Consider the following 56,399-nt stretch of genomic DNA (forward strand, 5'->3'; position numbering starts at 1 on the left):
ACGCCGCGAAACGTCTGAAACCAAGTAGAATCAATGCCATGCACCCTGTCTACAAAATTAGACCGGACAGTAGTGGGTCAAGCCCGGCAATGACGCGGAGTGGGATGCGATCGGAGTGCGGACGTCGCTGATGCCACCATTGTGCAAGCGCGGCGAATTGGTATCCCGGGCGAAATCACAAAGAAAAACCGGCGCCCTGCGACGCCGGCTCTCTTTTCAATAGCCGATCGGCAATCGGTCAGCCGGTGACCTCGACCAGCTTGCCGGTCTTGCAGTCGTAGATGTAGCCGTGGACGGGGATGTCCTTCGGCACCAGCGGGTGGCCCTTGATGCGGGCGACGTCGCCGCGCACGCTCTTGGCCTGGTCGGAAATCGTCAGCCAGTTGATGTAGCGGCCTTCCTCGGAGCCCGGGCCGGCGCCGGTGTCGTGCCAGCCGCTGTCGTCGACCGTGGCCGTGTCGAGGCTCTTCGACAGAAGCTCGCCCATGACCTCGTTGGTGAAGGTCTCCATGCCGCAATCGGTGTGGTGGATGACGAACCACTCATTGGTGCCGAGCAGCTTGTGCGAGATCACCAGCGAGCGGATGGCGTCGTCGCTGGCGCGCCCGCCGGCATTGCGGATGACATGGGCGTCGCCCTCGGCGAGGCCGGCATATTTCGCCGGATCGAGGCGGGCGTCCATGCAGGTGAGGATGGCAAAGCCGCGGCCCGGCGGCATCGGCAAATTGGCCTTGTCGCCGAAGTCGGCGGCGTAGGCCTCGTTGGCGGCAAGCACTTCGTCCTTGATCTTGCTCATGACATATCTCCCCTTATGTAATTGTTTGGAATCGTTGGCCAATTTTCCATTGGCAGGGACGTCCTGTCAACCGGCGTCGCGGATACGGGCAAGGTCGTCGGGGCTCAGCCCGATCGGTTTGCCGTGGGGCGTCGCCTTTGCCGCGCGGTCCCAGGCGTCGCGCGCATCCACCAGAATGGCGGGATCGGCGAGGCCCTTTTCGGCGATCAGGCGTTCCAGGGCGGCGAGCCAGTGGTGGTAGTAGCGGCTGCCGTCGTCGGGCGTGCCGGCCTCGGCCGCGCGCTTCAGTTCGCCGGAAAAGGTGTCGACCCATTCGGCCCAGGAAAAGACGCCTCTCTCGCTGAGGGCCAGGGTCATGGCGAAGGCGGACGCCTGCCAGGGCTCGGCGAAGACCGGGCCGTCGTCGTCGCGGGGCAGGGCGGGGAGCGCGTCGAGCGCTGACGCCTCACGCGGCCTCAAGGTGCGGCTCCCAGAGGTCGCAATGGACGGCGCCGGGGCTCTGCGCGTCCGGACCCCAGAGTTCGCCCGTCTCGAAGCGGACGTTGTAGAGCCAGGCCGGGTTTTCGCCGGCGTGGATCGCGTTCTTGTCGGCAAAGACGTGGACGCCGTGGACCCGGTGGATGGTGCCGATGCGGCCCCTGGCATAGCGCGGCAGGCGGGTATGGGTCGGCGGGTTGGCGCGGCTGGTGACGACCCGGTCGCCGACCTTGAAGCGGGCCGGCGCTGTTGCCTCGCGCTCGGTCGGCCCGCCCCGGCCGAGGGTCGCGGCGACGTCCGCCGCCTTCAACGCCTTCACGCTCGGCTTCGGCGGCTCCAGGGCGTGGCCGGCGGCAAGCTCTTCGTCGGTGACGAGGCCGCGGGACTTCAGGAGGTTCACCACGCCGGCGAACCAGATCTCGTAGTAGCTCGACGTCAGGTATTCGGCAGGCGGCAGGCTTTCGCGGGTGAACCGGCTTTCGTCGATCGACCAGCCGCCGGGGGTGGCGGAGGCGAGTGTGACGGCAAAGGCACGCCGTTCCCATTCGGCGTGGAACATCGGCTCGTCCGCCTCGGGTTCTACGGCGCCGAAGCCGTGGACGCCGCCCATGTCGTGCACGGTGGTCATGCCGGCACCTCTTCCGGCGAGAGGGGCAGGCCGGTGCCGATCATGGCGTCGCGGGTGACGAGCGCGGCAAGGTCCTCCTCGCTCCAGCCCTCCGTGCCTTCCGGGCGCATCGGCAGCACCAGGTAGCGCATCTCGGAGGTGGAGTCCCAGACGTTGATCTCGGTCCCTTCGGGCAGTTCCACGCCGAACTCGGCAAGGACGCCGCGCGGATCGTTGACGGCGCGCGAGCGATAGGGCGCGGACTTGTACCAGACGGGCGGCAGGCCGAGCACCGGCCACGGGTAGCAGGAGCACAGCGTGCAGACGACCATGTTGTGGACGCCGGGCGTGTTCTCAACGACGACGAGGTGCTCGCCCTGGCGGCCGGCATAGCCGAGTTCGCGGATCGCCTCGGTGCCGTTTTCCATCAGCCGGGCGCGATAGGCCGGATCGGACCAGGCGCGGGCGACGACGCGGGCGCCGTTCTTCGGGCCGACGCGGTTCTCGTAGATGTCGATCAGCTCATCGAGGGCGGCCGGGTCGACATAGCCCTTTTCCGTCAGCACCGTTTCCAGCGCCCTGACCCTCAGCGTCATGGCGTCGAGATGCGAGTGATCGTCGTCCGGGTGATGGGCGGACATCTGGTTCCCCCTGCCAAGTCGTTTTGCGACAGAGTAGCAGAGGTGTTGCCGGAGGCCAGAGGCTTTGCGAGAGGCGCCGCGATCCGCCGCCTATTCCGCGGCCTGGCTGCCTGCAATGCCGCCCTGGGTCAGGCGCTGGCGCTCGCGCACCGCATCGCCGAAGGCCTTGAAGAGGCGCTTGGAGGGCTCGTCGCTCGTCACCCAGTATTCCGGGTGCCACTGGACGCCGATGGCAAAGCCCTTGGCATCGCGCACGCGAACCGCCTCGATGGTCCCGTCGGGCGCCGTGCCCTCCAGAACCAGCATGTCGGCGAGCCGGTCGACGGCCTGGCGGTGCAGGGAATTCACCCGGATGGTCGGTGATCCGACGATGCCGGCGATGACGCCGTCCTCCTTCAGGGCGACGTCATGGGCGAGCGCGAAGCGGACGTCGTGGTCGTCGGACTGCGGGGCGCGGTGGTCGAGCCGGCCGGGCTGGCGCTGGATCTCGGTCGCCAGCGTGCCGCCGAAGGCGACGTTCAGTTCCTGGAAGCCGCGGCAGATGACGAACAGCGGCACCGCGCGCTCCACCGCCTGGGCGATCAGCGGCAGGGTCGTCATGTCGCGCTCGCGGTCGAAGGGGGCGAAGTCGTCGTTCTCCTCGACCGCGTAATTGGAGGGATGGACGTTGCTGCGCGAGCCGGTGACGAGCACGCCGTCGACCCGGTCGAGTACGGCATCGACGTCAATGTCCTCGCCGAGGGAGGGCAGGATCAGGGGGATCGCGCCGGCGCCGACGGCAACCGCGTTGATGTAGGTGGAGACCGTCGCGTGCCAGCGATAGGTGTCCAGTTCCTTGACGTCTGCCGTGACCAGCACGAGCGGAGGCCTGTCTTGCATCGCTCTTCAATCCAGAATCTTTTTGGCCAGAATCTTTTTGGCCAGAATCCCTGAGGTGGCCGGCGGGGGTGCCGGCCCGGTCGGATCATCCTTCGCACATTTCCCGGCGACTGGCGAGAGGCCTGCCGGATCGCTGCGGGGCCAAGTATTTGCGTCGAAATGCCTCCGGTCCAAGTGGTTAGATATCTTGGCCAATCAAGCGCTATTGCCCTTGTACCATCCGTGAAGTTACGGTTTAACTCTCGGCCATGCTGCCGCAGGTGGTTTACGGGCCGGCGGGGGCTTTAAGGAAGCGGGACAACCTGCTCGCCGTCTCCGAAATTCGTTTCCCAGGGAGGATACCAATGGATCGTCGTTCATTTCTGAAGAAGGCGGGACTCGCCACGGCCGGTGGTGCCGCGGCTTCCACGCTCGCCGCCCCTGCCATCGCGCAGGGCAATATGGAACTGAAAATGGTCACGACGTGGCCGAAGAACTTCCCCGGCCTCGGCACCGGCGCCCAGCGCGTCGCCGATCGCATCACCGCGATGACCGACGGCCGCATCACCGTCAAGCTCTATGCAGCCAACGAGCTGGTCCCGGCGTTCGAATCCTTCGATGCCGTCTCCACCGGCACGGCCGACCTCTACCATGGCGCCGAATATTACTGGCAGGGCAAGCACAAGGCGTTCAACTTCTTCGCCGCGGTGCCGCTCGGCCTGACCGCCGCCGAACTCGATGCCTGGATCAACCACATGGGCGGCCAGGAGTTGTGGGACGAGCTGTCCGCCGGCTTCAACGTCAAGTCGTTCATCGCCGGCAATACCGGCGTCCAGATGGGCGGCTGGTTCAACAAGGAAATCAATTCGCTGGAAGACCTGAAGGGTCTGAAGATGCGGATTCCGGGCCTTGGCGGCGAAGTGCTGCGCCGGCTCGGCGCGACGGCCGTGTCGCTGCCCGGCGGCGAGATCTTCCCGTCGCTGCAGTCCGGCGCCATCGACGCGACCGAGTGGGTCGGTCCCTGGAACGACCTGGCCTTCGGCTTCTACAAGATCACCAAATACTACTACTGGCCGGGCTTCCACGAGCCGGGCTCGGGCCTCAGCATGGGCATCAACAAGGGCGTCTGGGACAAGCTCAGCGACAGCGACAAGGCGATCTTCGCGGGTGCCGCGCATGCCGAGACCAACATGATGTACTCCGAGTTCAACGCCAATAACGGCAACGCGCTCGACACGCTGGTCAACAAGCACGGCGTGACGCTGCGCGAATTCCCCGAGGACGTCTGGGCAGCCGTCGCCAAGGTCTGCGACGAGGTCGTCGACGAGTCCGCCGACGACGACATGGGCAAGCGCGTGCTGGAGAGCTTCCACAAGGCCCGCAACAATGTCGGCCGCTGGAACGACATCGGCGAGAAGGCCTATCTCAACGCCCGTTCCAAGGCGCTGTTCGGCTAGGGCTCGTTTTCATCGCACACATGCCGGCGCGGATGCCTGTCGCCTCCGCGCCGGCCTTTTTCGATCCGCCGCCGCCGGCCGGGCGCGGGTCGCATCCCGGTCTTTCAGAACCGGCCGGTGAGGGAGGCGGGGCATGCGCGGCCTTGCGCAGGCAATCGACGCGGTCAACAGCGCCATCGGCAAATTCGTTGCCTGGTTCGCGCTGTTCATCGTGCTTCTGCAGTTCGCCATCGTCGTCGGGCGCTACGTCTTCGGGGTCGGCTCGATCTGGGCCCAGGAACTGATCGTCTATATGCACGCCTTCAACTTCATGCTGGCCGCCGCCTACACGCTGCGCAACGACGGCCATGTCCGGGTCGATATCTTCTACCGGGAGGCGGCGCCGGCGAAAAAGGCACTCGTCAACCTTCTCGGTGCGGCCTTCCTCTTGATCCCGGTCTGCATCCTCATCGTCTGGGTGTCGCGGGACTATGTCGCCGGCTCCTGGGCGGTGTTCGAGGGCTCCAAGGAGACCTCCGGCATCCAGGGCGTCTTTCTCCTGAAGACCGCGATCATGGTCTTTGCCGTGCAGATGGGCCTGCAGGGCGTTTCCATGATCCTGCATTCGCTGCTGGCGCTTTCCGGCGACACCGATGAACTGGTGGCGCTCAGCCACCACCACGACTGAGGGGCCGATTTTGGAAGCTTTTTCCCAGGCCCTCGACATCCTGATGTTCGCCGTCGTCTGCGTGCTGCTGATGGCCGGTTTCCCGGTCGCCTTCACGCTCGCCGGCACCGCCCTCATCTTCGCGCTCCTCGGCTATGCCTTCAACGCGTTCGACCCGTCGTTCCTGTCGGCGTTCCCGCAGCGCATCTTCGGCACCATGATCAACGAGGTGCTGATCGCGGTGCCGCTGTTCGTCTTCATGGGCGTGATGCTGGAGCGCTCCAAGGTCGCCGAGGAGCTGCTTGAGACCATGGGCCGGCTGTTCGGGCGGCTGCGCGGCGGCCTCGGCCTTTCCGTCTCGATCGTCGGGGCGCTGCTTGCCGCCTCGACCGGCATCGTCGGCGCCACCGTCGTCACCATGGGGCTGCTGTCGCTGCCGACCATGCTGAAGCGCGGCTACAGCCCGCGGCTTGCCTGCGGCTCCATCGCCGCGGCCGGCACGCTCGGCCAGATCATCCCGCCCTCGATCGTGCTCGTCATTCTCGGCGACCAGCTTTCCAACGCCTACCAGAAGGCCCAGCTCGACATGGGCATCTTCTCGCCGGACACGGTGTCGGTGGGCGATCTCTTTGCCGGCGCGCTGATCCCGGGTCTGGTGCTGGTCGGCATGTACATGCTCTACCAGATCTTCATGGCGATCACCCAGCCGAAGTCGTCTCCGGCCATGCCGATGGAAGAGGCCGGCGACGTCACGGTGATGCAGATCCTGCACGCGCTGGTGCCGCCGATCGTCCTCATCATCGCCGTCCTCGGCTCGATCCTTGCCGGCATCGCGACGCCGACCGAGGCGGCCGCCGTCGGCGCCGTCGGCGCCATCCTGCTCGCCGGCTACCGGCTCGACGAGGAGCGGCCGCTGGCGATCTACGTCGCCGTCTTGTCGCTGATCTGCATCCTCGTGCTGACGAGCTACATGGACCTTCGGGTCGCGCGCAACGATATCCCTGAGGCCGACCAGATCGGCATCTGGGCCGCCGTCCTGTTCTGCGCCGGCATCACCTGGGGGCTGATCGTCTCGCTGTGGCGGGTCTGGGACCAGGACGTGCTGGTGCCGGTGGTGCGCTCCACGACCCAGGTCAGCGCCATGGTGTTCATCATCCTGATCGGCGCGGCCCTCTTCAGCCTCGTCTTCCGGGGCCTTGGCGGCGACGACATGGTGCACGAATTCCTGACCGGCATTCCGGGCGGTGCGGTCGGCGCGATGATCGCCGTCATGGCGCTGATGTTCGTGCTCGGCTTCTTCCTCGATTTCCTGGAGATCGTCTTCGTCGTCGTGCCGCTGGTGGCGCCGATCCTGTTGCAGATGGAAATGCCGAACGGCGAGCCGATGAACCCGGTGTGGCTCGGCATCATGATGGCCGTCAACCTGCAGACGTCGTTCCTGACGCCGCCCTTCGGCTTTGCGCTGTTCTATCTGAGGGGGGTGGCGCCGAAGGAAGTGCGGACGTCCGACATCTATATCGGCATCATCCCGTTCGTGATGATCCAGGTGCTGGCACTTGCGGTCCTGTGGTACTGGCCGTCGCTGGCGACCTGGCTGCCGACGATCGTCTACGGGCCGTAGACGCTGTGCCATGGTCCGGCAGGCTTGTCAGCCGCTGCCGGCCGGCGTCGTCGATGCGAGGCTCGTGACGTCGTAGGTCCAGACCCTGAACGCCTTCAGGGTATGGGCCCCGAAGGAGTTGATGAGCGGGACGTCGGCGGCGTCGCGGCCGCGGGCGACGACGATGCGGCCGATGCGCGGCATGTTGTTGCGCGGATCGAACGTCATCCAGCGTCCGCCGATATAGACTTCGATCCAGGCGCTGAAATCCATCGGGTCGAGGATCGGCACGCCGATGTCGCCGAGATAGCCGTTCACGTAGCGGGCCGGGATGTTCATGCAGCGGCAGAGCGCGATCGCCAGGTGGGCATAGTCGCGGCAGACGCCGACGCGCTCATGAAAGGCTTCATGGGCGGTGCGTGTCGCGCGCGCGCTCAGGTAGTCGAAGGCGATGTGGCCGTTGACGAAATTGCAGATCGCCTGAACCCGGCCCCAGCCCGGCGCGACGGTTCCGAACATGTCCCAGGCCGTCTGGCTGAGCCGGTCGGTTTCGCAATAGCGGCTGCCGAGCAGGTAGACCAGGCTGTCGTCGGGCAGCTCGGCGACCGGCGCCTCGGCAGCGTTCCAGTCGACCGGGTCGGGCTGGCCATCGTCCGCCACCGTGCCGTCGCCCCACAGGGAAAGATCGCCGGCCGGCGCCACGAAGCGGCGGCAGGTGTTGCCGTAGAGGTCGCGATAGGTCCTGATCCCGACCGGCGGCGTGGTGACGATCTGTTCCGGGGCGTGCACGTCCTGGCGCCGTTCGTCATGTACGGCGAGCAGGCTGATCATCGGCGTCGGCTGGGTGCAGGTCAGGGTGATGTCGTAGCCGTATCGGATCAGCATGCACGGACCCCTTTCAACGGGTTCGGTGTCTTGCCAGGTGGGCGGCGAAGCGCTCCTGTCCGATAGTCCGTCAGGCTTTCACCGTCTTTGCGCGAGACGCGCGCTTGGCGGGGGCCTTGCGCTTTTTCTTCGGCTCAAGCGCCGCGGCCTGTGCCGCGTCGGCTTCCTCGGCGGCCTGTCTTTCAAGACGAAGCTGCCTCAGGCGTTCCGTTTTCGCGTTCCGCGCGGTCGTTTCGGCCGTGATGATTTCCCGCACGGCGACGGTTATCGCATCGGCCTTGTTGGCGCGGGAGGGTGTCTTGTTCGGCTTGGCAAAGTGTTTGTCTTCCTGGTGCAGCATTTTCGGGTTCCGTGGTTGTTGAATTCCGGGGCGGTTGGCAGTGGACGGGCCGGGCTCCGGGCACGTCCGCTGCTGGAGGGAATGGCGCTCGAAAATCCGGCCGCTTTCGAAGGGAAAGCGCGGTAATCGCGACATGTCCTGGCGGACACGCCGATCCCAGCGGTCTGCTGGTGTCTTTGCTGATCAACGCATGCCGTCGCGAGGGCGAAGCCGGTGTCGTTGCCGAAGCGCTCGGCATGGGGACCCGACGACATCATCGGCGGCGCTGCGAGACCGGGCATCGCGCCGCCCTTGACAACGGATGCATCCTACATCCGTCACGGTTTGCGTTCCAGATTTCTTTCGCGAAATGGTAGCGGTGCCGCATTTCCAACCCGGCCCCGGCATGTTTTTGCCAAGAAAAGTCAGGCCAACACGGCGTTAAACACCTTCGTATTATATAGGGATATCGGGCGAAAAAGCGACCGGCACCTTGTCGGACACCGCGCAAAAAGGCTCGCGGCGCAGGGGATTCCTTGCCTGGCGACCTATTTTTTTATCGGCCAGCGGCGACAATGCGGGCGACATCCCAGCCACGGATCGGCCGGGATCGCGCGTCAGCCGGGGCCGATGCCGCCCGGCTTTTCCAGGTCGAGAATCGCCTCGGAAATCGAATCGAGGCGCTTTGAAAGGATCGCCTGGGCGTCGTAGAGCGCGCGGTTGTAGAACATCGGCCCGATTTCCTTCAGGAAGAAATCGAGCAGGAAGCCGGCATCGAAGCGGCCGATCTCCTGACCGAGTTCCGCCTCGAACCAGGCGACGATCGCATCGGTTGCGGCATCCCGTTCCGCAGGCGAGAGCGCGGTGTCGGCCATCACATTCAAACTCCCTTGATCCTTTGAATTGACGGGGGGCCTTGCCGTTGCCAAGGTCCGGTTCTGCCCAACATAACCAAGAAATGCGGTCGTCGGGTGCAACCACTCGAAAGCGACCAGTACGGGAGTAGCCCCATGGCCCAGCGGCAAGTGGCCCTCAGCGACAAATACGATCTCGACCAGTCGCGGATCTTCACGACCGGCACGCAGGCGCTGGTCCGGCTCTGCCTGATGCAGCAGGAGAGGGACCGCCGCGACGGCTATGCCACGGCCGGCTATATCAGCGGCTATCGCGGCTCCCCGCTCGGCGCCGTCGACCAGCAGTTCTGGCGCGCGCGCTCGCTGCTTGCCGGGCGCGACATCCACTTCGAGGCCGGGCTCAACGAGGATCTCGCCGCCACCGCCGTGTGGGGCGCCCAGCAGGCGGAGATGCGCGGCGAGGGGCGCTTCGACGGCGTCTTCGGCATCTGGTACGGCAAGGGGCCGGGCGTCGACCGCTCCGGCGACGTCTTCCGCCACGCCAACCTCGCCGGCACCTCGCCCCATGGCGGCGTCCTCGTGCTGATGGGCGACGACCATGTGGCGGAATCCTCCACCACCGTCCACCAGTCCGAATTCGCCCTGGTCGACGCGATGATGCCGATCCTCAGCCCGGCCGGCGTCCAGGAGGTGCTCGACTACGGCCTCTATGGCTGGGCCCTGTCGCGCTTTTCCGGCCTCTGGGTCGGCCTCAAATGCATGAAGGATACGATCGAGTCGACCGGCACGGTGGACGGCTCCATCGACCGGGTGCGGATCGTGGCGCCGAACGATTTCGAGCTGCCGGCCGGCGGGCTCAACATCCGGCCCGGCGACGACCGCATCGTCCAGGAGCCGCGACTGCACGAGTTCAAGCTGCCGGCAGCGCTCGCCTTCATCCGCTCCAACCGGCTGGACAGGACCATCTATTCCGGCGGACGCACGGCGCGGCTCGGCATCGCCACCTCCGGCAAGAGCTATCTCGACGTGCTGGAAGCTCTCGATTCCCTCGGCATCGACGAGGTCATCGCCGCCGATCTCGGCATAAGGCTCTACAAGGTCGCCTGCACCTGGCCCCTGGAGCCGGAGGGCGCGCGCCAGTTCGCCGACGACCTGGAAACCATCCTCGTCGTTGAGGAAAAGCGCGGCCTGATCGAGCCGCAACTCAAGGACATCCTCTACAACACGGCCAACAAGCCGGCGATTTACGGCAAGAAGGACGAAGACGACTGCTGGCTGTTTCCGGCCAAGGGCGCGCTCGATCCGAACCGGATCGCGATCGCCATCGGCAGGCGCGTTCTCGCCTATGCCGCCCGCGAGGACCTTGCGGCCCGCGTGGCAGCGCTGGAGGCGGCCGAGGAGCGGCTTGCGGCCACCGTCGATATCGCGGAGCGCATCCCCTATTTCTGCCCGGGGTGCCCGCACAACCGCTCCACCGTCGTCCCGGACGGCTCGCGCGCCTATGCCGGCATCGGCTGCCACTACATGGCGCAGTGGATGGACCGCTCGACGGAGGGCTACACCCAGATGGGCGGCGAGGGCGCCAACTGGGTCGGCGAGGCGCCGTTCTCCACGCGCGGGCACGTCTTCCAGAACATGGGCGACGGCACCTACAACCATTCCGGCATGATGGCGATCCGGGCGGCAAAGGCGGCCGGCGTCACCATCACCTACAAGCTGCTCTACAACGATGCCGTCGCCATGACCGGCGGCCAGGCCCATGACGGCGACCTTACCGTCGACGAGATCGCCCGGCAGGTGGCGGCGATCGGCGTCACCAAGCTCGCCGTCGTCTCCGACGAGCCGGACAAGTACCCGGCCGGTATGGCCTGGCCGGCCGGCACCACGGTGCATCACCGCGACGACCTGATCGCAGTGGAAAAGCAATTCGCGGCCACAAAAGGCCTTTCGGTCGTCATCTACGACCAGACCTGTGCGGCCGAAAAGCGCCGCCGGCGCAAGCGCGGCACGTTTCCCGATCCGGATCGGCGCGTCTTCATCAACGAGCGGGTTTGCGAGGGCTGCGGCGATTGTGGGGTCAAGTCCAACTGCGTCGCGATCCAGGCGGTAGAGACCGAATTCGGGCGCAAGCGGCAGATCGACCAGTCGGCCTGCAACAAGGATTTTTCCTGCCTCAACGGTTTCTGCCCGAGCTTCGTCACCGTCCATGGCGGCAAGCTGAGGAAGGACGCGGGCACGGCGGGCGATGACCGCGAGGTCTTTGCCGACCTGCCGATGCCCGTCCTCCGGCCGCTGGAGCGCAACTACGCGATCATGGTCACCGGCATCGGCGGCACCGGCGTCGTCACCATAGGCGCCATCCTCGGCATGGCCGCGCACCTTGCCGGCAAGGGCTGCGGGATCATCGACATGGCCGGCCTTGCGCAAAAGGGCGGGGCGGTGACCAGCCACATCCGCCTTGCGCCGCGGCCGGAGGACATCGCCGCGATCCGCGTGCCGGCGGGCGATGCCGACCTGGTGCTTGCCTGTGATATCGTCGTTGCCGGTTCGTCCAAGGTGCTTTCCGGCATGGCTCGGCAAAAGACCGTTGCCGTCGTCAACACCCAGGAGACGCTGCCCGGCGACTTCACCCGCGATACCGACTTCACCCTGCCGATGCGGCGGCTGGAAGCGGAGATCGCGGAACGTTGCGCCGAGGGCAACAGCCATTTCGTCGACGCCCAGAGGCTGGCCACAAGGCTGTTCGGCGATGCCATCGCCACCAACATGTTCATGCTCGGCTACGCCTTCCAGACCGGCGCCGTGCCGCTTGCCGAGACGGTGCTGATGGACGCGATCGCGCTCAACGGCGTTGCCGTCGACATGAACCAGTCGGCGTTCCGCTGGGGCCGGCTTGCCGCCCACGATCCGGAAAAGGTTGCGGCGCGGGCCCGCCCGGCCGGCGGCGCGGACTACCGGCGGATGTCGGAAAGCGTCGAGGAGGCTATTGCCCGGCGCGTCGCGACCCTGGCCGACTACCAGGATGCCGCCTATGCGGCGCGTTTCGAGGCGGCGCTGGCGCCGATCCGCAAGGCCGCAGCGGCGGCGGTTCCCGGCTCCGACGCGCTTCTCGATACCGTCGCCCGCAACCTCTTCAAGCTGATGGCGATCAAGGACGAATTCGAGGTGGCGCGGCTCTTCACCGACGGCGTCTTCGAGCGGGAGCTCGCCCGGCATTTTTCAAGCTGGGACAAGCTGGAATTCCACATGGCGCCGCCGGTGATCGCGACCAGCGACCCGGACACGGGCCATCTGAAGAAGGCTCGGTTCGGGGCCTGGCTGATGGGGGCGATGCGGTTTCTCGCGCCGCTCCGCCGGCTTCGCGGTGGCCTCCTCGATCCCTTTTCGCGCAGCGCGGAACGGCGCATGGAACGGCGGCTCCTTGCCGACTACGAGGCGGTTCTCGGCGAGATCGCCGAAGGACTGACGGCCGACACTCATGCCGCGGCCGTCGCCCTTGCCGGCTATCCGGACCTCGTGCGCGGCTACGGCCACGTCAAGGAGGCATCGGTGAAACGCGCTGAAGCGGCGCGGCAAACGCTGCTTTCCGATTTCCGCAGCGGCGGCACTGCGGTCCGCCAGGCCGCGGAGTAATCGCGGCGCTCCCTGAACCGCCCGCTTGCTGCGACGCAGCATTTACTTCTGCGCTGCAAATAAAGCGATATTCGGTATGTCGACAATACGGAGTATTGGTGTAAAAAAACGCTGACAGCGCCAGGCGATGGCGCTTTTCCGGCCGATAGCGGTGGCGGATTCTCTCCTTTATTTAGCCCTTGATTTGCGACCGGCGGTCGGATTTAGTTGAGGGCAAATAAAAAGCCTGCGGCTCAAAAATGCAGGCGTCAGAGGGATAGGAGACGCCATGGCCGATGCGGTTGCCGCCGCTTCGCCAGCAGAGGATACGTTTCCGAAGCTGTTGCTGCGTAACGCTCGGATCCGGGGAGACCGGCCCGCCATTCGCGAAAAGGACCTCGGCATCTGGCAGACCTGGACCTGGTCCGAGGTCGCCGATGAGGTGCGGGCGTTCGGGCTGGGCTTTCAGGAGCTGGGCTTCAAGCGCGGCAGCCGGGTCGCGATCGTCGGCTCCAACCGGCCATGCCTCTACTGGGCGATCATGGCGACGCAGGCGCTCGGCGGCGTGCCGGTGCCGGTCTATGCCGATGCGGTGGCCGAGGAACTGGCCCAGGTGCTGGCTGATGCGGACGTCACCTTCGCGGTTGTCGAAGACCAGGAGCAGGTCGACAAGATCCTTTCCGTCCGCGACCGGGCGGCGACCATCGAGCGGGTGATCTACGACGACCCGCGGGGCCTGCGCGACTACGACCATGCGCGGCTGCACCCCTTCACCCACGTCCAGGAGATCGGCCGGCGGCGGCTGGAAAGCGACCCCGGTGCGGCCGAGGCCTGGCTTGCCGAGATCGACGCCGGCAAGGGCTCCGACATCTCCATCATGCTCTACACCTCCGGCACGACCGGCCGCTCCAAGGGCGTGATGCTCTCCGGCGAACGCTGCATCGCCGCGGCCAGCGACACGGTTGCCTTCGACAAGCTCACCGACCGGGACGAGGCGCTCGCCTATCTGCCGCTCGCCTGGGTCGGCGATCACTATCTCAACTATGCGCAGGGCATGGTCGCGGGCTTCTGCATCGCCTGTCCGGAATCGATGGAGACGGTGCTGCAGGATCTGCGCGAGATCGGCCCGACCTTCTATTTCGCGCCACCGCGGGTGTTTGAGAACAATCTGACGACGGTGATGATCCGCATGGAGGATGCCGGCCGCCTGAAGCAGCGGATGTTCCACTACTTTCTCGGCGTCGCAAAAAAATATGGCGAGCGGATCCTCAACGGCGAGCGCGTGCCGCTTACCGGGCGGCTGCTCTACGGGCTCGGCGAGTTGCTGGTTTACGGACCGCTGAAGAACGTCCTCGGCTTTTCGCGCATCCGTGTTGCCTACACCGCCGGCGAGGCGATCGGCCCGGACCTCTTTTCCTTCTACCGCTCACTCGGCATGAACCTGAAGCAGCTCTACGGCCAGACCGAGGCGTTCCTCTACGTCACCGCCCATGCCGACGGCCATGTGCGCGCCGACACGGTCGGCCCGCCGGCGCCGAATGTGGAGATCCAGATCGCCTCGAGCGGCGAGGTGATCTTCCGCAGTCCCGGCCAGTTCGTCGCCTATTACAAGAACGAGGAGGCGACCCGCGAGGCGCAGACGGAAGACGGCTGGGTGCACACGGGCGACGCCGGCTTCTTCGCCAAGGACGGCCAGCTCAAGATCATCGACCGGGCCAAGGACGTCGGCAAGCTCACCGACGGCAGCCTGTTCGCGCCGAAATACATCGAGAACAAGCTGAAGTTCTTCCCCAACATCAAGGAAGCGGTGGCCTTCGGCGACGGCCGCGACTACGCCACCGTCTTCATCAACATCGACCTCAACTCCGTCGGCAACTGGGCGGAACGCAACAACGTCTCCTATGGCAGCTACCAGGAGCTCGCCGCGCACCCGGACGTCTACGGCATGGTCGAGGAGCACGTCGCGTCGGTGAACCGGGACCTTGTAGCCGAGGAGGCGATGGCCGGCTCGCAGATCCGCCGGTTCCTGATCCTGCACAAGGAGCTCGATGCCGACGACGGCGAACTGACCCGGACCCAGAAGGTGCGGCGGAGCTTCATCGCCGAGCGCTACGCGCCGCTGATCGAGGCGCTCTATGACGGCTCGGACGAGAAATATGTCGAGACGGAAGTGACTTTCGAGGACGGCCGCACCGGCAAGATCCGCGCGACGGTGGAAATTCGCGACATGGCCGAGGTGCCCTCTGCTCCCGGCGCGCGGGAGGCGGCGGAGTGATGGCCTTCGTCGACCCGGGTCAGATCCGCGACGCCGATGCCGGCCAGAAGGGCGACGTGCTGCTTCGCGTCGAAGACGTCTCACTGTCCTTCGGCGGCGTCAAGGCGATCACGGCGATTTCGTTCGACATCAAACAGGGCGAGATCCGCGCCATCATCGGGCCGAACGGCGCCGGCAAGACGTCGATGCTCAACGTCATCAACGGCTTCTACCACCCCCAGGAGGGCGAGATCTGGTTCCGCGGCAAGAAGCGCAAGGCCCTGAAGCCGCACCAGATCGCCAATGAGGGCATCGCCCGCACCTTCCAGAACATCGCCCTCTTCAAGGGCATGTCGACGCTCGACAACATCATGACCGGGCGCCTGACGAAGATGAAAAAGAACATGTTCTGGCAGGCGATCTGGCGTGGCCCGGCGGAGCGCGAGGAGATCGAACACCGGGAGGTGGTGGAGCGGATCATCGACTTTCTCGAAATCCAGCACATCCGCAAGACCTCGGTCGGCCGGCTGCCCTATGGCCTGCAGAAGCGGGTGGAGCTCGGCCGGGCGCTCGCCGCCGAGCCGGCGCTGCTCCTGCTCGACGAGCCGATGGCCGGCATGAACGTTGAAGAAAAGGAGGACATGAGCCGCTTCATCATCGACGTGAACCAGCAGTTCGGCACGACCATCGCCCTCATCGAGCACGACATGGGCGTGGTCATGGACCTTTCCGACCGTGTCGTCGTCCTCGATTACGGCAAGAAGATCGGCGACGGGCCGCCGGACGAGGTGCGGCGCAACCAGGATGTGATCGACGCCTATCTCGGCGTGGCGCACGATTAGGGCGGTTCAGGCATGGCTTTCTTCGACGTCTTTTTCTGGGAAGTGGTGGTGTCGGGCCTCCTCGCCGGGGTGATGTACTCGCTGGTCGCCCTCGGTTTCGTGCTGATCTTCAAGGCTTCCGGCATCTTCAATTTCGCGCAAGGGGTGCTCGCGCTCTTTGCCGCGCTGACGCTGGTCGGCTTCCAGACCGGGCAGGTGCCGTTCTCCCATCTCATCAACGCCGTCCTCGGCACCAACATCCAGCACTGGGGCGAGGGCACGCACACCTTCCTCGCCATCGTGCTGACGCTGCTGGTCATGATCGGCCTGGCCTGGCTGATCGTGCGGCTGGCGCTTTCCAAGCTCGTAAACCAGGAGGGCATCATCCTCTTCATGGCGACCATCGGGCTCGCCTACGTGCTGGAAGGTCTCGGCGACATCATGTGGGGCGCCGACGTCAAGACGCTCGACGTCGGGCTGCCGACCGGGCCGTCCGACACCATCATCGATGCGACCGGCATGTTCGTTGAAAAGCTGGAGATCGCGGCGGCCATCGTCGCCGTCCTGCTCGTCGTCTCGCTGACGATCTTTTCCCAGTACACCAAGATGGGACGGGCGCTCAGGGCCGTTGCCGACGACCACCAGGCGGCGCTCTCCGTCGGCATCTCGCTGGAGACCATCTGGTGGGTGGTCTGGTCGGTCGCCGGCATTGTCGCGCTGGTCGCCGGCGTCATGTGGGGAGCGAAGTCCGGCGTCCAGTTCTCGCTGTCGCTGATCGCCCTCAAGGCCCTTCCCGTGCTCATGCTCGGCGGCTTCACCTCGATCCCCGGCGCCATCATCGGCGGCCTCATCATCGGCGTCGGCGAGAAGCTGTTCGAGATCTATCTGGGGCCCATGCTCGGCGGGGCGACAGAGAATTGGTTCGCCTATATGCTCGCGCTTGTTTTCCTTTTGTTCCGCCCCCAGGGGCTGTTCGGCGAAAGGATCATCGAAAGAGTGTGAGGATGACATGAGCCACAAAAGCCGCCTTGGATGCATCGTGATCGACTGCAAGACCGACGACCTTACCGACGCCCTGGTGTTCTGGTCGGGCCTTCTCGGCCTGCCGGGAAGCATCGATGCGGACGGGAAATACGCCGTGATCCAGGGGCCGGGCGACGAGATCCGGGTGCTGATCCAGGCCGTCGACCACGAGCCACGGGTCCATCTCGACATCGAGACCGACGACAAGGACGCCGAACGGGATCGCCTTGCCGCCCTCGGCGCCCGTGAGGTGCGGCAACTGAAGAGCTGGATCGTCATGGAGGCCCCGACCGGCCACCGCTTCTGCATCGTCGACCCGCAGCGCCGGGAGTTCGACGACAACGCCGCCACCTGGGAAGAGGTTTGATGTTTTACCGCGAAGCCGGCGAGTTCAAGACCAGCTACAAGGCCGACCAGGCGACGTTCCCGATCCGCTTCGACCGGATCTTTTTCTGGTCGGTGACGGCGTTCGCCTTCCTGGTCGTGCCGTTTCTCATCAACGACTATTGGGAAAAGGCGGTCTTCATCCCGTTCATGGTGTTCGCGCTCGCCGCCCTCGGCCTCAACATCCTGACCGGCTATTGCGGCCAGGTCTCGCTCGGCACCGGCGGCTTCATGGCCGTCGGGGCCTATGCCTGCTACAAGCTGATGACCGCCTTTCCGGACCTCAACATGGTGCCGATCATCTTTCTGTCGGGCGCGGTCACGGCCGCGGTCGGCATCCTGTTCGGGCTGCCGTCCCTGCGCATCAAGGGCTTTTATCTGGCGGTCGCGACGCTCGCCGCGCAGTTCTTTCTCGTCTGGCTCTTCAACAAGGTGCCGTGGTTCTACAACTACTCGGCCACCGGCCAGATCACGGCGCCGGAGCGCACCGTCTTCGGCTTTGCCGTCACCGGGGCTGCCGCGCAGCCGGCAACGACCTATCTGTTCTGCCTCGCCTTCCTCTTCGTCTTTGCCTGGGTCGCGCGGAACCTCGTTCGCGGGCGGATCGGCCGGTCCTGGATGGCGATCCGCGACATGGACATCGCCGCGGAGATCATCGGCGTCAATCCGCTGCGGACCAAGCTCTCCGCCTTCGCCGTCTCGTCTTTCTATATCGGCATGGCGGGGGCGCTGTTCTTCGCGCTGTGGCAGGGGGCGGCGGAGGTGACGGAAGCCTTCGGCATCAACCAGAGCTTCATGGTGTTGTTCATGATCATCATCGGCGGGCTCGGCTCGATCTTCGGCTCGCTGGTCGGCGCCGCCTTCATGGTGCTGTTGCCGGTGCTTTTCAAAAACATCTTCGTCGGCGCTTTCGGCTGGCCGACGGACCTGTCGCAATATCTGCAACTGATGCTGGTCGGCGGCCTGATCATCTTTTTCCTGATCGTCGAGCCGCACGGCATCGCCGCCCTGTGGCGGACCACCAAGGAGAAGCTGAGGCTTTGGCCGTTCCCGCACTAGGGCAGAGATTTTTCAGATCGGCGCGGGGTGCGCCGCCAGTCACAAAAATCACCTCACGCCGCCGAGGGCGGCAGCAACGAAACGCCCGGACAAAACCGGGCCGAAAACACCAACGGGAGGATGAACGACAATGAAATTGACAAGGATCGCGCTTGCGACAGCGCTCGCAGTGGGGCTCGCCACGCCGGCCATGGCCGAACTGGTGTTCCCCTCGCTCAGCTACCGCACGGGCCCCTACGCGCCGAACGGCATTCCGTTCGCCGACGGCTATTCCGACTATTTCACGCTCATCAACGAGCGCGACGGCGGCATCGAGGGCGTCAAGATCGACAACCCGGAATGCGAGACCGGCTACAACACGACCAAGGGCGTGGAGTGCTACGAGTCCACCAAGGGCCTCGGCAGCCTCGTCTACCAGCCGCTGTCGACCGGCATCACCTACCAGCTCATCCCCAAGGCGACGGCCGACAAGGTGCCGATCCACTCCATGGGCTACGGCCGCACCTCGGCAGCCAACGGCAAGGTGTTCGAATACATCTTCAACTATCCCGGCACCTACTGGGACGCCGCCTCGATCATCGTCAAATACATCATGAGCGAGGAGGGGGGCGACATCTCGGGCAAGAAGCTCGCGCTCGTCTACCACAACTCCGCTTACGGCAAGGAGCCGATCCGCACGCTTGAAAAGCTCTCCGAAAAGCACGGCTTTTCGCTCACGCTCCTGCCGGTCGACCATCCGGGCCAGGAGCAGAAGGCGACCTGGCTGCAGGTCCGCCGCGACCGGCCCGACTACGTGATCATGTGGGGCTGGGGCGTGATGAACCAGGTGGCGATCAAGGAGGCCGCCTCGATCCGCTTCCCGATGGACCATTTCATCGGCGTGTGGTGGTCGGCCTCGGAAAACGACGTGCTGCCGGCCGGCGACGGCGCCGACGGCTACAAGGCCATCACCTTCCACGGCGTCGGCGACGACTTCCCGATCTATGCCGACCTGAAGAAGCACGTCTACGACACCGGCAAGGCCGCCGGCGACGGCACCAATGCCGGCACCGTGCTCTACAATCGCGGCATGGTGGCTGCGATGTGGGCGGTGGAAGCGGCGCGCACGGCGATGACAATCCACGACACCAAGGACATCACGCCGGCGATGATGCGCGACGGCATGGAAGCGCTCAACGTCGACGAGGCGCGGCTCGAGGAGCTCGGCCTGCCGGGCTTCACGGTGCCGGTCAAGGTGAGCTGCGCCAACCATGGCGGGCCGGGCCTCGGCGCCATCCAGCAATGGGACGCCAAGGCCAAGAAATGGTCGCTGATCACCGACTACATCCCGGCCGACCGGGAGGTCGTCGATCCGCTGATCGAAGAAGATTCCGCGGCCTACGCCAAGGAAGCCAACATCACCCCGCGGACCTGCGAATAGCGGCGGGCCTGGCTGCGGCACGCCCGGGCCTTTCGGGCGTGCCGTCACCGATGACGAGAAAGGAAATGGCCGCGTGAGCATGGCATCTTCGGCACGGACCGCGCCGGTCGCCGATCCGGTCCTTGTCGTCAACAACATCGAGGTGATCTACAACCACGTCATCCTCGTGCTGAAGGGCGTGTCGCTGAAGGTCGCGGAGGGCGGCATCGTCGCGCTCCTGGGCGCCAACGGTGCCGGCAAGACGACGACGCTGAAGGCGATCTCCAATCTGCTTCGGGCCGAGCGCGGCGAGGTCACCAAGGGCAGCATCGTCTTTCGCGGCAATGAGGTGCAGAACCTGTCGCCGAACGACCTCGTCAAGCGCGGCTGCATCCAGGTGATGGAGGGGCGGCACTGTTTCGGCCACCTGTCGGTGGAGGAGAACTTGCTCACCGGTGCCTATACCCGCCGCGACGGCAGCGCCGCGGTCCGGCGCGACCTCGAACTGGTCTACGACTATTTTCCAAGGCTTCGCGAACGGCGGCGCAGCCAGGCCGGCTACACCTCCGGCGGCGAGCAGCAGATGACGGCGATCGGCCGGGCGCTGATGTCGCGGCCGACCATGATCCTGCTCGACGAGCCGTCCATGGGGCTGGCGCCGCAGCTTGTGGAGGAGATCTTCGAGATCGTCCAGCAGCTTAACAGCCGCGAGGGCGTTTCCTTCCTGCTGGCCGAGCAGAACACCAATATAGCGCTGAAATACGCCACCTACGGGTATATTCTGGAATCGGGGCGCATCGTCCTCGACGGCGAGGCCCATGCGCTGCGCGAGAACGAGGACGTCAAGGAATTCTATCTGGGCGTCGGCGGTGAGGGGCGGAAATCGTTCCGCAACGTCAAGCACTACAAGCGCCGCAAGCGCTGGCTGGCTTAGCGTCGGCGCCACCGGGGGAGGGCGCTTGAACCGGACCGCGTCGGCGGTCGATCACATTTTTCAGCATCGGATTTTGCCGAAACCCTTTTGCCCATTTCGGTCCGGTGCCCTGGCCCGCAACACCAAAAGAGGGCGGCATGACCGAGTATTTCGACGACACCGAGACCCTTGATCCCCACGAACGGGAGCGGCGGCTGTTCGCCCATCTGGTCGGACACCTGCAGATGGCGGTGGCCAAGGCGCCGGGGTGGGAGCGGCGGCTGAACGGGTTCGACCTTGCCGCCATCGACAGCCGGGCAAAGCTTGCAAGGCTGCCGGTGCTGCGCAAGTCCGACCTGATGGAGGCACAGAAGGCGCGGCCGCCCTTCGGCGAGTTCGTTGCCGGCGCGCCCGGCAGCTTTTCGCGTGTGTTCATGTCGCCGGGACCGATCTGGGAGCCGCAGGGGGGCGGGTCGGATCCCTGGCACGGGGCGCGGGCGCTGTTTGCCGCCGGGTTTCGCCAGGGCGACGTCATCCACAATGCCTTCGCCTACCACCTGACGCCGGGCGGCTTCATCCTCGATCGCGGGGCGCAGGCGCTGGGCTGCACGGTGTTTCCGGCCGGCGTCGGCAATACGGAGGCGCAGGTGCAGGCGATCGCCACCCTGAAGCCCGTCGGCTATACCGGCACGCCGGATTATCTGAAGGTGCTCCTCGACAAAGCGGCCGAACTCGGGCGGCCGGTTCGCTCGATCAAGCGTGCGCTCGTCTCCGGCGGGGCGCTGTTCCCGGACCTGCGCCAGGAATACGCGGACCGCGGCGTCGACGTCGCCCAGTGTTACGCGACCGCCGATCTCGGCGTCATCGCCTATGAAAGCGCCGCCCGCGAGGGGCTGATCGTCAACGAGGACATGATCGTGGAGATCGTGCGGCCGGGAACGGGTGAGCCGGTCACCGACGGCGAAGTCGGCGAGGTGGTGGTGACGAATTTCAGCCCGGTCTATCCGCTGATCCGCTTCGGTACCGGCGATCTCTCCGCGGTGCTGCCGGGGACGAGCCCGTGCGGGCGCACCAATATGCGGATTGCGGGCTGGATGGGCCGGGCCGACCAGCGCACCAAGGTCAAGGGCATGTTCGTCGATCCGGCGCAGATCGACCGGGTGGTGAAGCGGCATCCAGAAATCGACCGGGCGCGGCTGGAGATCGGCCGCGCCAACGACCAGGATGTCATGACGCTGAAGGTCGAAAGCGATACGCCAGATGCCGGATTAAAGGCGGCGATCGGGGAAACCCTGCGCGATGTGACCAAGCTCGGCGGGGCCGTCGAGATGGTCGCGCCGGGCACGCTGCCGAACGACGGCAAGATCATCGCCGATGAAAGAGTTTATGAATAAAATCGCGCTAAAGTGATTCAAAATGTAAGCATTTCGAATGTCCTCGGCAGAGCGCCGTGTCAAAAGTACGTAGATAGAATTACACCCCTGAAAAAATGGGGCTTTCTATCTTCAGCTTATATCTCCATTTCTTTAGTCGGTAACAAATCTGGAAAGAGGTGACGGAACGCCCCCGAAAAGGCCGATGAAGGAATGATGCGATGACCGACGAAGAAGTCTTCGATGCCCTTGTCCTGATGGTCGAGAACGACGAACGGGATGCTGTGGCGATGCGCAAGATGCTGGAAAAGGCGCCGATCCGCATCAAGGTGGACGTCTGCGAGGACGGCCGCACGGGCCTCGATTATCTGCGCCGCTGCGGCAACAGCTACGGGCGCATGACGCCGGACATGATCCTTTTCGACATCAGCGGCCGACGGGCCGACGACTACGGCTTCCTGGAGACGGTGTCGCGGGATGCGTCGCTGCGCTCCGGCATGATCTGCGCCCTTTATGACGGCGAGGATCCGGAGGCGGAACGGCGGGCGATCGCCGCCGGCGCCAGTGCCGTGATCTCGCCGCACAATCTGCGCCGGGCGCAGCAGAGCATTCGCGACCGGCTGGTCGATTCCTGGTTCCAGAGGACGGAGCAGTTCTTCGTCTGAGGCGCGTGTCGTCCGGAAAACGCTTTAAGGGAGGCGCCGGCGGATCCGGGTCCGGATACCGGCTGCCGGGTCTTCGGCCCGGGTCCGCACGGACCTCACATCATGCCGTCGATGTCGAAGACCGCGGTGGGATCGTCAATCGCCACGGCCGGCAGCCGCTCGTGCCGTTCGCCGGAAAGGCTCTGGCCGGCGCGACAGGTGGCGCCGGTGGCCAGGATGCGGTCGCGCAGGAGCGCGATGGAGAACGGCTTGACGACGACGCCGTTGGCGCCGAGTTCGACGGCCTTCAGCACCAGGGCCTGATTGGCGAAGCTGGTCACCACGATGACGGGAATGGAGCGGAAATAGACGTCGTCCTTGTCGCGGATGAGGCGCAGGAAATCGGCGCCCGGAAAGGACGGCATGTTCCAGTCGAGAAGCACCAGGTCGCATTCGCGCTGGTCGAGCCGGGTCAGGGCGTCGAGCCCGTCGGAGGCCTCGTAGACGGTGTCGACGCCGAGCTGGCGCAACATGCTCCGTTCCAGCTTCCGGAAGAAGGAATTGTCGTCGACGACCAGAACGTGGAGCGCTTCGAAATCGCTGCTTGTGGAAAAGGCGGACACGGGGATCACCCTCGTCAAAAATACTCAGGCATGTTTGGCACTTGTCTTTATACGAAGGGTTAACGGGACACATAAAATTCTATGGATGGAATTCATTTTCTGGATCACATCCGCGATCCCTGCGCTTACGGTGTATAAATCCTTTTCTCAATCTTAGGTGATATTTCCCCTTTATCCCGGATATAGGCCATGACGGCGTTCGCCAGCAGCCCGGAATGGCGCGGACCGAGCACCGGTTTGGCCCGTTTCAGCATGCGGTAGCCGTCGCCGCCGCGGGCCAGGAAGTCGTTGGTCGCCAGCCGATAGGTCCGCTCCGGATCGAGCGGCTCCTCGCCGACGACGACGTCGGAGATCCGCGATCCCTGCGGTTTTGCAGGGTCGAAGGCGACGCGGAGACCGGAGACCTGGGGAAACCGGCCGGAGCCTTCTTCGATGCGCGCAACGCCATGTTCGAGCGCTGCCTTGACCGTCTTGCCGGTGACTTCCAGGAGCACGGTGTGGTTGCCGAAGGGCAGTTCGGAAAGGATGTCGCGGCGGGTGAGGGGCGTTCCCGCCTGATAGACCCGGTCGCCGCGGATGCCGCCGCCATTGGTGATGGCGATGTCCGCCGCGACGGCCTCACGCATGGCATCGGCGATGAGGTTGCCGATCGCGGCCTCGCCGCCGCGCACGGCCGCGCGCCGGCTGTCGAGGTCGCTGGCCGTGGTGCCGATGGCGACGTCCAGTTCCTCCGACAGCCGCTTTTCGTATTCGGCGATGCGGGCCGCGACAGCCGCATCGGGAGCAACACCTGCGGTATCGACGATGCGGAAGTTGGGGCGCCAGTCGATGCGCCGGCGGCCGCCACGCTGGGACACGGTCACATCCAGATCGACGGCGGTGACGAAGCGGGCATTGTGGCGGGACTCGGCGATTGCCGTCCTGCCGTCATATTGCAGATAGAGGTCGTGGTCGTCGCCGGACAGGATCAGGTCGAAGGCGCCGGAACGGTAAAGGGCGAGGTCCTCGCCGCGGGAAAGGTGGCCGACGACGACGAAGATGTCCGCGCCTTTCTCCTTCAGCCTGCGGCGCTCGGCAAAGGCCGTCTTCACTGCGTCCTCGATCACGAGGTCGCCCGGGCTCGACTTTTCCCGCGCATCGGCGGACGTGACGCCGAGGATGCCGATCTTCACGCCGTCGACCTCCATCAGCCGGCTGTCGCCGACGCCCGGGACCTGAGTGCCGTCCGCAAGGCGCAGATTGGCGGCGTATTTCGGGAACTTCATCTCCGCAAGGCGCGTTAGGAACACGTCTTTTCCGAAATCGAACTCGTGGTTCCCCGGCACGAAAACATCCGGTGGCGTCATGTTGAGGAGGTCGACGATATGGGCGCCCTTGTCGAGGCCCGACAGCAGCGACGGCGACAGGCTGTCGCCGGCATGGACGAAGACGACGTTCTTGCGGGCCGCGCGCTCGGCCTTCACAACCGTGGCGAGACGGGCAAAGCCGCCCCGCTCCCCGGCATGCTCGATGGTGTCGATGTCGTTGACCAGCACGAAGGTGATCTCCGCGGCATCGGCGGCGACGCTGGCGACAAGAAAAAGGGCCACGGCAACGGACGCCGCGAGCGCATCGATCGACTTTCCCATGACAACCCCCTGCAACCGGAACGTTTGGCGACGATAGCACAGTTCTCGGTTTGTTCCAGAAGAATCTTAACGCCGTCCGATTGCAATGTGACGACGGCAGGCACGTCTGCCAAGGTAGTTGCAAATCATTCTTAGAAACGTTATAGAATTCTTATTGCCGCCGAGCTAGAGATCCGCACCGATGACCGAATTCACGCTTTCCACCGGACGCCTGATCGCCCACAGGGTGGACTGGCGCGTCAATCCGCACTGGTGGCGGATCATACTGCTCGCCGCCGTGGCGCTGCTCCTGATCTCCGATGCCACGAAGGACCTGACCGCCTCGGCGCTCGCCGATGCCTATCTGCAGGTGACGGTATTCGTCGCCGGCACGCTGTTTCTGGTCAACTTCGTGGAAGCCTGGCTGCGGATGGATGTCGGCGTCATGCTGGCGCGCAGCGCCCGCTGGCAGCCGCTGATCGCCTCGCTGCTCGGGGCCATGCCCGGCTGCGGCGGCGCCATCATCGTGGTGACGCAATACACGCGCGGCTACACCACCTTCGGCAGCGTCGTCGCGGTGCTGGTGGCGACCATGGGCGACGCCGCGTTCCTGTTGATCGCGCGCGATCCGGCAACGGCGCTCATGGTCATCGCCGTCAGCCTCGTCGTCGGCACGATCTCCGGCGCCATCGTCGATGCGGTCCACGGCGCGGATTTCCTGCACGAGGAGGCGGCGCGCGGCGATCCCGATTTCGGCCGGGCGATGCCCGCCGAGCCGACCCAGGAGGTCTATGCGCGCATCTCCAGCGCGGCCTGGCTCGCCCTGCTGCTGCCGGGCCTCGTGCTCGGCGTCTTCGGCGCCCTGCAGATCGATGCGGACGCGCTGATGAGGCCGCTTTCCGGCGCCGGCCTGACGGAAAAGATCGGCGTCGTCGGCGCGCTCCTCTGCCTTGCCATGTGGGCCTTCTCGATCCATGGCAACAGCCACACCATCGTGCGCAAGGGCGAGGGGCTGCGCGGCTCGACCGTGCAGCGCACGATCGCCGACACCAATTTCGTCACCGGCTGGGTGGTGATGGCGTTCCTCGCCTTCGAACTCACCGTCTTCCTCTTCGGCATCGACCTGAAGGGCTGGTTCGGCGAATGGGCGATCGTCGCCCCGCTCGCCGGGCTCGCCGTCGGCATGATCCCGGGCTGCGGCCCGCAGATCATCGTCACCACGCTGTATCTGGCCGGCGCCATCCCGCTGTCGGCGCAGCTCACCAACGCCATCGCCAATGACGGCGATGCACTGTTCCCGGCGATCGCGCTGGCGCCGCGGGCGGCGTTCCTCGCCTCGGTCTACAGCGCCGTCCCGGCGGTGCTGGTCGGCTACGGCTACTTCTTCCTGTTCGAGTTCTGATTGCTCCCGGCTGCGGAAAAGCGCCGGGGACAGCCTCGAAAAACGGCCCGTTCCGGCCTCCGGTGCGGGCTTTTTGTGGGTTTTGTCACGTCGTTCCCTTGACGTGGTGGACTCCTGCGCCTGACGTCATATGTTCCGGTCGTTGGAATTCGGAAACGGAGCGAAGATTGTGGCGCAGGATCAAGGCAATGGCAGCAACGGCTCCGGTCCGTCGCGCCGCGCCATCCGCTTCCCGGACGGGCACGAGGAGATCGCGGCGGGACGGATCGGGGTGCTGCTGGTGAACCTCGGGACGCCGGACGGAACCGATTACTGGTCGATGCGCCGCTATCTGAAGGAATTCCTGTCCGACCGCCGGGTTGTGGAGGCGCCGCGGCTGATCTGGTGGCCGGTGCTGAACGGCATCATCCTGTCGACCCGGCCGCAGAAGTCCGGCGCGCTCTACGACAAGGTCTGGAACACCGAGCGCAACGAATCTCCCCTGCGCACCATCACCCGCTCGCAAGGCGAAAAGCTGGGCGCCGATCTGGCCAGGACCGATCCGCGCATCATCGTCGACTGGGCGATGCGCTACGGCAATCCGTCGATCGCCGAAAAGCTCGATGCGCTGACGGCGGCCGGTGCCGAAAGGCTGCTGATCGTGCCGCTCTATCCGCAATATTCCGCGGCGACGACGGCGACCGTCAACGACAAGGCGTTCGAGGCGCTTTCCCAGATGCGCTGGCAGCCGGCGGTGCGCACCGCGCCGCCCTATCACGACGATCCGGCCTATATCGAGGCGCTGGCCGCCTCGACAAAGAAGCACCTTGCCGCGCTCGATTTCGAGCCCGACATCGTGCTCGCCTCCTTCCACGGCATCCCGAAGTCCTATTTCGAAAAGGGCGATCCCTATCACTGCCAGTGCCAGAAGACGGTGCGGCTCTTGCGCGAGGTGCTCGGCTGGGGGCCGGAGAAACTGATGGTCACCTTCCAGTCGCGGTTCGGGCGCGAGGAATGGCTGAAGCCCTATACCGACGAGACGGTGGCGCGCCTTGCCCGCGAGGGCGTCAGGAAGATGGCCGTCATCATGCCGGGCTTCGCCGCCGACTGCCTGGAGACGCTGGAGGAGATCGCCGGCGAGAACGCTGAGATCTTCGAGGAGAATGGCGGCGAGCATTTCGCCGCGCTGCCCTGCCTCAACGACAGCGAGGAGGGAATGGCGGTGATCAAGGCCGTGGTGCTGCGCGAACTCTCCGGCTGGATCTGATCCGGCGTCACCGGTCACAGGGCCGCGTCGTTAGAGGGCCGCTAAGCCTCGAATCCCGTTTTTGTCGCCGCAGCCGCCGAATCCCGCTAAAACCCGAGAACGAGGACATTGCGAGCCGCGCGCGGTGCGGGGCCGGCTGTCCGGTGCATCAGCAAAGGAAGCCAAAATGCCGTTTGCGCTGACGGGTTTCGATATCGTCGTCATCGTCCTCCTCGTGCTCATCGTCCTCGTCGTCTTCATGGGCGTGAAGCAGGTGCCGCAGGGCTTCAACTACACGATCGAGCGTTTCGGGCGGTACACCAAGACCCTGAGGCCCGGCCTCAACCTGATCATCCCGTTCATCGATGTCGTCGGTGCGCGCATGAACATGATGGAACAGGTGCTCGACGTTCCGAGCCAGGAGGTGATCACCCGCGACAACGCCACGGTGACGGTCAACGGCGTCACCTTCTACCAGGTGCTGGACGCAGCGAGGGCGGCCTATGAGGTGGCGGGGCTGGAATACGCCGTCCTCAACCTGACCATGACCAATATCCGGACGGTCATGGGTTCCATGGACCTCGACCAGCTATTGTCCAACCGCGACGAGATCAACGAGCGACTCCTGAAGGTGGTCGATGCGGCGGTGGAGCCATGGGGCATCAAGATCACGCGCATCGAGATCAAGGACATCGATCCGCCGCGCGACCTGGTCGACGCCATGGCGCGGCAGATGAAGGCGGAACGCGACAAGCGTGCCTCGATCCTGGAGGCCGAAGGCAAGCGGCAGTCGGCGATTCTGAAGGCCGAAGGCGAGAAGGAAGCGCGCATCCTGGAAGCCGAGGGTCAGCGCGAGGCGGCGTTCAAGGACGCCGAGGCCCGCGAACGTCTGGCCGCGGCGGAAGCCAAGGCGACACAGGATGTGAGCAAGGCGATCGCCGAGGGCGACGTGCAGGCGATCAACTATTTCGTCGCCACAAAATATGTCGACGCGCTGAAGGAAGTCGCGCGCTCGCCGAACCAGAAGGTCCTGATGCTGCCGATCGAGGCCTCCTCGATCCTCGGTGCCCTCAACGGCATTGCCGAGATCGCCAAGGAATCCTTCGGCGAAGAGGCGGCGGCAAGGCGCCGCCAGGGCTCCGTGCCGCGCACCGGGCCCGGTGAGAGGACCGAGTAATGGGACTCGTCGAGACCGTTATCGATTTCCTCGGGCCCTGGAACTGGTGGGTGCTCGGCCTGGTGCTGCTGGCCGTGGAGATCCTCATTCCGGGAACGTTCTTCTTGTGGTTCGGGGTCTCGGCAATCGTCGTCGGCACCATCTCGCTGTTCATCACCTGGGGCTGGCAGGCGCAGGTCATCGTCTTCATGGTGCTGGCGGTCGTCGCGCTGGTCGCCAGCCGGATGCTGCTGCGCAGGACGCGCGAGCCGGAGCCGGCCGAGACGACGTTCCTCAACCGCCGCGGCGCGCGGCTGATCGGGCGGACCTTCACCCTGACCGAGCCGATCGTGGAAGGCTCCGGCCGGCTGAAGATCGACGACAGCGTCTGGCGGGTTTCCGGTCCCGACCTTGCCGCCGGCACGCGGGTGACCATCGTCGATGCGGACGGCGCGCTCCTGCGCGTCGGGCCGGCCGAGGTTGCCGAGACGGCTTAGGGGACTGGGGAGTGGCGCGCCGCTACGGCTTGTAGTCCGGCGGCAGCGGCGGTTCCTCTTTCATCAACAGGATCGAGATGCGCCGGTTGGCGGCGAGGAACGGGTCGTTCGGGAACAGCGGCTCGGTGTCGGCCTTGCCGACGACGGAGAAGATCTGGTCGCTGCGCACGCCGAACTGGTTGAGGATGCGCCTTGTGGCGTTGGCCCGGTCGGCGGACAGGTCCCAGCCGGAATAGTTCGGATTGTTGAAGGTCCGCCCGGAGGTGGTGTGGCCGGTGACGCGGATGCGGTTCGGCATGGCGCGCACCACTTCGGCCATCCGCTCCAGCAGTTGCCGGGTCGATTCATAGGGGAACTTGGAGCCTTCCGGGAACATCGAGCGGCCGTCCTGGTCGACCAGCATGATGTTGAGGCCTTCGTCGTTCTCCTCGATGATGATGTTCTTCGACAACTCGGCGATGTCCGGCATGTCCTGCCAGGCCTGGCGCAGGGAGGCGGCGGCGGTGGCGAACTGGCGGGTGCGTTCGACGTCGGTGATCTCCACGTCGTAGGTGTTGTTTTCCGGGCCCTGCTTGGTGCGGCCGTCATGGCGGGTCGATTCGATCTCGGAATCCGTCTCCGTCGGCATCGGCGCGACGCGGCGCACATATTCGCGCACCGGCACGCCCTCGATCTCGATCATGCCCTGGTGGCGGGATTCCACCTTGATGCCGAAGGCGTCACGCATGGAACCGGCGACGATCTGCAGCTTCTCCTTGTCCTGGATCGAAAAGGAGATGATGAGGACGAAGAAGCAGACCAGCAGCGACATCAGGTCGGCGAAGGTCACCAGCCATTCCGGTGCGCCGGCGGGAGGGCACTTCTTCTTCTTGGCCATGGCCCTGCCCCTACGCCGCCGCGGCTTCGATCAGGTCGCCGCGGTTCTTCTCCGGCAGATAGGCGATCAGCATCTCGCGGATCAGCGCCGGGCTCTTCGATTCCCGGATCTGCATGACGCCGTCGATGATGAGGGTCTGGTTGACGTCCTCCACATTGGCCTTGGCACCGAGCTTTTCGTAGATCGGAATGCAGATCAGGTTGGCGAGCAGGGCGCCGTATAGCGTGGTCAGCAGGGCGATCGCCATGGACGGACCGATGGTCGAGGGGTCGTCCATGGTCGCCAGCATCTGGACCAGGCCGACAAGGGTTCCGATCATGCCAAAGGCGGGTGCGCTGTCGCCGAGCGCCTTGAAGATGCGCTGGCCCTCTTCGAGCCGGTCGAGATAGAGGTCGCGCTCGCGCTCCATGGATTCGCGGATGAAATTCGGCTCATAGCCGTCGGCAATGAATTGCACGCCCTTGGCAAGGGTGGCGTCGGAGACTTCCACGTTCTCAAGCCCGAGCGGGCCCTGCTTGCGGGCGACGTCGGCGAGCTCCGTGATCTCCTCGATCATGGTGCGCGGCTCGATCTTCTTGTGGGTGAAGGCGACCTTGGCGCCGGTTATGAAGGCCGAAGCGACGCCGGCGAGCGGGAACCGGATCAGGGTCGCGGCAAGGCCGCCACCGAGAACGATAAGAACCGATGCCACGTCGATGAACTGGCTGATGTTGCCGCCAAGGAAAATCGCGGTAACGACGACGGCCGTACCCGCGATAATACCGATGATTGTTGCCAGATCCATAACTGTCCCAACTCCTCTCGGAAGACCGCATGCGGCCGTCCTCGGGGCGCAGTCTATGGATCACAGGGCTAAATAATCCCTAATCGAGGTGCGAAATTTCGTCTCCGTTTCGGAAATAAGCCATAGGCTTCAGGAAGCGCACACCAAAAAACGGCGCCGTTTACGCTTCGTTAACCTTAACGAAACCTTGCGATCAGAGCAGGTAGCGGACACCCGCACGGCGCGCCGGCGATGGCGAAAGACGCGCCGGGGCGGCGCGGCCGGCAGTGTTCTGCGGGCAGGCAAAGGGAGACTGCCGGTTTCGACCGACAAGGACCGCGGGTGCGGTCGGGCGTTCGCTCAGGCGACGCCGGCGCGCAACAGGTCGTGCAGGTGGATGATGCCGACGGCGCGCTCGTCCTCGACGACGAACAGGGCCGAAATGCTGGAGGATTCCAGCATCTCCAGGGCCGAGGCGACGAGCAGTTCCGGCTTCACCGTCTTCGGCGAGCGGGTCATGACCTCGTCGACGCGCTTGGACAGGAGGTCCGAGGCGAGGTGGCGGCGCAAGTCACCGTCGGTGATGATGCCCGCCAGCCGTCCGGCCTCGTCGACGATGCCCAGCGAGCCGAAGCCCTTCTGTGTGATCAGCACGATGGCCTCGGTCATCGGCGTGTCGAGCGGCGTCAGCGGCACCCGGTCGCCGGTGTGCATGACGTCGCGGACGAACTGCAGCGATGCGCCCAGCCGACCGCCGGGATGGAAGATGCCGAAATCCTGCGGCGTGAAGCCGCGCGCCTCCAGAAGGGCGATGGCCATGGCATCGCCGACCGAAAGCTGAAGGATGGTGGAAGTGGTCGGGGCGAGCCCGTGCGGGCAGGCCTCGGCGGCCTTCGGCAGGGCAAGGACGATGTCGGCGGCGCGGCCGAGCGTGCTCTTGGCGCTCGAGGTCAGCGCGATCAGCGGCACGCGGAAGCGGCGCGAATAGGCGATGATGCTGGCCATCTCGCGGGTCTCGCCGGACCAGGAAATGGCGATGATGGCGTCGCCCGCCGTGACCATGCCGAGGTCGCCGTGGCTGGCCTCGCTCGGGTGGACGAAGAAGGCCGGGGTGCCGGTGGAGGCGAAGGTGGCGGCGATCTTGGAGCCGATATGGCCGCTCTTGCCGATGCCGGTGACGATGACGCGGCCGGGAATGCCGCTGATCAGGCGCACAGCGTCGACGAAAGGCTCCGAAAGACCATTGCCGAGCGCCTTCTGCAGCGCCACCAAACCCTGGATTTCGTTGTGGACCGTGCGACCTGCAGACTCGATAAGCTCTACGTCACTATGGTCGATCACGCTCAAGGGGCCACCGCCGACGATTGCAAGCTTCGCCATTTTACACCATTTTGTTTTCGTTGTACCCGGCGTTGGGCAAGGGGAAGCTCGTGGCTAGTCCGCGATTGCGACCACTATGTGGCAACAATCCGGCAAAATCGGGCGGCGCGTCACGACGTCCCGCCACTGTCCCCATTAGGCGACACCTATAGCGCGTTCTCGGCCGCGTTTCACGGATTTTCCGCCGGAAAAACCGCCTTTGACAGGAATTGGCGGCGCGATGCCAACGAAACATTAACCCTGCCCCTTTACTTTTCGGAAAGAACCGGCCCTTGCGGCCAGATTTCGAAACGGGGTGCGGGTGTCCCTCTTTTCATCGTCGCCGATCATGGATATGCGCGGTTGCCTTGTGGCCCTTGCGGTCGTCCTTGTCGCTGCCGTCGGTCCGGCCCATGGCCAGACCGCGAACGGTGACGTGCAGCTTCGCGGCAGCGCGCCGACGGATGGCGGCTTCAGCGACGACGAAGACGCACTGTTCGGCGCCACGGATGACCAAACCGCGGACAGCGATGCCGCGACGCCGGCCGCCGACGGCACCCGAACGCCGCCGCGGCCGCGCTCGGCCGAGGACGCACGGCGCGAGCGGCTTGGCGGTCGCCCGGAGGCGGTGCGGGCCGTGCAGCCGGTGCAGCCCGGACCGCGCAATGCCGACGGCACCGTGATGGAGCGGGCCGAGACCACGGTGACGGCCGAGGCGCCGGAGGATAATTTCGGCGACGACAAGGACGCCTACGAGCCGCTCGGCATCCGCGCCGGCTCCTTCATCCTCAAGCCGTCGATCGAGACGACCGGCGGCGGCTCGACCAATGTCGACCAGGACCACAACGGCAAGTCCGGCGCCTTCTATCGCATCCGCCCGTCGCTGGACGTGCAGTCCGACTGGTCGCGGCATTCGCTGAACGTCAATCTCAATGGCGAGTACACGGGCTATATCGACAGCGCCACGGAGGACACGCCGACCTTTGAGGGAGAGGCGACCGGCCGCATCGACGTGCGCGACGGCACGAAGCTGGAACTGGAATCGGGCTACCAGCTCGAACAGGAAGAGGCCGAGAGCGCTGAGCGCAAGAAGGGCACGGACCGGGCCGACATCCACACGCTGACCGGGGCGGCGGCGATCGTCCAGGACGTGCGCCGGTTCCAGGTGCGGCTGCGCGGTTCCGTAGAGCGCCAGTCCTATGATTCCAACGACGGCGGCACCGGCCGCGACTACACCCTGACCGAGATTTCGCTGAGGACCGGCTACAAGGTCTCGCCGGCCCTGATGCCCTATGTCGAGGGCTCCATGTTCCAGCGCCAGCTCGACGACGAGCGCGATGCCGACGGATACCGGCGCTCCAGCGACGGCTATTCCCTGCGCGGCGGCGTCGCCATCGACATGGCCTCGAAGCTGACCGGCGATCTCGCCGCCGGCTGGCGCCGCGAGGAGCCGCGCGACGGCCGGCTGAAGGCGCTGGAAGGCCCGACCGTCGACGGCACGCTGACCTGGTCGCCGAGCCGGCTGACGACGATCGCGCTGACCGGCTCGACCACGCTCGACACCACGACGCTGACCGGTTCGGCCGGCTCGATCGAATACAAGGGCGGCCTGACCGCGACCCGGTCGCTGCGCCGCAACGTCAAGCTCGTCGGTGCGCTCGGGCTCTCCTATCGCGACTACGAATCGAGCCCCGTCACCGAATGGCGGCGCACCGCGGACGCGAGCGTCGAATGGTCGTTCAACCGCAATGTCGCGGCCGTCGCGCGCTACGGCTACGAGGATCTCGATTCCAGCGAACGCGGCAACGACTACCGCGCGCACAGCATCGAGGCCGGCGTGATCCTGCGGCACTGACCGCGCCCGTCGACAAGCGTTTTCACCTGTTTCGAATGGATATCCGAAAGGAGGCACAATTGACCGGTATTTCTCCCCGCATCACGGCAGGCTCGCTGCGCGGTGCCGCATTCCTTGTCGGTTTTTGGGCCGCTGTGGTCATCTTCGTCCTGGCCGCGTCCGTCGGCGCCAAGGCCGATGCCCGCTTCGACCGCTGGATCAGGGACTTCTGGCCGACCGCCAAGGCGGCGGGCGTTTCCTGGGACACCTATCGCTCGGCCTTTGCCGGCGTCAGCCCCGATCCCGACATCCTGAAGAAGGCGTCGCGGCAGCCCGAATTCGTCACCCCGATCTGGGAGTATCTGGGGTCCGCCGCCTCCGAGCGCCGGGTCGAGAACGGCCGGGAAAAGCTCGTTGAGTGGAAGACCTGGCTCGACCGGATCGAAGCCAAATACGGCGTCGACCGCCACGTCGTCGTCGCTATCTGGGGCATGGAGTCCTCCTATGGCGAGGTGCTCAACAATCCCAAGATCGTCAAGAACGTGATCCGCTCGCTGTCGACGCTGGCCTATGCCGGGGGCAAGCGGCAGCGGTTCGGCGAAAGCCAACTCGTGGCGGCCCTGAAGATCCTGGAGCGCGGCGACGTCTCCCCGCGCCACATGACCGGCTCCTGGGCCGGCGCCATGGGCCATACCCAGTTCATCCCGACGACCTTCGAGGCCTATGCGGTCGACATGGACGGCGACGGCCGGCGCAACATCTGGACCTCTATCCCCGATGCGCTCGGCTCCACGGCGGCCTATCTGAACCGCTCCGGCTGGGTCAGCGGCAAGACCTGGGGCTACGAGGTCGACCTGCCGCGCGGCTTCAACTTCGCGCTCGCCGACGGTCACGGCAAGCGGTCGATCGCCGAATGGCAGGCGCTCGGCGTGACCCGCGTTCTCGGCAGGGTGTTTCCGCGCCCGGACGACGAGGCCTATCTCCTGATGCCCGCCGGCGCGCGCGGCCCGGCCTTCCTGATGCTGAAGAACTTCCGCGTCATCAAGCGCTACAACAATGCCGACGCCTATGCGCTGGCGGTCGGGCACCTGGCCGACAAGCTGATGGGGGCGGGATCGCTGGCGGCGTCCTGGCCGCGCGAGGAAAAGCCGCTGACGCACTCGCAGACGCGCGAATTACAGGCGCTCCTCAACCGGCTCGGCTATGGCGCGGGTTCCGTCGACGGCAAGCTCGGGCCGAAGACCCGGGCGGCAATCCGCGACTACCAGAAGCGCATCGGCATGCCGCCGGACGGCTACGCCAACACCCGTCTCCTCAGCAATCTGAAGGACGGTTGATCGCGCGTCCCTCGCCATATTGATGCCGGGAACCTATAATGGGATCGAACGGGCGCCGTGAGCTAGCTTTTCGGCGCCCGTTGGACAAGGGGAACCCAAAATGGCGGGACTTATGCGCCGAAGCATGCTGGAGCGCCGAAGCATTCTGGCGCGCCGCACCGTCCTGGCGGCCAGCGCCCTCATCGTTGCTGTGATCGTCGCGCTTTGCGGCGTTGCCGGCTCGACCGCCAAGGCCGAGGACAAGCGCATCGTCGTTGCCCGCAACGAGGGCTTCCATCCGCTGCGCCCGCTGTTCCGCCTGTTCGGCGCGAAGCGGCGCGACCGGTCGGGCGCCTCGCGCAAGACCAAGCGCTCGCGCGGTACCGCCCGGCGGCATCAGCAGCGGCCCGCCCGGCAGCACAAGCCGGCGCCGGTGGCCGTGCCGAAGGATCCCGACGCCAATGTCGTGCTGGTGGTCGGCGACTCGCTCGCCCGCGGCCTTGGCAAGGGGCTTGAAGTGGCGTTCGCCGACTCGCCCAAGGTGCAGATCCGCAGCTGGGTCAACGGCTCGTCCGGCCTCGTGCGCGACGACTATTTCAACTGGCCGACGGAACTGAGGCAGTTTTTCGCCGGCGACGAGAGGGTCGACGCCATCGTCGTCATGGTCGGCGTCAACGACCGCCAGCGCATCCGCGATGCCGACGGCTCGCACCAGCTTCGTACCGAGGAATGGGAAAAGCGCTACCGGGCGCGGGTCGTCGACATGCTGAAGGCCTTTGCGGCCAGCGGCAAGCCGGTGATCTGGGTCGGCCTGCCGCCGACGCGCTCCAGCAAGTTCTCCGCCGACATGGCCCATTTCAACGACGTCTACAAGGCCGAGGCGGAACTCTCCGGCGTCGTCTTCGTCGACATCTGGCAACGCTTCGTCGACGAGGAGGGGCGCTATACGAGGACCGGGCCGGACGTCGAGGGCCAGACGACGATCCTGAGGGCCGGGGACGGCATCCATTTCACCGGATCCGGTTACCGCAAGCTCGCCTTCTATGTGGAAAAGGAACTGCGGCGGGTGCTGGAGACCGGTGCCGGCGGTGTGTTCCTGCCAGGCCTCAATGCGGACGGCACGGTGGGCCCGAAGATCGGCGCCGTGCTGCCGCTGACCGGACCGACGGCGCGGGTCGGCGAGCCGCTTGCCGGCGAAGAGACGCCGCTGGCGCCGAAGGAGGACAGCCTGCAGAACAAGGTGATCGTGCGCGGCGAGCCGCTGCCACCGGAAACCGGGCGCGTCGACGATTTCGGCTGGCCGCGCAGGTAGTTTTTTTGACCGGGCCTCGGCCGCGGGGCCTATCAATGAGAAAAAGGCCCGCCGGAAACGCTCTGGCGGGCCTTTTCGTTTGTCCGTTCGTGACCTCGCAAATCAGCGCGGCAGGTCGCTCGATCCCATCAGGTACTCGTCGACGGCGCGGGCGGCCTGGCGGCCCTCGCGGATCGCCCAGACGACCAGCGACTGGCCGCGGCGCATGTCGCCGCAGGCGAACACCTTGTCGACACTGGAGACGTAGTCCTCGGTGTTGGCGGCGACGTTGCCGCGATGGTCGAGGTCAACGCCTAGATCGGCCAGCATGCCCTCATGGACCGGGCTGACGAAGCCCATGGCCAGCAGCACCAGGTCGGCCTTCAGCACGAATTCGGTGCCCGGCAGCGGCTGCATCTTGTCGTCGATGCGCACGCAGTGAAGCTCCCGGACGTTGCCGTTGGGGCCGCCCTCGAAGCGCTGGGTCAGAACGGAGAACTCGCGCTCCGCGCCTTCCTCATGGGACGAGGAGGTGCGCAGCTTTAAGGGCCAGTTCGGCCAGGTCAGGAGCTTGTCCTCCTTCTCCGGCGGGCGCGGCATGATCTCAAACTGGGTGACGGAGAGCGCGTTCTGGCGCACCGAGGTGCCGATGCAGTCCGAGCCGGTGTCGCCGCCGCCGATGACGACGACGTGCTTGCCGGTGGCCAGGATCGGCTCGACGTCGCCGAGGGACTCGTTGCCGTTGCGGCGGTTCTGTTGCGGCAGGAACTCCATGGCGAAGTGGATGCCGGAGAGGTCGCGGCCCTCGATCGGCAGGTCGCGCGGCTTTTCCGCGCCGCCGGCCAGAACCAGGGCGTCATAGCCCTCCATCAGTTCGGCGGTGGTGACGTCGACACCCACATTGACGTTGTAATGGAAGGTGACGCCCTCGGCCTCCATCTGGTCGACGCGGCGCTCGATCAGGCGCTTTTCCATCTTGAAGTCAGGAATGCCGTAGCGCAGCAGGCCGCCGGCGGAGGCGTTCTTCTCATAGAGATGGACGTCGTGGCCGGCGCGGGCGAGCTGCTGGGCGGCGGCCATGCCGGCCGGTCCGGAGCCGACCACGGCGACGGTCTTGCCGGTCTTTGCCGCCGGCGGTTCCGGCACGATCCAGCCCTCGTCCCAGCCGCGGTCGACGATGGCGCATTCGATCGTCTTGATCGTCACCGGGTTGTCGATGAGGTTGAGCGTGCAGGCGGCCTCGCAAGGGGCCGGGCAGACGCGGCCGGTGAATTCCGGGAAGTTGTTGGTGGAGTGCAGGTTGCGCACCGCCTCGCGCCAGTCGTCCTGGTAGACGAGGTCGTTCCAGTCCGGGATCTGGTTGTTGACCGGGCAGCCGGTGTGACAATAGGGGATGCCGCAATTCATGCAGCGCGCCGCCTGGTCGCGCACCACCGGTTCCTTCAGCGGGATCACGAACTCTTGGTAGTTCTGGATGCGGTCCGACGCCGGCAGGTACTTGCGATCCTGCCGGTCGATTTCGAGGAAGCCTGTTACTTTACCCATTCAGATCACTCCCCAGGTACCGGGCATTCTTTGGCGGCGGCCTGCTGGATGGCCAGCTCGGCAAGGGCGCGGCGATACTCCACCGGCATCACCTTGCGGAACTTCGGCAGGTAGTCCTTCCAGTTGGCGAGGATCTCCCTGCCGCGCGCGGAGTTGGTGTAGCGGACGTGGTTCTCGATAAGCTGCTGCAGCCGTTCGGCGTCGTAGCGGGTCATGTCTGACATGATGTCGACGCGGCCGTGCGACTGCAGGTCGTGGCGCTGGTGCAGGTGCGAGGAGAGCATTTCTTCCTCGGCCAGCACCGGTTCCAGGGCGACCATGGCCATGTTGCAGCGGCTCTGGAAGCTGCCGTCCTCGTCCAGCACATAGGCGATGCCGCCGGACATGCCGGCCGCGAAGTTGCGTCCCGTCTGGCCGATGACGACGACGACGCCGCCGGTCATGTACTCGCAGCAGTGATCGCCGGCGCCTTCAACGACGGCGATGGCGCCGGAGTTGCGGACGGCGAAGCGCTCGCCGGCGATGCCGCGGAAGTAGCACTCGCCCTCGACGGCACCGTAGAGCACGGTGTTGCCGACGATGATCGAGGTCTCCGGCGTGATCTGGCGCGCCTCGGCCGGCGGATAGACGATCAGCCGGCCGCCCGACAGGCCCTTGCCGACATAGTCGTTGGCCTCGCCTTCCAGCTCCAGGGTGACGCCGTGGGCGCCCCAGGCGCCGAAGCTCTGGCCGGCGGTGCCCTTCAGCTTGACGTGGATGGTGTCGTCCGGCAGGCCGTTGTGGCCGTAGCGCTTGGCGACCGCGCCCGACAGCATGGCGCCGGTGGTGCGGTCGACGCTGGCGATCGGCATCTCGATCTGCACCGGCTTGCCCTCGCCAAGGGCGGGTTCGGCCGCAGCGATCAGCTTGCGGTCGAGCACGTCGTCGATCTGGTGATCCTGCGCCTCGGACTTGAAGATGTGGATGGTCTTCGGCACGTCCGGCTTGTGGAACAGGCGCGAGAAGTCGAGACCCTTGGCCTTCCAATGGTCGATCGCGGCGGCGCGGTCGAGCATCTGCATCTGGCCGATCATCTCGTCGAAGCGGCGGAAGCCCATCTCGGCCATCAATTGGCGCACTTCCTCGGCGACGAAGAAGAAGTAGTTGACCACGTGCTCCGGCTTGCCGACGAAGCGCTTCCTCAGGATCGGGTCCTGGGTGGCGATGCCGACCGGGCAGGTGTTGAGGTGGCACTTGCGCATCATCACGCAGCCGGCGGCAATCAGCGGCGCGGTGGCGAAGCCGAACTCGTCGGCGCCGAGAAGCGCGCCGACGACGACGTCGCGGCCGGTCCGGAAGCCGCCGTCGACCTGCACCGAGATGCGGCCGCGAAGGCCGTTCAGCACCAGGGTCTGGTGGGTCTCGGCCAGGCCGATCTCCCACGGGCTGCCGGCGTGCTTGATGGAGGTCAGCGGCGATGCGCCGGTGCCGCCCTCATAGCCGGCGATGGTGACGTGGTCAGCCCGGGCCTTGGAGACGCCGGCGGCGACGGTGCCGACGCCGACCTCAGAGCCGAGCTTGACCGAGATGTCGGCGTCCGGGTTGGTGTTCTTCAGGTCAAAGATGAGCTGCGCCAGGTCCTCGATCGAATAGATGTCGTGGTGCGGCGGCGGCGAGATCAGGCCGACACCCGGGGTCGAGTGGCGCACCTTGGCGATCACCGCGTCGACCTTGTGGCCCGGAAGCTGGCCGCCCTCGCCGGGCTTGGCGCCCTGGACGATCTTGATCTGGATCATGTCGGCGTTGACGAGATATTCCGTCGTCACGCCGAAGCGGCCGGAGGCGACCTGCTTGATGGCCGAGCGCATGGAATCGCCGTTCGGCAGCGGCACGAAGCGGTCCGGCTCCTCGCCGCCCTCGCCGGTGTTCGACTTTCCGCCGATCCGGTTCATGGCGATGGCCAGCGTCGTATGCGCCTCGCGGCTGATCGAGCCGTAGGACATGGCGCCGGTGGCGAAGCGCTTGACGATGTCGACGGCCGGCTCGACCTCATCGATCGGCACCGGCTGGCGGCCGGCCTCGCCGGCGTCGCGGATGCGGAACATGCCGCGGATGGTCAGGAGCCGCTTCGACTGGTCGTTGATCGACTTGGCGAATTCCGCGTATTTCTCGGCCGCATTGCCGCGCACCGCGTGCTGCAGGGCACCGACGACCGGGGCTTCCCAGGCGTGGGCCTCGCCGCGCATGCGCTGGGCGTATTCGCCGCCGATGTCGAGCGCGTTGCGGTAGACCGGCGCGTTGCCGAAGGCATCGGCATGGCGGCGCACCGATTCCTCGGCGACCTCCTTCAGGCCGACGCCCTCGATGCGGCTGGCGGTGCCGAAGAAGAACTCGTTGACGAATTCCGACGACAGGCCGACGGCATCGAAGATCTGGGCGCCGCAATAGGACTGGTAGGTCGAGATGCCCATCTTGGACATGACCTTGAGGATGCCCTTGTCGACCGCCTTGATGTAGCGGGCGACGATCTCCTCCGGGCCGACCTCTTCCGGCAGGCTGGCGCGCTGGTCGATCAGGGTCTCGAAGGCGAGATAGGGGTTGATCGCCTCCGCGCCGTAGCCGGCGAGCACGGCGAAATGGTGCACCTCGCGCGCCTCGCCGGTCTCGACCACGAGGCCGACGGAAGTCCTCAGACCCTTGCGGATCAGGTGATGGTGGACGCCGGCCGTGGCCAGAAGGGCCGGGATGGCGATGCGGTCCGGACCGACCAGGCGGTCGGACAGGATGATGATGTTGAAGCCTTCGCGCACGGCGTGCTCGGCCTTTCGGCAGAGTTCGTCGAGCGCCGGGCGCATGCCGTCGGCGCCGCCGTCCGCCGCGTAGGTGATGTCGAGCGTCTGGGTGCGGAACTGGTTGTCGGCGATCTCGCCGATGACGCGGATCTTCTCCAGATCGTCGCAGGTCAGGATCGGCTGGCGCACCTCAAGGCGCTTGCGTTTCGACAGGCCCTTGCGGTCGAAGAGGTTCGGCCGCGGTCCGATGAAGGAGACCAGGCTCATCACCAGCTCCTCGCGGATCGGGTCGATCGGCGGGTTGGTGACCTGTGCGAAGTTCTGCTTGAAATAGGTGTAGAGCAGCTTGGAGCGGCTCGACAGCGCGGAAATCGGCGTGTCGGTGCCCATCGAGCCGATCGGCTCCTGGCCGGTGGTCGCCATCGGTCCCATCAGGAGGGTGATGTCCTCCTGGGTGTAGCCGAAGGCCTGCTGGCGGTCGAGCAGCGGCACGGAGGTCTGGTGCGGCTCGGCGCCGACCGGGGCCATGTCCTCAAGCACGATCTGGGTGCGCCCGAGCCACTCCTTGTAGGGGTGGCGGGTGGCCAGCGTCGTCTTGATCTCCTCGTCGGAGATGATGCGGCCTTCCTCCAGGTCGATGAGCAGCATCTTGCCCGGCTGCAGGCGCCACTTCTCGACGATCTTTTCCTCCGGCACGGGCAAGACGCCCATCTCGGAAGCCATGACCACGAGGCCGTCCTCGGTGACGTAGTAACGGGCGGGCCTCAGGCCGTTGCGGTCGAGGGTGGCGCCGATCTGGCGGCCGTCGGTGAAGGCGACGGCGGCGGGGCCGTCCCACGGCTCCATCAGTGCGGCGTGGTACTCGTAGAAGGCGCGCCGTTCGGCGTTCATCAGCGGGTTGCCGGCCCAGGCTTCCGGGATCAGCATCATCGCCGCATGGGCCATCGAGTAGCCGCCCTGGATGAGGAATTCCAGCGCGTTGTCGAAACAGGCGGTGTCGGACTGACCCTCATAGGAGATCGGCCAGAGCTTCTCGATGTCCTTGCCGAAGAGTTCCGATTCCACGCTCGCCTGGCGCGCCGCCATCCAGTTGACGTTGCCGCGCAGGGTGTTGATCTCGCCGTTGTGGGCGACCATGCGATAGGGATGCGCCAGCCGCCAGGACGGGAAGGTGTTGGTGGAAAAGCGCTGGTGGACGAGGGCGAGGGCCGAGATGTAGCGCTCGTCGGTAAGGTCCAGGTAGTACTCGCCGAGCTGATAGGCGAGGAACATGCCCTTGTAGACGATGGTGCGGCAGGAGAACGAGACCGGATAGGCGCGGTCGTAGTCCTGGCCGAGGACCTCGATCATGCGGTTCGAGGACGACTTGCGCAGCACATAGAGCTTGCGCTCGAAGGCGTCGTCGTCGGCGATGTCCGGGCTGCGGCCGACGAAGAGCTGGCGATGGATCGGCTCGGTCGCCTGGATCTCCGGGGCCTTGGACAGGCACGAATTGTCGACCGGCACGTCGCGCCAGCCGAGCAGGATCTGACCTTCCTCCTCGATCACCTCTTCGATGATCTTGCGGCAGGCGTCCCAGGCTTCCGGGTCCTGCGAGGTATAGAAGAAGCCGATGCCGTAGTGGCCGGGCTCGGGGATCTCGAAGCCGGCCTTGGCGCACTCTTCCTTCATGAAGTCGTGCGGAATCTGGGTCAGGATGCCGGCGCCGTCGCCGACCAGCGGGTCGGCGCCGACCGCACCGCGGTGGGTCAGATTGACGACGATCTGGAGGCCGTTGGCGACGATGTCGTGGCTCTTGCGGCCGTGCAGATCGGCAACGAAGCCGACGCCGCAGGCATCGTGCTCCTTGGCCGGATCGTAAAGACCGGCTTCCATCGCCGCGCGGCGCGTGTCCGCAGCGGTGGCGGCGGTTTTGGCATTCGAATCCGCCGGCCTCGGCGTGTTCGTTCCTAGCACCGTCGTCGCGCCTGACATGGCTGCCCCTCCACTTCCTGACCATCCAAGGACCGGCAGCGCTCTTCTAAAGACGTCCTGCCGGCCGAAACCGAATTTACCCCTTGTCGCCGGGAGACGAAGAAACCTGCCCCGACGCTTGCTGCAGGGCCGCGCTGCATGATCGGTCCAGCCCCTGCGGGTCGCGCCCTTGACTGGCGCGGCTCGAGCGACGAGACCGGCAAATGACCGCGGCTCTGTCGAAGAAGAACAATACTGGATGCCAGTACTGCTCCGATGGCATAAATGCCGTCCGGTGCATCTTTTTCCGACCGCGCCCCGGCTTCATTGCCTCATCCACGGGGCTCCGGCGGTCCGATGCTTCAGGATGTGTTCCCAATTCCTCGACGGCGAAAACCGGGCCTGCCGCGGTAACTGGGACAGTATTCCTGTCCTATTCCGGAAGTCTGACATTGCCAGATTTCCGGCGGTTGAGCAAGATGCGGCAGCACGTTAACTGTGTGAGATATTCCAGAAGGCGCAGCCGACCAGTGGCCGGGTCCGATATCGTGCCGGTGTCGTCACGCTCCCGTGAACTGGCCGAAAGCCGCTCTGACATCGCTTTGATTTCCACTTGATGGACAGCCTCTCCACATTGTCGGGCAACGGTCCGAGGCGCATTGCCGCCGGTCCGTTTGCCGCATTTCGACATTTGAACGGAGACTTCTTCCCATGACCGCATCCCCCAAGACCTTCTCGGCCGCCATCCTTGCCGGCGCCGTCGCCACGGCCCTCTCGGCCGCCGCCATCGTCCAGCCGGCGTCCGCGGCCGAGCAGGTGAAGTGCTACGGCGTCTCGCTCGCCGGCGAGAACGACTGCGCCGCCGGGGCCGGCACCTCCTGCGCCGGCACCTCCAAGGTCGATTACCAGGGCAACGCCTGGAAGCTGGTGCCGAAGGGCACCTGCGAGACCACGGAACTCCCCGAGGGTCGCAAGGGCAGCCTTGAGCCGCTTGAGCGCGACGTGCCGGCATAAGCCGCAGTCCGGGAACGGCCACTCATTCGGGGTAGCAAGACCATGGCGGGGGGCAGCATGACCATGCCATTTTCTGCCGGCCCGGCGCGGGGCCGGACGAAAAACCCGATCCCGGCCTCGGCCGGGGTCGGGCTTAAGCCGCAGCACGGCCGCGAGATTCTTGAGACGCCGCACGGCATCGGCTTTTTCGAGTTCCATGCCGAGAACTACATGTGCGCCGGCGGGCCGCCGCACCGGCTGCTTTCTGTGGTGCGCGAGCGCTTTTTCCTGTCCATGCATGGGGTCGGGCTGTCGATCGGCGGCGAGGGGCCGCTCGACCGTGAGCACCTTCAACGGCTCGCCGATCTCAATGAATGCTATCGGCCGGAGCTCTTTTCCGAACATCTCGCCTGGTCGAGCCATGGCGGCACGTTCTTCAACGACCTCCTTCCGCTTCCATATAACGCAGCGACGCTTCAACGGGTCGCAGCCCATATCGACGAGGTCCAGGCATTCCTCAACCGGCGGATGTTGTTGGAGAATCCGTCGAGCTACGTGACGTTTTCGGAAAGCACCTGGTCGGAGACCGAATTCCTCGCCGAACTGGTCCGGCGCACCGGTTGCGGGCTCCTGCTCGACGTCAACAATGTGCATGTCTCCGCCGTCAACCAGGGTTTCGAGGCGCTTTCCTATCTGGAGGCGTTCCCGCTCGATGCCGTCGGCGAGGTCCACCTTGCCGGCCATGCGACCGAGACCGAGGCCGGCGGCGGCCGCGTCCTCATCGATGCCCATGACCGCGCCGTCGCCGATCCGGTTTGGGCACTCTATGAGGTGGTGCTATCCCGCACCGGCCCGGTGCCGACGCTGATCGAGTGGGACAATGACGTGCCGGCGTTCCCGGTGCTCGCCGCCGAGGCGGTGCGGGCCGCAGCCTTGCTTCAGGTCCATGGCGCCGGGGCTTCAGACGCGTACCGCGCCGCGGCCGGGACCTGAGATGGAGCACGATCTCGCCGCGGCACTGCTCGATCCGGAATTTCCGACGCCGGCCGGCCTCGGGGGGTGGCCGGAGCGGCTTGCCATCCATCGCAACAATGTCGTGTCGGGCCTCATCGACCATCTGGCCGCCGTCTTTCCGGCCACCGTCCGCATCGTCGGTGAGGACTTCTTCCGCGCCGCTGCCGGCGTCTTCGTGCGGGCCGAGCCGCCGTCCTCGCCGCTGATGTTCGCCTATGGAAGCGGCTTTCCGGCATTCCTGGAAGGCTTTCCCCCAGCCAAAAGCGTTGCCTATCTCGCCGACGTGGCGCGGCTGGAATGGGCGGTCTATGACGCGCTCCATGCGGCCGACGCGGCACCGCTCGATCCGAATGCGCTTGGCCGTTTGCCGCCAGAGCGGCTCGATAGCGTCCGGTTCCGCTTCCATCCGGCGGCCCGGCTCATCGTTTCCGACTATCCCGTGGTCGCCCTCTTTCGCGCGAACCGCGGTCCCGATGCCGCCGGTCCTTTGAAGCTCGATGCAATTGGGGAGGGGGCGCTGGTGACGCGTCCGCGGGCCGACGTCGCGGTCCATGCGATCGCTCCGGCAACGGCCGCGTTCCTCGCCGCGCTTCAGGACGGCGCACCGCTTGGGGCGGCCGCTGCCTCGGGCCTTGAGGCCGATCCGGCCTTCGATCTTGCGGCAAGCCTTTCCCTCATTCTCACCTCCGGCGCCGCAACGGCGCTTCATTTTCAGGAGTGATTGCCATGCTGGCCCGTCTCATTGCCCTCCAGGAGCGGGCCTTTGCCGCGCTTGAGCGCGCCCTCGGTCCCTCGGTCCTGCCGCTGTTCGCCCGGCTCGTCTTTGCCTCCGCGCTGCTCCTTTATTACCTCAACTCCGCCTACACCAAGGTCGGTTCGGGCTTTCCGGACATGTTCGTGCCCCAGGTCGGCGCCTACGCGCAGATCGTCCCCAAGGTGGCCGAAGGCGCCGGCTACGACGTCTCGCAGATCGCCTTCTTTCCCTATGGCCTCGTCGTCTGGGCGGGCACCTATGCGGAGTTCGTGCTGCCGGTCCTGATCGTCCTCGGGCTTTTTACCCGTCTTGCCAGCCTCGGCATGATCGGCTTCATCGTCGTCCAGAGCGTCGTCGACGTCACTGCCCACGGGCTCGATGCCGCGACCGTCGGCCTGCCCTTCGATCGCTTCCCGGACGGCATGATCGCCGACCAGCGGCTGTTCTGGGTGTTCGTGCTGGTCGTCCTCGTCCTTCGCGGCGGCGGGGGCCTGTCGCTGGACGGCTTGCTGGCAAAGCGCGAGCGCAGCTCCGCCCAGCCCTGGTAGGTTGCGGCGCGAATGGCGGAATTGCCGCACCGCCGCAAAAATCGTCGCCCCGGGACCCTCGCCGACCTTGCCAACGGCCGGCGCGGCTGGCATGTCTCCGGCTTCCATGTTTGTACGAGAGCCGTAATGTTTTTCGCCAGCGACAACTGGGCCGGCGCGTCGGAAAAGGTCGCCGAGGCGCTTGCCGCGGCAGGCGCCGGGCCGGCTCCGGCCTATGGCAATGACGAGGTCACGGCCGCCGCCACCGCGCGTTTCTCCGAGATCTTCGAGCGCGATGTCGCGGTCTATTTCGTCGCCACCGGCACGGCCGCCAACGCCCTGGCACTGGCCTCCGCGACGTCTGCCGGCGGTATCGTCTTCTGCCACTCCGAGGCCCATATTGCGGTCGACGAGTGCTGTGCCCCGGAGTTCTTTTCCGGCGGCGGCAAGCTCCTGTCCATCGCCGGCCCGGCCGGCCGGATGACGCCGGAGGGCTTTGCCGAGGCGCTTGCCAAGGTGCCGGACGGCGATGTCCACCACGGCCGCGTTGCCGCCGTCAGCCTCAGCCAGGCGAGCGAGGCCGGCACGGTCTACGACACCGCCGACGTTGTCCGCATCGCCGACCTTGCCCACGGCCGCGGCATGACCGTCCATATGGACGGCGCGCGCTTTGCCAATGCGCTTGTCGCGACGGGGCAGACACCTGCCGAGATGACCTGGAAGGCCGGCGTCGACGTCCTGTCCTTCGGCGCCACCAAGAACGGCTGCTGGTGTGCCGAGGCCGTCGTCTTCTTCGATCCCGAACGCGGCCGCGATTTTCCATACTTTCGCAAGCGCGCCGGGCACCTCTTTTCCAAGAGCCGGTTTATCGCCGCCCAGTTCCTCGCCTATTTCGACGACGACCACTGGCTGGCGAACGCCCGCCACGCCAACGCCATGGCGGCGCGCCTTGCCGAGGGCATCGTTGCTGCGCCGGCCGCGCGGCTTGCCTGGCGTCCGCAGTCGAACGAGGTATTCGCGATTCTGACCGACGGGGCACTGAGGTGCCTTTCCGATGCAGGCATCGACGTCCACCAGTGGCCGTCCCACGCCGCGCCCGGACCGGACGGGCCCAGTGCGGGCGAAAAACTTGTCCGGCTGGTGACGAGTTTCCGCACAACCGAAGACGAGGTTTCGCGTTTCGTCTCGGAGGTGTCTTTAATATCCGCGTAGGCCGGGCAGGGCGTCCTCCCGCGCCTTACGTCCGCCGCCATCTGGAGATCTTGAGCGTTGCCGAGCCGCCTTTCCGGAACCGTTCTTTCCCTTCTTGCCGGGGCCGCGCTGCTTGCCGGCTGCGCCAGCCTGCCGGAGCGCACGGCCGTGCCGGAAAATGCCGTCGGCATTGCCTCCGTCAGCGGATATCAGGCCGACGACAAGATCCGGTATTGGGCCGATGACCGGCTGTCGGTGGCCGAGCGGGCCGAATGGCGCAAGCTCTATGTGGCTGCGGCGCAGAAGCGCAACCGGGCGGTCGCCAACTATCTGGTGCTGTCCGGCGGCGGCGGCGACGGCGCCTTCGGGGCCGGGTTTCTGACCGGCTGGACGGAGGCGGGCACGCGGCCGGAATTCGACATCGTCACCGGCATCAGCATCGGCGCCCTCGTTGCGCCCTATGCCTTCATCGGCAATTCCGAGGACCCTGAGCTCCAGGGCATGTTCGCCGGCTTCGACGGCTACGACTTCTACGCCAAGGAAAACATCCGCAAGGTCATCGTCGGCGAGGTGCAGGCGGACGACAATCCGCTGCGCCGGGACGTGGAAAAGCGCGTCACGGACGAGCTGCTCGATGCGGTCGCGGCGGAATATGCCCGCGGGCGGCTGCTCTTCGTCGGCACCACCAATCTCGACGCCCAGCGTACGGTGATGTGGAACCTTGGCGCGATCGCCGCCAGCAACCGGCCCGACCGGCGCGAACTCTTCGTCGACGTGCTGCTTGCCGCCGCCTCCATCCCCGTCGTCCTGCCGGCCGTGCCGATCACCGTGAAGGCCGGGAACGCTTCCTATGTGGAGCTGCACGTCGATGCCGGCACCCAGACCGAGGCGTTCTTCGCGCCGCCGCAGGTCTCCATGCGCGATGTCGACCGGGCGCTCGGCCGGGAGCGCCGGCACAATCTCTACATCATCCGCAACGACAAGCTGGCGCCGGAATATTCGGCCATCGAGAATGCGCCCTTCGACATCGCCCGGCGCTCGCTGTCGACGCTCCTGAAGGCCCATGCGGTCGCCGACCTCTACCGCATCTACACCATCGCCCAGCGCGACGGCGTCGCCTACCGGATGGCGAGCATTCCGGCGGGCACGAAGACGGGCACGCTCGGCGAGTTCGATCCGAAGCGGCTGAAGAAACTCTTCGACCTCGGCCGCGGCCTCGCCCGCAAGGGCTACGCCTGGAAACGCAAGCCGCCGGGGCTCAGGACGCATTGATTCTTAAGGCGTTCAGGCGCCACGCAGGCTGACGGCGCACTGGCGCCGGCGCGCGTTCGCGCTTGCGACGCCTTACGGCATCGAGGGCGCGTGACACGACTGAATGGTTTTCGAAACAAAAAGCGCCCCGGAGGATCTCCGGGGCGCCGACATTTAGGACCTTGGAGTCAGAACGTGCGCTGCCCTTAGGCGGCGTCGACCGTCTTGGCCTCCAGTTCCTTCACCTGACCGGGGCCGATCGCGATCTTGCGCGGCTTCATCGACTCGGGAAGCTCGCGCTTCAGGTCGATGTGCAAGAGGCCGTTCTCGAGCTGGGCGCCGTTCACCTGGACGTAATCGGCGAGCTGGAAGCGGCGCTCGAAGGCGCGCGAGGCGATGCCGCGATAGAGCACTTCGCCCTTGTCGGCCTCATCGGTCTTTTCGCCCTTCACCGTGAGCACGTTCTCCTTGGCCTCGATCGACAGATCGGCGTCGGCGAAGCCGGCGACGGCCATCGAGATCCGGTAGGCGTTCTCGCCGGTGCGTTCGATGTTGTAGGGCGGGTAGCTGACGTTGCCGTTCTCGCCGGCGGTCATGGAATCGAGCATGGAAAACAGCCGATCGAAACCGACGGTGGAACGATAAAGCGGGCTAAAGTCGACGTGATGCATCTCAAGTCCTCCTGAGTGTTGAGCGACTTAACTTCACCGCATCCTCAATGTGTCCCTCCGGTCTGGCAGGGACGGGATGCCCGCGGCCCCTTTCTGGCGACCGCGTGATCCTCAAATGGTGATCGGAAAAATGGCTGTCAAGATTTCTGCGCGCCGTTTCGCGCGGCGGCGCGTTCTTACCGTGGGAGGGCGGACCCGCGCGGGCGAGGCCCCATATGAACGGCAGATGAACGGCGGTTTCCGGTTCCGTTCAGACGGTTTGCGACATTGTCACGATCAACGGATGAAGAGAGGCCGCGAGCGGCCGGAAGGGAACCCGATGACCCGGCCCGGCGTTTTTCGTGCAAGTGCCGTTGCCGCCGTTTTCGGCGCAATTACGGTCGGCATTGCCGGTGCAGGCAAGCCGGCCCTGGCGATCTCCGGGGAGACCTTCGCGGCGAGCCCGGTCGGTCTCAAGGCCGTGCGTTTCACGACCGCGGCGCGGCTTACCGCCGACGAGGTGCTGGTGCAGCTCGGCTGGCGCGGGTTTTCCGGCTTCTCCAAGCCGCGGCTTGTCGGCCGGGCCTGGCAGGTCGCCGCCACCAACCGGCGCGGCAGGCGCGTCGTCGTCATGGTCGATGCCTATTCCGGCGTCGTCCTGCATCCCAGCGGCGCCTACGGGTCGCCATCGTTTCGCAGAATTCCGCCGAAAGGCGGATAGTAAAGGCCACACGTCGCATCAGCCCCTGCCGGCGTTTGGTCTCGGCCGGTGCCCCTCAAGGCACCGGCCTTTTTCTTTTGCAGGCGGCCTCCGGCTCGCCATAAGGGCGCCGGCGGCGATCAGCGCCATGCCCGACCCTTCCCGCACGCTCGGAATATCCGCGAAAAGGAGCGCGCCCCAGAGCGCGGCGAACAGAAGATATGTGTTGTCGAAGACGCCGATGATGTCCGGCGGGCCGAGGCGATAGGCGATGGCGACGGCGATCTCGATGGCGGCAAGGAGCACGCCGAGGGCGGCGATGAAAAGCCAGTCGTCGAGGCCGAGCGGCGGCCAGACCGTCAGTACGAAGTTTTTCTCCGGCATCGGGCCGGCCAGCGCCAGAACCGATATCGCCAGGGCGCCGCCGACGATCAGCGAGGCATTCAGCGTCTGTGCCATGGCCAGCGCCGACTCCTCGCGGCAGCGGCTCCACGTGATGATGCCGGCAAGGGCATAGAGGAAGGCCGCGGCGAGCGGCAGGGCGACCACCGGCGAGACGGTCTCGGCGCCCGGATTGATGGCGATGAGGACACCGGCAAGGCCGATGGCAACCGCGCTCCAGCGGCGCCGGCCGAGCGGTTCCTTCAGGACGAGCCGCGACAGCACCGCCATCCATATCGGCGCGGTGTAATAGCAGGCGGCGGCGAGCGCAAAGGACATGGCGGGAAGGGCGGCGTAGTAGCAGAGCCACATGCCGGTGAGGCAGAGGCTGCGCAGCCAGACCCAGCCCGGCCGGACCGGACGCAGGCGATCGAGGCCCGACGTCGCCGCGACGGCGCCCGCAATCAGGATCGCGGCGAAGGCCGAGCGGATGAGGACGAGTTGGCCGAGGCCGACATGGTCGCCGGCGACTTTCACCAGGGCGTCCGACAGCGACAGCAGAAAGACAGCCCCGGTGATCGACAGGATGCCGAGGGTGGGGTGGCCGGCGGTGGGTGAGACAGGGGATTTCCATTCCATGGGGTATGGAAAGCAGGCGCGGATGCCTGTTAAAAATGATTTCCTGTCGCCAATGCATGAAAAAATATCATGGATTCTTTCGCTCGCTCCCTGCCGCCGCTCTCGCGCCTGAGGCCGTTCGAAGCGGCCGCGCGGCTGGAAAGCTTCACGCTGGCGGCCGCCGAACTCGGCCTTACCCAGACCGCCGTCAGCAAGCAGATTTCTCTCCTGGAAGCCGATCTCGGCACCGCGCTCTTTGAGCGCCGGAACCGGGCCGTGTTCCTGACCGAGGAGGGGCGGCGCTTCGGCCGTGTGGTCACCGCTGCTCTTGCCGAGATCGCCGCGGAAGCCGCCCATCTGCGCGGTGCGCTCGTTCCGGGCGGGTTGGTGCTGCACTGCCAGCTTTGCGAGGCGTTCTACTGGCTGATGCCGCGGCTCTCCCGGTTTCACGAGCGCCATCCCGACATCGAGCTGCGCGTCGTCAGCTCGCTGGAGCCGCTGACGGCGGCGCGCGAGCCCTTCGACGTCGCGATCCAGACAACGGGGCGGGCGTCCGGCTCGGCGCGGCTCGCCTTCACGGCTGCCGACGAGGTCTTTCCGGTCTGCGCGCCGGAGGTTCTGAAAGGCGTGTCGCTGCCGCTGGCGCCGCAAGAGCTGTCGGCCTTTCCGCTGCTCTCGCACCTGGTCGTGCCGCAGGACTGGATGGACTGGTCCGACTGGTTCGACGTCATCGGCGTCCCGGTTCCCGCCGACCTGCGCCCGACCCATTTCGACAGCTTTCCGCTCGTCGTCCAGGCGGCGGTCGCGGGGCAGGGGATCGCGCTCGGCTGGCGGCGCACCGTCGATACCATGCTCGCCGAGGGAAAGCTGGTCCGCCCCTCTACCGACGTCGTCAAACGCCCGACCGAGCTGTCGGTCTTCCGCGGCAGCCGACGGGGCGGCCATGCGGAAACCCGCGCACTGTTAGATTGGCTCGGCGAGGAGCTGGCGCTTCCGCTGTGAGCGGCGACGTTAAGTTTGGTCAGGGGTGCGCGGCGAATTTCGCAACGGATGCCGTCACTTGTTTCCTCGACATCGAGCCATGGCCGTATTCCCCGGCGTGCTTTTGCAGTAAGGTGCCGGCCAAAATCTGCCGGAGTTGCCCGGAGAGCCCCGGAGTGCCAATGCCCGAGCCCGCGAAGACCGCCCTTTACGACTGCCGCGACAACCCGGTGCCGGCCGGCGCCGAGGTCTGGACGCTGACGACCCGCGACGGGATCACGCTGCGCGGCGCGCGCTGGCCGAGCGCGGTGTCGCGCCATCGCGGCACGGTCTGCCTGTTGCACGGGCGGGCCGAGTTCATCGAGAAATATTACGAGGTCATCCACGACCTGCAGGCGCGCGGGTTCGAGGTCGCGACCGTCGACTGGCGCGGGCAGGGCGGTTCGCAGCGGCTGCTCTCCAACCCGCGGCGCGGCCATGTGGACGATTTTTTCGACTATGAGCTCGATCTCGACGCGTTCCTCGCCAAGGTCGAATCCGCCTGCCGGCCGCCCTATTTCGCGCTCGGCCATTCCACCGGCGGGGCGGTTCTCCTGCGCGCCGCGCGCCGGCTCCACGGGCGCATCAGGCGCATGGTGCTGACTTCGCCGCTGGTCGACTTCGGCCCGCTGCCGCTGCCGCCGGCCCTGATCGGGCCGCTTTCCGGCACGCTCTCCTATATGGGCCTCGGCACGCTGTTCGTGCCCGGCGGCAAGGTCACCGACATCTACCAGATCCCGTTCGAGGACAATCTCTTGACCTCGGACCCGGACCGCTATGCGCGCACCCAGACCGTGGTCGCGGCGCGGCCGGACCTTGCGCTCGGCGCGCCGACCATCGGCTGGCTCTATGCCGCGTGCCAGACGGTATCGCTGTTCAAGCGCACCGACTTTCCGCCGACCGTCAACGTGCCGACGCTGATCCTGACGGCCGGGGGCGACAAGGTGGTCTCGGTGCGGGCCCAAGAGGAGCTGGCGCTGTGCCTGCGCGGCGGTGGGCACCTCTTCGTCGCCGGCTCCAAGCACGAGCTGATGATGGAGCGGGACGTGTTCCGGAACCAGTTCTGGGCCGTGTTCGACGCCTATGTTCCCGGCTCCGACGCCGACCGGGAGGCCAAGAGGCCGACGGTCGTCGTCAAGGCGGCGAACGGTTAGGTTTTTCGGGGGGGCGGGCATCGACCGCAGCCCCGGAGGCAGGCGGCAAGGCCCTGCCCGCCACATCATCCGTGCGCTGTGCCGGCAACGGTCGGCGATGCCCTTGAGACGCCTCAGCCGGAAAGCTTCTTCAATACCTGTTCGTGCAGGCGCGGATCGCCCGAGGCGACGACCTGGCCGCCCGAGCCGGCCGGTCCGCCGCTCCAGTCGGTGACGACGCCGCCGGCGCCTTCCACGATCGGGATCAGCGGCGCGATGTCCTGGATCTTCAGGCCCGCCTCGACGACGAGGTCGGCCTGGCCGGCGGCAAGCACGCAATAGCCGTAGCAGTCGGTGCCGAAACGGGTGAGCTTCGCCTCTCGCGACACCGCCTCGAAGGCCGGGCGCTCTTCGTCGGAGAAGAAGTCCGGTCCGGTGGACAGAAGCGCGGCATCGGCAAGGTCCGGGCAGGGGCGGGTCCTCAGCGGCGTCTCGATGCCGGCGCGCGTCAGCACCGCGGTCTCGCAGTCGCCGAAGAAGGTCTCGCCGACGAAGGGCTGGTGCATCATGCCGATGCGCGGCCGGCCCCCCTCCATCCGCCCGATGAGAACGCCCCAGGTCGGCAGGCCGACGATGAAGCCGCGTGTGCCGTCGATCGGATCGAGGATCCAGACCGCCTCCGCATCGCCCCGCTCCAGGCCGTGCTCCTCGCCGTCGATGCCGTCCTCGGGGAACCGCTCGGCGATCAGCCGGCGCATGGCGGCCTCGGCCGCGCGGTCCGCCTCGGTCACCGGATCGAAGGCGTTTTCGTCCTTGTTGTCGACTCGAACGAGGTTCCGAAAGCGCGGAAGAATCTCGTCCGAGGCCGCTTTCGCGAGTGCTTCGCAGAAGAATTTCAGTTGATCTGACGCTAGCATATCAGCCATGCAAAGTGCGCAATGCTTCGGGTTTTCACGGATGTTCGTCTACCATACTGCCAAAAACTGTCCAATAAAATTATTTAAAATCAAACAGTTGCGACGTATGGCTGTTTTTCAGGCAATTTCAACCCCAGGGTAAATTTCGCCCAAAATTTGCTTTTGAGGTGCGTTCGGCGCGCGATGCGACGTGACGGCACTTGACCTTTTTGCGCTGCACTTTCATATTTGTGCAGTGCGGTACGGCGTTGTCGTATCGCTGCCCTCCTTGGGCGTTTCCTCCCTAGACTTGGGCCGCCTCTTGCAAAAGAGAGCGGCCCCTTTTCTTTTCCGGCCCTTTTTTCCGAGATCCGATGCGCCGGCGTTATCGCCCGTGCGCCTATTCGGCCGCCTGGGATTGGGGCACGAAGCCTCCCAGATCAACATCGGCCATGGCATCGACGAAGGTGGCGATGTCGCGCTCCAGCCGTCCCCAGCCGGCGGCGCGCTCGTAGGTCCGCTCGTCCATATAGAGCGCGCGGTTGACCTCGACCTGCAGGGCATGGAGCCCCTGGGCCGGGCGGCCGTAATGCTCGGTGATGAAGCCGCCGGCATAGGGCTTGTTGCGGGCGACCGAGTAGCCGAGGCTGCGCAGCACGCGCGCCGCGGTGTCCGAGACGATGTCGCTGCAGGAGGTGCCGAAGCGGTCGCCGATGACGAAGTCGGGCCGGCGCCAGCGATCCTGGCCGCGCACGACCGACGGCATGGAATGGCAGTCGATCAGCACCGCATGGCCGAAGCGGACATGGGTTTCGGCGAGAATGCGCCGCAGCGCCGCGTGATAGGGCTTGTAGAGCATCTCGATGCGGCGCATGGCGTCGGCGAGCGGCAGGCGGTCGATATAGATCTCCTGGCGCTCTGCGACGATGCGCGCGATCGTGCCGAGCCCGCTGGCGACCCGCGGCGAGCGGCTGTTGGCATAGCGCGGCAGTTCGCCGTCGATCATCGCCGGATCGAGCTCGTAGGGCTCGCGGTTGACGTCGAGATAGGCGCGCGGAAAGCGCGCCCGCAGCATCGGCGCGCCGCGTGCAATGGCAGCGGCAAACAGCTCGTCGACGAAGGAATCCTCCGACCGGCGGATGGTGTTCTCGCACAGCCGCGAGGCTTCCAGGAACGCTTCGGGGTAGTCGTGGCCCGAGTGCGGCGAATTGAAGACGAAAGGAATCTCGTGGGCGGCCGGGCGGATCACCTCGAACGGTGGACTGTCGTCGAAATTTTCGATGATCTTCATCGCGTCAGTTTGCTATTCTGCCGGGCCGGATGGAAGGACGGAGCAAATGGTTAATGGCGGGCATGGTGCCAAGAACGCACGGCGCTGTCCATCGCTGCCTGCAATCGGCGCCGGTTTCACCGGTTATTTACCAGACCGACGGTCTAATGGGGCGACAACGGACGGCAGAGGCCGACAAAGATAATCAAAATCGGAACAGGTACCTGAATGTCGCGGATACTCCTTGCCGAAGACGACAACGATATGCGTCGTTTTCTCACCAAAGCCCTCCAGACCGCGGGCTATGACGTCATCTCTTTCGACAATGGCCGCAGCGCCTATGAGCGGGTGCGCGAGGAGCCATTCACGCTGCTGCTGACCGATATCGTGATGCCGGAGATGGACGGCATCGAGCTTGCCCGCCGGGCGACCCAGCTCGATCCGGACCTGAAGGTCATGTTCATCACCGGCTTTGCCGCCGTCGCGCTCAATCCGGATTCCAACGCCCCCAAGGACGCCAAGGTGCTGTCCAAGCCCTTCCACCTGCGCGAGCTCGTCAACGAGGTCGAGCGGCTGCTGGCGGCCTGATCCGGGCGGCTGCGAACAGCCTGAAGCGGGCGGCATATCGTCCGCCGACCGGTTTTGCCGGCCTGGCCGTCTTTTCGGGTCTTGCACGGCGCAACGAAGCCGGCTATATCCCCCGAACGTCGTCCCGGCGACGCCAAAACCCCGGGTTTTGGGCGGTTAGCTCAGCGGGAGAGCACTACGTTGACATCGTAGGGGTCACTGGTTCAATCCCAGTACCGCCCACCATTCTTTTCCACTCACGCCAAACTCGCTTCGCTCGCTGGCTCCGTGAGGGCCTCGCATGAGCTCGGGCGGCCGGTCGGCCTTGCGAAGCCGTTGGCTTCATTGGGGCATCTCACGGCAGTTCGCTTCGCTCACGCCTGCGATGGCGCGGCGCATCGGCGCCGACGGGCGGTCGCCCTTGCGAGCCCTTTGGGTTCGGGTTTTGTCTCACGGCCGAGCGTTCGCTAGCGCTCACTGGCCTGCGACGGCGCGGCCTGACCGGCCGGCGCCCGTTCGGGCTTGCGAGCCCTGCGGGCTCGGTTCTTCCCACTCACGCCAAACTCGCTTCGCTCGCTGGCTCCGTGGGGGCC

Annotated in this window: 49 protein-coding genes and 1 tRNA gene; 31 read left to right on the forward strand and 19 right to left on the reverse strand. The window is 65.9% G+C overall.

The window, feature by feature from the left end; all coding sequences use genetic code 11:
* Nucleotides 1–238 precede the first annotated feature (238 nt).
* The 5 genes from CH339_RS15795 to CH339_RS15815 form a co-directional block, all read right to left on the reverse strand.
* Nucleotides 239–796 carry a beta-class carbonic anhydrase gene (locus CH339_RS15795; protein ID WP_111435336.1) on the reverse strand — a complete coding sequence of 186 codons (558 nt, stop codon included), beginning with the start codon at nucleotides 794–796 and terminating at the stop codon, nucleotides 239–241.
* A gap of 66 nt (nucleotides 797–862) precedes the next feature.
* Nucleotides 863–1,255 (reverse strand): nitrile hydratase accessory protein, encoded by a 393-nt coding sequence (locus tag CH339_RS15800; protein ID WP_111435337.1) that lies wholly within the window; start codon nucleotides 1,253–1,255, stop codon nucleotides 863–865.
* Nucleotides 1,242–1,901: a nitrile hydratase subunit beta gene (gene nthB / locus CH339_RS15805; RefSeq protein WP_111435338.1), complete on the reverse strand. Its 660-nt coding sequence runs from the start codon at nucleotides 1,899–1,901 to the stop codon at nucleotides 1,242–1,244. The genes CH339_RS15800 and nthB overlap by 14 nt, the downstream gene beginning before the upstream one ends.
* Complete coding sequence (gene nthA / locus CH339_RS15810) at nucleotides 1,898–2,521, reverse strand: nitrile hydratase subunit alpha (protein ID WP_111435339.1); 624 nt, start codon at nucleotides 2,519–2,521, stop codon at nucleotides 1,898–1,900. The genes nthB and nthA overlap by 4 nt, the downstream gene beginning before the upstream one ends.
* A 90-nt stretch (nucleotides 2,522–2,611) precedes the next feature.
* Nucleotides 2,612–3,400: a gamma-glutamyl-gamma-aminobutyrate hydrolase family protein gene (locus CH339_RS15815; protein WP_111435340.1), complete on the reverse strand. Its 789-nt coding sequence runs from the start codon at nucleotides 3,398–3,400 to the stop codon at nucleotides 2,612–2,614.
* A gap of 344 nt (nucleotides 3,401–3,744) precedes the next feature.
* On the opposite strand from CH339_RS15815, the gene CH339_RS15820 reads away from it, so the two are divergent.
* The 3 genes from CH339_RS15820 (at nucleotide 3,745) to CH339_RS15830 (ending at nucleotide 7,103) form a co-directional block, all read left to right on the forward strand.
* A complete protein-coding gene (locus CH339_RS15820) occupies nucleotides 3,745–4,836 on the forward strand; it encodes a TRAP transporter substrate-binding protein (protein WP_111435341.1) in 1,092 nt (363 codons plus the stop codon).
* Between the two features lie 133 nt (nucleotides 4,837–4,969).
* Nucleotides 4,970–5,503: a TRAP transporter small permease subunit gene (locus tag CH339_RS15825; RefSeq protein WP_111435342.1), complete on the forward strand. Its 534-nt coding sequence runs from the start codon at nucleotides 4,970–4,972 to the stop codon at nucleotides 5,501–5,503.
* A 43-nt stretch (nucleotides 5,504–5,546) separates the two neighbouring features.
* Complete coding sequence (locus tag CH339_RS15830; protein ID WP_244668999.1) at nucleotides 5,547–7,103, forward strand: TRAP transporter large permease; 1,557 nt, start codon at nucleotides 5,547–5,549, stop codon at nucleotides 7,101–7,103.
* Nucleotides 7,104–7,130: 27 nt separating this feature from the next.
* Here CH339_RS15830 and CH339_RS15835 read toward each other — a convergent pair whose 3' ends face one another.
* The 3 genes from CH339_RS15835 to CH339_RS15845 form a co-directional block, all read right to left on the reverse strand.
* Nucleotides 7,131–7,967 (reverse strand): transglutaminase-like domain-containing protein, encoded by an 837-nt coding sequence (locus tag CH339_RS15835; RefSeq protein WP_111435344.1) that lies wholly within the window; start codon nucleotides 7,965–7,967, stop codon nucleotides 7,131–7,133.
* Between the two features lie 70 nt (nucleotides 7,968–8,037).
* On the reverse strand, nucleotides 8,038–8,307 hold the full coding sequence (locus CH339_RS15840) for a hypothetical protein (RefSeq protein ID WP_111435345.1): 270 nt from the start codon (nucleotides 8,305–8,307) through the stop codon (nucleotides 8,038–8,040).
* A 596-nt stretch (nucleotides 8,308–8,903) separates the two neighbouring features.
* Nucleotides 8,904–9,161: a DUF2164 domain-containing protein gene (locus tag CH339_RS15845; protein WP_111435346.1), complete on the reverse strand. Its 258-nt coding sequence runs from the start codon at nucleotides 9,159–9,161 to the stop codon at nucleotides 8,904–8,906.
* Between the two features lie 135 nt (nucleotides 9,162–9,296).
* On the opposite strand from CH339_RS15845, the gene CH339_RS15850 reads away from it, so the two are divergent.
* The 10 genes from CH339_RS15850 (at nucleotide 9,297) to CH339_RS15895 (ending at nucleotide 22,643) form a co-directional block, all read left to right on the forward strand.
* Nucleotides 9,297–12,773 (forward strand): indolepyruvate ferredoxin oxidoreductase family protein, encoded by a 3,477-nt coding sequence (locus CH339_RS15850; RefSeq protein ID WP_111435347.1) that lies wholly within the window; start codon nucleotides 9,297–9,299, stop codon nucleotides 12,771–12,773.
* 268 nt (nucleotides 12,774–13,041) lie between these two features.
* Entirely contained in the window at nucleotides 13,042–15,027 is a 1,986-nt protein-coding gene (locus tag CH339_RS15855; RefSeq protein WP_111435348.1) for an AMP-binding protein, read from the forward strand.
* Nucleotides 15,027–15,848, forward strand: a complete 822-nt coding sequence (locus CH339_RS15860) for an ABC transporter ATP-binding protein (RefSeq protein ID WP_111435349.1) — start codon at nucleotides 15,027–15,029, stop codon at nucleotides 15,846–15,848. The genes CH339_RS15855 and CH339_RS15860 overlap by 1 nt, the downstream gene beginning before the upstream one ends.
* 12 nt (nucleotides 15,849–15,860) lie before the next feature.
* Nucleotides 15,861–16,829: a branched-chain amino acid ABC transporter permease gene (locus CH339_RS15865; RefSeq protein ID WP_111435350.1), complete on the forward strand. Its 969-nt coding sequence runs from the start codon at nucleotides 15,861–15,863 to the stop codon at nucleotides 16,827–16,829.
* A gap of 7 nt (nucleotides 16,830–16,836) precedes the next feature.
* Complete coding sequence (locus tag CH339_RS15870) at nucleotides 16,837–17,217, forward strand: VOC family protein (RefSeq protein ID WP_111435351.1); 381 nt, start codon at nucleotides 16,837–16,839, stop codon at nucleotides 17,215–17,217.
* Nucleotides 17,217–18,293, forward strand: a complete 1,077-nt coding sequence (locus CH339_RS15875) for a branched-chain amino acid ABC transporter permease (RefSeq protein WP_111435352.1) — start codon at nucleotides 17,217–17,219, stop codon at nucleotides 18,291–18,293. The genes CH339_RS15870 and CH339_RS15875 overlap by 1 nt, the downstream gene beginning before the upstream one ends.
* A gap of 130 nt (nucleotides 18,294–18,423) precedes the next feature.
* Nucleotides 18,424–19,713: an ABC transporter substrate-binding protein gene (locus CH339_RS15880; RefSeq protein WP_111435353.1), complete on the forward strand. Its 1,290-nt coding sequence runs from the start codon at nucleotides 18,424–18,426 to the stop codon at nucleotides 19,711–19,713.
* Between the two features lie 79 nt (nucleotides 19,714–19,792).
* Entirely contained in the window at nucleotides 19,793–20,626 is an 834-nt protein-coding gene (locus CH339_RS15885; RefSeq protein ID WP_111435354.1) for an ABC transporter ATP-binding protein, read from the forward strand.
* Between the two features lie 137 nt (nucleotides 20,627–20,763).
* Nucleotides 20,764–21,999, forward strand: a complete 1,236-nt coding sequence (locus tag CH339_RS15890; protein ID WP_111435355.1) for a phenylacetate--CoA ligase family protein — start codon at nucleotides 20,764–20,766, stop codon at nucleotides 21,997–21,999.
* Nucleotides 22,000–22,199: 200 nt separating this feature from the next.
* On the forward strand, nucleotides 22,200–22,643 hold the full coding sequence (locus CH339_RS15895; protein WP_111435356.1) for a response regulator: 444 nt from the start codon (nucleotides 22,200–22,202) through the stop codon (nucleotides 22,641–22,643).
* 95 nt (nucleotides 22,644–22,738) lie between these two features.
* Here the strand turns inward: CH339_RS15895 and CH339_RS15900 are convergent, their stop codons facing one another.
* Nucleotides 22,739–23,245: a response regulator gene (locus tag CH339_RS15900; protein WP_170138546.1), complete on the reverse strand. Its 507-nt coding sequence runs from the start codon at nucleotides 23,243–23,245 to the stop codon at nucleotides 22,739–22,741.
* Nucleotides 23,246–23,370: 125 nt separating this feature from the next.
* On the reverse strand, nucleotides 23,371–24,873 hold the full coding sequence (locus CH339_RS15905; RefSeq protein WP_111435358.1) for a bifunctional metallophosphatase/5'-nucleotidase: 1,503 nt from the start codon (nucleotides 24,871–24,873) through the stop codon (nucleotides 23,371–23,373).
* A 181-nt stretch (nucleotides 24,874–25,054) separates the two neighbouring features.
* Here CH339_RS15905 and CH339_RS15910 point away from each other — a divergent pair, with 181 nt between their 5' ends.
* The 4 genes from CH339_RS15910 to CH339_RS15925 all read left to right on the forward strand — a co-directional run bounded on the left by CH339_RS15910 (nucleotide 25,055) and on the right by CH339_RS15925 (nucleotide 29,132).
* Complete coding sequence (locus CH339_RS15910; RefSeq protein WP_111435359.1) at nucleotides 25,055–26,254, forward strand: putative manganese transporter; 1,200 nt, start codon at nucleotides 25,055–25,057, stop codon at nucleotides 26,252–26,254.
* Nucleotides 26,255–26,477: 223 nt separating this feature from the next.
* Nucleotides 26,478–27,500: a ferrochelatase gene (gene hemH, locus CH339_RS15915; protein ID WP_245408156.1), complete on the forward strand. Its 1,023-nt coding sequence runs from the start codon at nucleotides 26,478–26,480 to the stop codon at nucleotides 27,498–27,500.
* 166 nt (nucleotides 27,501–27,666) lie between these two features.
* Nucleotides 27,667–28,656 (forward strand): SPFH domain-containing protein, encoded by a 990-nt coding sequence (locus CH339_RS15920; protein WP_111435361.1) that lies wholly within the window; start codon nucleotides 27,667–27,669, stop codon nucleotides 28,654–28,656.
* Nucleotides 28,656–29,132: an NfeD family protein gene (locus CH339_RS15925; RefSeq protein ID WP_111435362.1), complete on the forward strand. Its 477-nt coding sequence runs from the start codon at nucleotides 28,656–28,658 to the stop codon at nucleotides 29,130–29,132. Before CH339_RS15920 ends, CH339_RS15925 begins: the two co-directional genes overlap by 1 nt.
* A 22-nt stretch (nucleotides 29,133–29,154) precedes the next feature.
* Here the strand turns inward: CH339_RS15925 and CH339_RS15930 are convergent, their stop codons facing one another.
* From CH339_RS15930 to CH339_RS15940, 3 genes are all read right to left on the reverse strand, one after another.
* Nucleotides 29,155–30,009 carry a flagellar motor protein MotB gene (locus tag CH339_RS15930; protein WP_111435363.1) on the reverse strand — a complete coding sequence of 285 codons (855 nt, stop codon included), beginning with the start codon at nucleotides 30,007–30,009 and terminating at the stop codon, nucleotides 29,155–29,157.
* A gap of 10 nt (nucleotides 30,010–30,019) precedes the next feature.
* Nucleotides 30,020–30,793, reverse strand: coding sequence for a motility protein A (locus CH339_RS15935; protein WP_111435364.1), 774 nt, complete (start codon nucleotides 30,791–30,793; stop codon nucleotides 30,020–30,022).
* A 339-nt stretch (nucleotides 30,794–31,132) separates the two neighbouring features.
* On the reverse strand, nucleotides 31,133–32,152 hold the full coding sequence (locus tag CH339_RS15940) for a KpsF/GutQ family sugar-phosphate isomerase (protein ID WP_111435365.1): 1,020 nt from the start codon (nucleotides 32,150–32,152) through the stop codon (nucleotides 31,133–31,135).
* A gap of 334 nt (nucleotides 32,153–32,486) precedes the next feature.
* On the opposite strand from CH339_RS15940, the gene CH339_RS15945 reads away from it, so the two are divergent.
* The 3 genes from CH339_RS15945 (at nucleotide 32,487) to CH339_RS15955 (ending at nucleotide 36,593) form a co-directional block, all read left to right on the forward strand.
* A complete protein-coding gene (locus tag CH339_RS15945) occupies nucleotides 32,487–33,986 on the forward strand; it encodes an outer membrane beta-barrel protein (protein WP_146610206.1) in 1,500 nt (499 codons plus the stop codon).
* A gap of 59 nt (nucleotides 33,987–34,045) precedes the next feature.
* Nucleotides 34,046–35,302 (forward strand): lytic murein transglycosylase, encoded by a 1,257-nt coding sequence (locus CH339_RS15950; protein WP_244668990.1) that lies wholly within the window; start codon nucleotides 34,046–34,048, stop codon nucleotides 35,300–35,302.
* 100 nt (nucleotides 35,303–35,402) lie between these two features.
* Complete coding sequence (locus CH339_RS15955) at nucleotides 35,403–36,593, forward strand: SGNH/GDSL hydrolase family protein (protein WP_111435368.1); 1,191 nt, start codon at nucleotides 35,403–35,405, stop codon at nucleotides 36,591–36,593.
* A gap of 102 nt (nucleotides 36,594–36,695) precedes the next feature.
* Here the strand turns inward: CH339_RS15955 and CH339_RS15960 are convergent, their stop codons facing one another.
* Nucleotides 36,696–38,117, reverse strand: a complete 1,422-nt coding sequence (locus CH339_RS15960; protein WP_111435369.1) for a glutamate synthase subunit beta — start codon at nucleotides 38,115–38,117, stop codon at nucleotides 36,696–36,698.
* A 5-nt stretch (nucleotides 38,118–38,122) separates the two neighbouring features.
* Nucleotides 38,123–42,862 carry a glutamate synthase large subunit gene (gene gltB / locus CH339_RS15965; RefSeq protein ID WP_184443315.1) on the reverse strand — a complete coding sequence of 1,580 codons (4,740 nt, stop codon included), beginning with the start codon at nucleotides 42,860–42,862 and terminating at the stop codon, nucleotides 38,123–38,125.
* Between the two features lie 690 nt (nucleotides 42,863–43,552).
* Here gltB and CH339_RS15970 point away from each other — a divergent pair.
* The 6 genes from CH339_RS15970 to CH339_RS15995 all read left to right on the forward strand — a co-directional run bounded on the left by CH339_RS15970 (nucleotide 43,553) and on the right by CH339_RS15995 (nucleotide 48,592).
* A complete protein-coding gene (locus CH339_RS15970) occupies nucleotides 43,553–43,855 on the forward strand; it encodes a BufA1 family periplasmic bufferin-type metallophore (protein ID WP_111435370.1) in 303 nt (100 codons plus the stop codon).
* A 57-nt stretch (nucleotides 43,856–43,912) separates the two neighbouring features.
* Complete coding sequence (gene bufB / locus CH339_RS15975) at nucleotides 43,913–44,827, forward strand: MNIO family bufferin maturase (RefSeq protein WP_420825902.1); 915 nt, start codon at nucleotides 43,913–43,915, stop codon at nucleotides 44,825–44,827.
* 1 nt (nucleotide 44,828) lies between these two features.
* Entirely contained in the window at nucleotides 44,829–45,569 is a 741-nt protein-coding gene (locus tag CH339_RS15980; protein WP_111435371.1) for an HvfC/BufC N-terminal domain-containing protein, read from the forward strand.
* Between the two features lie 5 nt (nucleotides 45,570–45,574).
* Nucleotides 45,575–46,150, forward strand: a complete 576-nt coding sequence (locus CH339_RS15985) for a DoxX family protein (protein WP_201240914.1) — start codon at nucleotides 45,575–45,577, stop codon at nucleotides 46,148–46,150.
* Between the two features lie 126 nt (nucleotides 46,151–46,276).
* Nucleotides 46,277–47,341 carry a threonine aldolase family protein gene (locus CH339_RS15990; RefSeq protein ID WP_111435372.1) on the forward strand — a complete coding sequence of 355 codons (1,065 nt, stop codon included), beginning with the start codon at nucleotides 46,277–46,279 and terminating at the stop codon, nucleotides 47,339–47,341.
* A 57-nt stretch (nucleotides 47,342–47,398) separates the two neighbouring features.
* A complete protein-coding gene (locus CH339_RS15995) occupies nucleotides 47,399–48,592 on the forward strand; it encodes a patatin-like phospholipase family protein (RefSeq protein WP_111435373.1) in 1,194 nt (397 codons plus the stop codon).
* Nucleotides 48,593–48,777: 185 nt separating this feature from the next.
* Here the strand turns inward: CH339_RS15995 and CH339_RS16000 are convergent, their stop codons facing one another.
* Nucleotides 48,778–49,242 (reverse strand): Hsp20 family protein, encoded by a 465-nt coding sequence (locus CH339_RS16000; protein ID WP_111435374.1) that lies wholly within the window; start codon nucleotides 49,240–49,242, stop codon nucleotides 48,778–48,780.
* Between the two features lie 115 nt (nucleotides 49,243–49,357).
* Between CH339_RS16000 and CH339_RS16005 the strand changes: the two genes are divergently transcribed.
* Nucleotides 49,358–49,942: a hypothetical protein gene (locus CH339_RS16005; RefSeq protein WP_146610207.1), complete on the forward strand. Its 585-nt coding sequence runs from the start codon at nucleotides 49,358–49,360 to the stop codon at nucleotides 49,940–49,942.
* A gap of 18 nt (nucleotides 49,943–49,960) precedes the next feature.
* On the opposite strand, the gene CH339_RS16010 is transcribed toward CH339_RS16005, so the two are convergent.
* On the reverse strand, nucleotides 49,961–50,941 hold the full coding sequence (locus CH339_RS16010; protein ID WP_111435376.1) for a DMT family transporter: 981 nt from the start codon (nucleotides 50,939–50,941) through the stop codon (nucleotides 49,961–49,963).
* 69 nt (nucleotides 50,942–51,010) lie between these two features.
* On the opposite strand from CH339_RS16010, the gene CH339_RS16015 reads away from it, so the two are divergent.
* The gene (locus CH339_RS16015; RefSeq protein WP_111435377.1) at nucleotides 51,011–51,922 is read left to right on the forward strand and encodes a LysR substrate-binding domain-containing protein; all 912 of its coding nucleotides are present in this window, start codon (nucleotides 51,011–51,013) and stop codon (nucleotides 51,920–51,922) included.
* 161 nt (nucleotides 51,923–52,083) lie between these two features.
* Nucleotides 52,084–53,094: an alpha/beta hydrolase gene (locus CH339_RS16020; RefSeq protein WP_111435378.1), complete on the forward strand. Its 1,011-nt coding sequence runs from the start codon at nucleotides 52,084–52,086 to the stop codon at nucleotides 53,092–53,094.
* A 113-nt stretch (nucleotides 53,095–53,207) separates the two neighbouring features.
* Here the strand turns inward: CH339_RS16020 and hisN are convergent, their stop codons facing one another.
* The gene (hisN, locus tag CH339_RS16025) at nucleotides 53,208–53,999 is read right to left on the reverse strand and encodes a histidinol-phosphatase (protein ID WP_244668991.1); all 792 of its coding nucleotides are present in this window, start codon (nucleotides 53,997–53,999) and stop codon (nucleotides 53,208–53,210) included.
* A gap of 370 nt (nucleotides 54,000–54,369) precedes the next feature.
* A complete protein-coding gene (locus tag CH339_RS16030) occupies nucleotides 54,370–55,260 on the reverse strand; it encodes an N-formylglutamate amidohydrolase (protein WP_111435380.1) in 891 nt (296 codons plus the stop codon).
* 207 nt (nucleotides 55,261–55,467) lie between these two features.
* Between CH339_RS16030 and cpdR the strand changes: the two genes are divergently transcribed.
* Both cpdR and CH339_RS16040 read left to right on the forward strand, forming a co-directional pair.
* Nucleotides 55,468–55,827 carry a cell cycle two-component system response regulator CpdR gene (cpdR, locus tag CH339_RS16035; protein WP_111435381.1) on the forward strand — a complete coding sequence of 120 codons (360 nt, stop codon included), beginning with the start codon at nucleotides 55,468–55,470 and terminating at the stop codon, nucleotides 55,825–55,827.
* A 150-nt stretch (nucleotides 55,828–55,977) separates the two neighbouring features.
* Nucleotides 55,978–56,052, forward strand: a tRNA-Val gene (locus CH339_RS16040).
* The last annotated feature ends 347 nt before the right edge of the window (nucleotides 56,053–56,399 follow it).

The organism is Rhodobium orientis, assembly GCF_003258835.1.
GTDB classification, from domain to species: Bacteria; Pseudomonadota; Alphaproteobacteria; order Rhizobiales; family Rhodobiaceae; genus Rhodobium; species Rhodobium orientis.

Excerpts from the sequence above, each read along its gene's own strand:
- CH339_RS15795 (WP_111435336.1), bottom strand. The coding sequence starts at position 796 with ATGAGCAAGATCAAGGACGAAGTGCTTGCCGCCAACGAGGCCTACGCC.
- nthB (WP_111435338.1), bottom strand. The coding sequence starts at position 1,901 with ATGACCACCGTGCACGACATGGGCGGCGTCCACGGCTTCGGCGCCGTA.
- nthA (WP_111435339.1), bottom strand. The coding sequence starts at position 2,521 with ATGTCCGCCCATCACCCGGACGACGATCACTCGCATCTCGACGCCATG.
- CH339_RS15815 (WP_111435340.1), bottom strand. The coding sequence starts at position 3,400 with ATGCAAGACAGGCCTCCGCTCGTGCTGGTCACGGCAGACGTCAAGGAA.
- CH339_RS15820 (WP_111435341.1), top strand. The coding sequence starts at position 3,745 with ATGGATCGTCGTTCATTTCTGAAGAAGGCGGGACTCGCCACGGCCGGT.
- CH339_RS15825 (WP_111435342.1), top strand. The coding sequence starts at position 4,970 with ATGCGCGGCCTTGCGCAGGCAATCGACGCGGTCAACAGCGCCATCGGC.
- CH339_RS15830 (WP_244668999.1), top strand. The coding sequence starts at position 5,547 with ATGTTCGCCGTCGTCTGCGTGCTGCTGATGGCCGGTTTCCCGGTCGCC.
- CH339_RS15835 (WP_111435344.1), bottom strand. The coding sequence starts at position 7,967 with ATGCTGATCCGATACGGCTACGACATCACCCTGACCTGCACCCAGCCG.
- CH339_RS15840 (WP_111435345.1), bottom strand. The coding sequence starts at position 8,307 with ATGCTGCACCAGGAAGACAAACACTTTGCCAAGCCGAACAAGACACCC.
- CH339_RS15845 (WP_111435346.1), bottom strand. The coding sequence starts at position 9,161 with ATGGCCGACACCGCGCTCTCGCCTGCGGAACGGGATGCCGCAACCGAT.
- CH339_RS15850 (WP_111435347.1), top strand. The coding sequence starts at position 9,297 with ATGGCCCAGCGGCAAGTGGCCCTCAGCGACAAATACGATCTCGACCAG.
- CH339_RS15855 (WP_111435348.1), top strand. The coding sequence starts at position 13,042 with ATGGCCGATGCGGTTGCCGCCGCTTCGCCAGCAGAGGATACGTTTCCG.
- CH339_RS15860 (WP_111435349.1), top strand. The coding sequence starts at position 15,027 with ATGGCCTTCGTCGACCCGGGTCAGATCCGCGACGCCGATGCCGGCCAG.
- CH339_RS15865 (WP_111435350.1), top strand. The coding sequence starts at position 15,861 with ATGGCTTTCTTCGACGTCTTTTTCTGGGAAGTGGTGGTGTCGGGCCTC.
- CH339_RS15870 (WP_111435351.1), top strand. The coding sequence starts at position 16,837 with ATGAGCCACAAAAGCCGCCTTGGATGCATCGTGATCGACTGCAAGACC.
- CH339_RS15875 (WP_111435352.1), top strand. The coding sequence starts at position 17,217 with ATGTTTTACCGCGAAGCCGGCGAGTTCAAGACCAGCTACAAGGCCGAC.
- CH339_RS15880 (WP_111435353.1), top strand. The coding sequence starts at position 18,424 with ATGAAATTGACAAGGATCGCGCTTGCGACAGCGCTCGCAGTGGGGCTC.
- CH339_RS15885 (WP_111435354.1), top strand. The coding sequence starts at position 19,793 with ATGGCATCTTCGGCACGGACCGCGCCGGTCGCCGATCCGGTCCTTGTC.
- CH339_RS15890 (WP_111435355.1), top strand. The coding sequence starts at position 20,764 with ATGACCGAGTATTTCGACGACACCGAGACCCTTGATCCCCACGAACGG.
- CH339_RS15895 (WP_111435356.1), top strand. The coding sequence starts at position 22,200 with ATGACCGACGAAGAAGTCTTCGATGCCCTTGTCCTGATGGTCGAGAAC.
- CH339_RS15905 (WP_111435358.1), bottom strand. The coding sequence starts at position 24,873 with ATGGGAAAGTCGATCGATGCGCTCGCGGCGTCCGTTGCCGTGGCCCTT.
- CH339_RS15910 (WP_111435359.1), top strand. The coding sequence starts at position 25,055 with ATGACCGAATTCACGCTTTCCACCGGACGCCTGATCGCCCACAGGGTG.
- CH339_RS15920 (WP_111435361.1), top strand. The coding sequence starts at position 27,667 with ATGCCGTTTGCGCTGACGGGTTTCGATATCGTCGTCATCGTCCTCCTC.
- CH339_RS15925 (WP_111435362.1), top strand. The coding sequence starts at position 28,656 with ATGGGACTCGTCGAGACCGTTATCGATTTCCTCGGGCCCTGGAACTGG.
- CH339_RS15930 (WP_111435363.1), bottom strand. The coding sequence starts at position 30,009 with ATGGCCAAGAAGAAGAAGTGCCCTCCCGCCGGCGCACCGGAATGGCTG.
- CH339_RS15935 (WP_111435364.1), bottom strand. The coding sequence starts at position 30,793 with ATGGATCTGGCAACAATCATCGGTATTATCGCGGGTACGGCCGTCGTC.
- CH339_RS15940 (WP_111435365.1), bottom strand. The coding sequence starts at position 32,152 with ATGGCGAAGCTTGCAATCGTCGGCGGTGGCCCCTTGAGCGTGATCGAC.
- CH339_RS15945 (WP_146610206.1), top strand. The coding sequence starts at position 32,487 with ATGCGCGGTTGCCTTGTGGCCCTTGCGGTCGTCCTTGTCGCTGCCGTC.
- CH339_RS15955 (WP_111435368.1), top strand. The coding sequence starts at position 35,403 with ATGGCGGGACTTATGCGCCGAAGCATGCTGGAGCGCCGAAGCATTCTG.
- CH339_RS15960 (WP_111435369.1), bottom strand. The coding sequence starts at position 38,117 with ATGGGTAAAGTAACAGGCTTCCTCGAAATCGACCGGCAGGATCGCAAG.
- gltB (WP_184443315.1), bottom strand. The coding sequence starts at position 42,862 with ATGTCAGGCGCGACGACGGTGCTAGGAACGAACACGCCGAGGCCGGCG.
- CH339_RS15970 (WP_111435370.1), top strand. The coding sequence starts at position 43,553 with ATGACCGCATCCCCCAAGACCTTCTCGGCCGCCATCCTTGCCGGCGCC.
- bufB (WP_420825902.1), top strand. The coding sequence starts at position 43,913 with ATGACCATGCCATTTTCTGCCGGCCCGGCGCGGGGCCGGACGAAAAAC.
- CH339_RS15980 (WP_111435371.1), top strand. The coding sequence starts at position 44,829 with ATGGAGCACGATCTCGCCGCGGCACTGCTCGATCCGGAATTTCCGACG.
- CH339_RS15985 (WP_201240914.1), top strand. The coding sequence starts at position 45,575 with ATGCTGGCCCGTCTCATTGCCCTCCAGGAGCGGGCCTTTGCCGCGCTT.
- CH339_RS15990 (WP_111435372.1), top strand. The coding sequence starts at position 46,277 with ATGTTTTTCGCCAGCGACAACTGGGCCGGCGCGTCGGAAAAGGTCGCC.
- CH339_RS16000 (WP_111435374.1), bottom strand. The coding sequence starts at position 49,242 with ATGCATCACGTCGACTTTAGCCCGCTTTATCGTTCCACCGTCGGTTTC.
- CH339_RS16005 (WP_146610207.1), top strand. The coding sequence starts at position 49,358 with ATGGTGATCGGAAAAATGGCTGTCAAGATTTCTGCGCGCCGTTTCGCG.
- CH339_RS16010 (WP_111435376.1), bottom strand. The coding sequence starts at position 50,941 with ATGGAATGGAAATCCCCTGTCTCACCCACCGCCGGCCACCCCACCCTC.
- CH339_RS16015 (WP_111435377.1), top strand. The coding sequence starts at position 51,011 with ATGGATTCTTTCGCTCGCTCCCTGCCGCCGCTCTCGCGCCTGAGGCCG.
- CH339_RS16020 (WP_111435378.1), top strand. The coding sequence starts at position 52,084 with ATGCCCGAGCCCGCGAAGACCGCCCTTTACGACTGCCGCGACAACCCG.
- hisN (WP_244668991.1), bottom strand. The coding sequence starts at position 53,999 with ATGGCTGATATGCTAGCGTCAGATCAACTGAAATTCTTCTGCGAAGCA.
- CH339_RS16030 (WP_111435380.1), bottom strand. The coding sequence starts at position 55,260 with ATGAAGATCATCGAAAATTTCGACGACAGTCCACCGTTCGAGGTGATC.
- cpdR (WP_111435381.1), top strand. The coding sequence starts at position 55,468 with ATGTCGCGGATACTCCTTGCCGAAGACGACAACGATATGCGTCGTTTT.